Origin of the sequence: Streptomyces sp. NPDC020845, from assembly GCF_044334165.1 — a bacterium.
Taxonomy (GTDB): domain Bacteria; phylum Actinomycetota; class Actinomycetes; order Streptomycetales; family Streptomycetaceae; genus Streptomyces.
Genome location: NZ_JBIRSJ010000020.1, coordinates 167,762 through 222,063 on the forward strand (window position 1 = coordinate 167,762; position 54,302 = coordinate 222,063).

The following is a 54,302-nucleotide window of genomic DNA, read 5'->3' on the forward strand; positions in this document are numbered from 1 at the left end:
AGCCCGAGCGCCAGCCCGGCCACGGCGATCACCGCGACTCCCAGGCCCGATCGCGTCTGGGTCAGCAGCAGCATGGCGAAGGTCGAGAAGACGACGGTGGCCGAACCGTAGGCGAACTGTGCAGGAGTCGGACGCGGCATGGCTGGATCCGTCCTCAAGGCATCGACTATGCGGGGGGCATAAGTCACAGGGGTGTGCACCGGCAAAATGACTCTACGGTGCTGAATGCCCGACGGGAAACGCAAGTAAGCGTGACCTGACCCACGGGGTCGTTGCATAGGGGGCGCAGGGGCGCACACGGTCCTACGCCGTCCCAACTGGTGAGATCCGCACGCCCGTTGGTGTCCGGAATCCGGTAAGGGCGGGTCGCGAAACGTACTTGTCCCCTGTATCCAAGTCAAGGTCTGTCTTTTCTCCTGCCTCTCCGGTCAAATGTCCCGCACTGGTGTCACTGGGGAGGACTGGAGAAGCGTGAGCAGTCAACGGAGGGCCGTGAGAACGGCCGCCATCGCCACCGTGGTCGCCGCGCTCGGCGCGGCGGGGCTGTCGACAGGTGTAGCCCAGGCGGACAATGGGTCATCTACGCGCGTTGAGCGACGCGACCCGGCGCCCGCGAAGACCGACGTCGAGCACGACCTGGCCGGGCCTTACAGCAAGCAGCAGGAGGCGCAGCGGCAAGAGGCGCTGCAACAGGTCATATCCGGGGACGCGAAGGCGGACCGGCGCGGCGCGTCTTCGGTGGTGAAGCTCGGGAAGGGCAAGTACGTCGAACTGGCCCGGGAGAAGACCGACAAGATCTTCACCATCCTGGTCGAGTTCGGCGACAAGGTCGACGACACCACCATGTACGACCCCGACGGCGCGGACGGCCCCGAGCCGCCGGTGAAGAAGTACGGCGGCGAGCCGGGCCCGGCGCACAACACGATCGCCGAGCCGGACCGCGCGAACGACAACAGCACGGCCTGGCAGAAGGACTACAACCGCCAGCACTTCCAGGACCTCTACTTCTCCGCTGACAAGGGGAAGGAGTCGCTGAAGAAGTACTACGAGAAGCAGTCCTCGGGCCGCTACTCGGTGGACGGCGAGGTCTCCGACTGGGTCAAGGTCGACTGGAACGAGGCCCGTTACGGCTCCAACTACTGCGGCGACACCAACTGCGCCAACGCCTGGGACCTGATCCGCGACGGCGTCAACCAGTGGGCCAAGGACCAGAAGGCGGCCGGCCGCACCGACGCCGAGATCAAGGCGGACCTGGTCAAGTACGACCAGTGGGACCGCTACGACTACGACGGCGACGGCAACTTCAACGAGCCCGACGGCTATATCGACCACTTCCAGATCGTCCACGCCGGTGAGGACGAGTCGGCGGGCGGCGGTGCGCAGGGCACGGACGCGATCTGGGCCCACCGCTGGTACGCGTACGGCACCGACGCGGGCCGTACCGGCCCCGGCGACAACAAGTCCGGCGGTGCGCAGATCGGCGACACCGGCATCTGGGTCGGCGACTACACCATGCAGCCGGAGAACGGCGGACTCGGCGTCTTCGCCCATGAGTACGGCCATGACCTGGGCCTGCCGGACGAGTACGACACCACCGGCAAGGGCGAGTCGTCCGTGGCCTTCTGGTCGCTGATGTCCTCCGGCTCCTGGCTGGGCACCGGCAAGGACGCGATCGGCGATCTGCCCGGCGATATGAGCGCCTGGGACAAGCTGCAGCTCGGCTGGCTGAACTACGACACGGCGAAGGCCGCCACCAAGTCCCGGCACACCCTCGGGGTGGCCGAGTACAACACCAAGAACCCGCAGGCGCTGGTGGTCCAGCTGCCCGACAAGGCCAAGACCACCGAGATCACACAGCCCGCCGAAGGCTCCAAGCAGTGGTGGAGCGGCATGGGCGACGACCTCAAGAACACCCTGACCCGGTCGGTGGACCTGACCGGCAAGTCCAAGGCGAGCCTGGACCTTCAGGGTTGGTGGGACATCGAGGAGAACTTCGACTACCTCTACGCCGAGGTGTCCACGGACGGCGGCGCCAACTGGACGCCGGTGGACGGCACCGCGGACGGCAAGGCCATCCCGCGCGACGCCGGCGACAAGCCCGCGCTGACCGGGACCTCGGGCGCGTACAAGAAGCTCTCCTTCCCGCTCGACGCCTACGCGGGCAAGAAGATCGACCTGCGCTTCCGCTACCAGACGGACGGCGGTGTCGCCCAGGCCGGCTTCGCGGCCGACGCGATCACCCTGACGGCTGACGGCGCGCCGGTGCTGACCGACGGCGCCGAGGGTGACGACAACGGCTGGACCACGAACGGCTTCTCGCGCATCGGAGCGTCCTTCACCAAGGACTACCCGCAGTACTACATCGCGGAGAACCGCCAGTACGTGTCGTACGACAAGACCCTCAAGGTCGGCCCGTACAACTTCGGCTGGGCGGGCACCCGGCCCGACTGGGTCGAGCACTTCCCGTACCAGAACGGTCTGCTGATCTGGCTGTGGGACACCTCGGAGCCGGACAACAACGTCGGCGTCCACCCCGGCTCCGGCCAGATCCTGCCGATCGACGCGCACGCCACCCCGCACACCTGGGCGGACGGCACGCTGATGCGCAACCGCATCCAGGCGTACGACTCGCCCTTCAGCTGGTACCCGACGGACGGCTTCACGCTCCACAAGAACGGGGCCGCCGCGAAGATCCCGGCAAAGCGGGGCGCACCGGTCTTCGATGACCGCAAGGGGACGTACTGGTACGAGTCGAATCCGACGGGTGGGGTGAAGGTTGCTGACAACAACACCAAGATCAGCATCCTGAAGGAGCTTCCTGGCGCCTCCACGCTGACCGTCCAGGTCTCCCCGTCCGCTTCCTAGATCAATAGATCTGCCGTCGTCGCAGGTCAGAGCGGCATCGGCCGTCGCCCCCTAGCGGGCGGCGGCCGTTCGCGTTTAGATGCCCCTAGACCTTTCTTGCTGACACGACGTCTCACGGGGGACATGAACAGATGGCCGACGGAGGATTCACCAAGCTGCCGGGAGGCAGCGTGGTCGTGGCACTGACCCTGCCGCGACCGCTGGGCGAGGGCGGCGTACGGGTGCTGGTGCACGCCGCGAACCGGCAGCGCGCCCTGACCAGGCTGCGCAACCTCGGACTGCGGGCGGTGTACCTGCGGGGGAACAGCGCGCCGCCGACACCGGACGAGGTCACGGCGGTGCTGCACCATCCGGACGGGCTGGTGTGGCGCACGGCGCCGTACGGGGTCGGGGAGCTGTGGCACCCCATCGCGGCCCTGCTGCGGCCGCCCGCGACGGCGTAGCCCGGCTGTAGCGCGATATGGCGCGGACCCGATACAGCGCGGATCTGCAGCCCGATGCAGCCCGGCGGCTGTAGCCCGATGTAGCGCGGATCAGACGACCGGCTTGCCCGAGAGTTCCACGCCCGCCGCGCGAAGCTCCTCCAGGGCCCGCTCCGTGGTCGCCTCGGCGACCCCGGCGGTCAGATCCAGCAGGACGTGCGTCGCGAACCCCTCGCGGCGCGCGTCCAGGGCCGTGGCCCGGACGCAGTGGTCGGTGGCGATGCCGACCACGTCCACCTCGGTCACCCCGCGCTCGCGCAGCCACCGCGCCAGCGGCATCCCGTTCTCGTTGGCCCCTTCGAAGCCGCTGTACGCCGCCTCGTACGCGCCCTTGTCGAAGACCGCGTCGATGGCGCCGGAGGCGACGGCGGGGGCGAAGTTCGGGTGGAAGCCGCTGCCCTCGGTGCCCGCCACGCAGTGCGGCGGCCAGGTGCGCTCGTAGTCCGGGTGGTCCGAGAAGTGGTCCCCGGGGTCGATGTGGTGGTCCCGGGTGGCGACGACATGGCGGTAACCGGGCGTCGCCTCCCCGATCAGATCGGTGATGGCGGCGGCGACATCCGCGCCGCCCTGGACCGCGAGGCTGCCGCCCTCGCAGAAGTCGTTCTGGACGTCGACGACGATCAGTGCCCGGTGCATGGCGTGCGCCTTCCGGCTGGGATCAGAGGTGAGGACCGGGAAGCGACTCGGCCCGAAGCTGTTCTTGTGTGCTGAAGCGGTCTGGTGTGCTGAGCGGTCTGGTGTGCTAGTGATCTACTGACTGTGGCGGATGTCACCGAGGGTAGACACTCGGCCAGGTTTGCGGGAGTGGGCCGGGGCCGGACGCCGGACTGGCGGAATCGCGCTCCGGCACGATACGGCGGCCGGGCGCGAGGCCGGGCGCATGCGCCGCATCGGCCGGTGCGCACGCCGTCTCGGCGCGCCGCGTTCCGCCCTGATGTGCGCCCTAACCGTGCGCCGCACTCATGCGTCGTGCGCGGCATCACGTCCCGCCGGCGGCTGTACGCGGAGCGGCCGTCCGCGTACAGCCGCCCCGCGTACGGCCCTCGCACGTACGGCCACTCTGTGTAGCGCCGCTCCGGGCATGACTGCCCCGCCGGCGGCTGCCCCACGCCTGGCCGCCCCGGGCCCCTGGGATCCCGGGGCCCGGTCTCAGGGGTCCCATCCCCTCGCGTATGGCATCCCACCGTCCCACCGCGTACGGCTCACCGCATCGAGTACTCCGTCGGGATGACCGGCTCGCCGCGCGAGAGCTGCGTCGCCGACAACGGCAGCCCGGCCCGCGCCGTCACATGCCGCTCGCGCGCCGCGTCCAGCGGCTCGCGGGTCACGACCTCGCCGCCGCGCACCAGTTCGACCAGTAGCTGCCGGTCCTCGAGCCCCGGCGGGACCGCACCGTTGCCGACCACCTCGGCCTCGGCCACGCCGTCCTGGTCCAGCCGTCGGGCGGCCCACTTGCGGCCGCCGACCGAGATCTTGGAGCCCATGGACTTCTTCGCCACGGGGCGCAGCGGCGCCTCCGGGGCGTCGGAGTCGGCCCGGGCGACCAGTTTGTAGACCATCGCACAAGTCGGGTGACCGCTGCCGGTGACCAGCTGGGTGCCGACCCCGTACGCGTCCACGGGCGCGGCCGCGAGCGAGGCGATGGCGTACTCGTCGAGGTCGCTGGTGACCACGATCTTGGTGTTCTTCGCGCCGAGCTCGTCGAGCTGGTGGCGGACCCGGTGGGCGAGCAGCAGCAGATCCCCGGAGTCGATCCGTACCGCGCCCAGCTCGGTGCCCGCGACCTCGACGGCGGTGCGCACCGCCGAGGCGACGTCGAAGGTGTCGACCAGGAGGGTGGTGGCGCTGCCGAGGGAGTCGACCTGCGCGGTGAAGGCGTCGCGCTCGGTGTCGTGCAGCAGGGTGAAGGCGTGTGCGCTGGTGCCCACGGTGGGGATGCTGTAGCGGAACCCGGCGGCCAGGTCGGAGGTGGAGGAGAAGCCTCCGACGTACGCGGCGCGGGCCGAGGCGACGGCGGACAGCTCGTGGGTGCGGCGGGCGCCCATCTCGATCAGCGGCCGGCCGCCGGCGGCGACGGACATCCGGGAGGCCGCGGCGGCGACCGCGGAGTCGTGGTTGAGGATGGAGAGGATCACCGTCTCCAGCAGGACGGCCTCGCCGAAGCTGCCTTCGATGCGCATGATCGGCGAGCCGGGGAAGTAGACCTCGCCCTCCGGGTAGCCCCAGATGTCGCCGCGGAAGCGGTAGTCGGCGAGCCATGCCAGCGTGGGCTCGTCAACGATGTGCTGGTCGGCGAGGAAGTCCAGGACGCCGCTGTCGAAGCGGAAGTTCTCCACGGCGTCCAGCACCCGGCCGGTGCCCGCGACGACACCGTACCGCCGCCCCTCGGGGAGGCGGCGGGTGAAGACCTCGAAGACCGAGCGTCGGTCGGCGGTGCCGGCGTGCAGGGCGGCCTGCAACATGGTCAGTTCGTACCGGTCGGTGAACAGCGCTGTCGAGGGCACGTCCACCGGCAGTCCGAGTTGAGCGGTGTTCATAGACGATGATGCTACCCCCGATACTCGTCAAAGTGACGATTTCTGGGTGCCGGTTTATGCGACGCGCCATGCCGGGTGGCAGCATGGGGGTTGTGAGTGCGACACCGGTGGAGATCGAACGTCCCCAGTCCAGCGAGGCGCCCTCGGCGGTACCCGAGCCCGACGTTCCCTGGGTGACCGTCGTGCACAACGACCCGGTCAATCTCATGAGCTATGTCACGTATGTCTTCCAGACGTACTTCGGCTATTCAAAGGACAAGGCGCACCGACTGATGCTGGACGTCCACCACAAGGGTCGCGCGATCGTCTCGAGCGGCAGCCGCGAGGAGATGGAGCGCGACGTGCAGGCGATGCACGGGTACGGACTGTGGGCGACCCTCCAGCAGGACCGCTGATGGCGGGGCACTTCGAGCCGCTGCCCGGCGGCGGGGCCATGGTGGCCCTGGATGACGTGGAGATCTCCATCCTGCGCAGCCTGGCGGTTCAGCTGCTCGAGCTGATCGGTCCCGGTGCGGAGCCGGTGGAGGGGCACGACCCGCTGGACGCGCTTTTCGCCGAGGGACCCACCAAGCCGCCCGCGGACCCGGCGCTGGCCCGGCTCTTCCCGGACGCGTACGGCGGCCCCGGCCAGAAGCTGGGGGCCGACGAGGAGGCCACGGCGCAGGCCGCCTCGGCCGAGTTCCGCCGCTACACGGAGAACGACCTGCGGGCCCGTAAGCGCGAGGACGCGCTCGCGGTGGTGCGCGGTCTGGACGCCCTCGCGGGATCGGGATCGGGAGCGGGAGCGGGAACGGAAGCGGGAGCGGGAACGGAAGCCGGGGCGGGGAGCGAGTCCGAGGCTGAAGGTGTGGAGGCCGGGACGGGGGTCCTGGAGCTGTCGCCCGAGCAGTCCCGGCAGTGGCTCGGCGCGCTGAACGACCTGCGGCTGGCCATCGGCACCCGGCTGGAGGTCACCGACGAGGACGACGGCGGCGAGTTGCTGCGGCTGCCGGACTCGGATCCGCGTAAGCCCATGGTGATGGCGTACTTCTGGCTCGGCGGACTCCAGGAAACCCTCGTCGAAACCCTGATGCCCTGATCACTGAGTGTTCGTTTAGAGGATGCTCAAGTCCGGATAACGATCGCGTCACCGCGGCCGAGGCTTTTATCGGTCGAGGTGGCTTTTGTCCGCTTCTTCCTGTGGTGTGCCGCACATCTACCCGTGTTGATCTGCGTTGCGGCCGTGGTAAATCTTCACGATCGCCAGCCCCCCACTGGAAGAAGGGCGAAGAAACCATGACCTCAGCGCGGGTCGAACGACCTGGAGACGACGCCGTCGGCAACGCGGCCGTGGGCGCCACTTCCGAAGAGGGCTACGAACGGGGCCTGGGCAGTCGCCAGGTCCAGATGATCGCCATCGGCGGCGCCATCGGCGTCGGGCTCTTCATGAAGGCCGGGGCGAACATCGCCAAGGCCGGGCCCAGCATCATCCTGATGTACGCCCTCGCCGGCGTGGTCATCTTCTTCATCATGCGAGCGCTCGGTGAGCTGCTGCTCTACCGGCCGGTCACCGGCTCCTTCTCGGAGTACGCCCGGGAGTTCCTCGGCCCGTTCTTCGGCTATGTCACCGGCTGGACGTACTGGCTGATGTGGGTGGTCACCGGCATGGCCGAACTCACCGCGGCCGCCATCTACATCCACTTCTGGTTCCCCTCGATCCCCCAGTGGGTCAGTGCCCTGGTCTTCCTGGTGGTGCTGTTCGGGGTCAACCTGATCTCGGTGAAGATCTTCGGCGAGGTCGAGTTCTGGTTCTCGATGGTCAAGGTCACCGCGATCATCGGCATGATCGTGATCGGTCTCGGCGTGCTCACCCTCGGCTTCTCCGACGCCGGTGACACCGCCTCCGCCTCCAACCTCTGGTCGCACCACGGCGTCTTCCCGAACGGCATCGGCGACAGCCTGATGACCCTGCAGGGCGTGATGTTCGCCTACCTGGCCGTCGAGCTGGTCGGCGTCACCGCGGGCGAGTCCGAGGACCCGGAGAAGACCCTGCCCAAGGCGATCAACACCCTGCCCTGGCGCATCCTCATCTTCTATGTGGGCGCCCTGCTGGTGCTGCTCTCGGTCGTCAAGTGGACCGAGTTCTCGGCGGGCGAGAGCCCCTTCGTCCACGCCTTCTCGGTGATCGGCATTCCCTTCGCCGCGGGCATCGTCAACTTCGTGGTGCTCACCGCCGCCCTGTCGTCCTGCAACTCCGGTATGTACTCCACCGGCCGGATGCTGCGCGACCTGGCCGCCAACGGCGAGGCCCCGGCCGCGCTGGGCAAGCTCAGCGCCCGTAAGACCCCGGCGATCGGCATCACCCTGTCCGTCGCCCTCATGGGCATCGGCGTGATCCTGAACTACCTGGTCCCGGAGAAGGCCTTCGAGTACGTCACCTCGGTCGCCACCGCCGCGGGCATCTGGGCCTGGGCGATGATCCTGGTCAGCCACATCCGCTACCGCGGCGCGGTGCGCGCCGGCCGGCTCCGGGCCTCGTCCTTCCCGGCGCCCGGCGGCGCGATCTTCAGCTGGGTCGCGCTGATCTTCCTGATCTTCGTCACCGGCCTGATCGCGTACGACAAGGACGCCCGGATCTCGCTGTACGTCGGCGCCGCCTGGGCTGTGTGCCTGGCCATCGGCTGGGCGGTCCTCAAGAGCCGCGGCCCGCGGGTGGCCGACGCGGCCCCGGAGCGGGAGTACGCCGCCAAGTAACGGACACACCGTCTCGGTGGGCGGGCTCCGGATCTCAGGGTCCGGAGCCCGTCGCATTTTGCGCGTCTTATTCTTTGGCCATGCTGACCATCACGCAGGCCCTCCATGACCAGATCGTCGCGCACGCCCGCGCCGACCACCCCGACGAGGCGTGCGGCGTGATCGCCGGTCCGGCCGGCAGCGGCCGCCCCGAGCGGTTCATACCGATGCTCAACGCGGCCCGCTCGCCCACGTTCTACGAGTTCGACTCGACCGACCTGCTCAAGCTCTACCGCGAGATGGACGACCGGGACGAGGAGCCCGTGGTCATCTACCACTCGCACACCGCCACCGAGGCATATCCGTCCCGCACCGACATCTCGTACGCCAACGAGCCCGGCGCGCACTACGTCCTGGTCTCCACCGCCGAGTGCGGCAACGACGAGGGTCCGTTCCAGTTCCGGTCGTTCCGGATCGTGGACGGCGAGATCACCGAGGAAGAGGTCAAGGTCGTCGAGGCGTACTAGACAAGCCCCACATCTCGCATGGTGGTCGCGATCCGCCCGAATCGTGGGACGGCCCTCTGGGGGCGGGACGGGGAATCGATACGATGACTCCATGGTTGTCGATGATGTGAGCGAGAAGACGCCGGGCATGCTGCTCGTGGCGCGCCTCCACGTCGACCTGTGTCGGCTCGCCAGCGCGATGTGTCCGCGCCGGGCCGCCGCCTGACCGCCGCGGAGCCACGTTCCCACGCCCGCGCGCCGCCGTGCGCACCGACCCTCCCCCGGACGCCGTCCGGGAGGGGCCCTGAATCCCCGCCCTCCGACAGGAGCCCACACATGGCCATCGAGGTCCGCATCCCGACCATCCTCCGCACCTACACCGACGGCCAGAAGGCGGTCGAGGCCAGCGGGAACACGATCGCCGAGCTCTTCGCCGACCTTGAGACCCGGCACACCGGGATCCAGGAGCGCCTCGTCAACGACGGTGAGCTGCGCCGCTTCGTCAACGTCTACCTGAACGACGAGGACGTGCGCTTCCTCGACGGCGTCTCCACCAAGCTCACCGACGGCGACAGCGTCACCATCCTTCCGGCCGTCGCGGGCGGCGGGGTCTGATGCGGTACGACAGCCCGCTGGCAGCGGTCGGCAACACGCCGCTCGTCAGGCTGCCGCGGCTCTCCCCCTCCGCCGACGTCCGTATCTGGGCGAAGCTGGAGGACCGCAACCCGACCGGCTCGATCAAGGACCGCCCCGCGCTCTACATGATCGAACAGGCCGAGAAGGACGGCCGGCTGACACCGGGCTGCACCATCCTGGAGCCGACCTCCGGCAACACCGGCATCTCGCTCGCCATGGCGGCCAAGCTCAAGGGCTACCGCATCGTCTGCGTCATGCCGGAGAACACCAGCGAGGAGCGGCGCCAGCTGCTCACCATGTGGGGCGCGGAGATCATCTCCTCGCCCGCCGCCGGCGGCTCCAACACCGCCGTACGCGTCGCCAAGGAGCTCAGCGCCGAGCACCCGGACTGGGTGATGCTCTACCAGTACGGCAACGCGGACAACGCGGGCGCCCACTACGCCACCACCGGCCCCGAGATCCTGGCCGACCTGCCGTCGATCACCCACTTCGTCGCCGGCCTCGGCACCACCGGCACGCTGATGGGCGTCGGCCGCTATCTCCGCGAGCACGTCCCCGGCATCCAGATCGTCGCCGCCGAGCCGCGCTACGACGACGTCGTCTACGGTCTGCGCAACCTCGACGAGGGCTTCGTCCCCGAGCTCTACGACGAGACCGTGCTGACCACCCGCTTCTCGGTCGGCTCCGAGGACGCGGTGGCCCGCACCCGGCAACTCCTCGCCGAGGAGGGCATCTTCGCCGGAGTCTCGACGGGGGCCGCGCTGCACGCCGCGCTCGGCGTCGCCCGCAAGGCGGTCAAGGCCGGGGAGAGCGCCGATGTGGTCTTCGTGGTCGCCGACGGTGGCTGGAAGTATCTGTCGACGGGCGTCTACACCGCCGCCACCACGGAGGAGGCCATCGCGACGCTGCACGGCCAGCTCTGGGCGTAGCCCCGGGCCGGGGCTCTGTGGTGAGCCCGGAGGTTTGGGGCCGTGGAGTGAGCCCGGGGCCGGGGGCAGGGGTGAGCCCGGGGCCGGGGGCAGGGGGTGAGCCCGGGGTTTGGGGCTGTGGGGGCGTGCGGACCGGACTGGGGCCGCCGGGGGCCGAGTTCCCGGCCGTCCTGGTGATTCCGCCCACAACGCGGGCCTGTAGAGGAGCGACCAGGGCTTTAGCGCTTTACGCTCGTGGGCACCGCATGACCCCCGCACCCGCCCATGGCCTTCGGCATGGGGACCCCCCGAGGAGGTTCCTGCTTCATGAAGCTCACCGTCGTCGGATGCTCAGGGTCGTTCCCGTCCGCGGAATCGGCCTGCTCGAGCTACCTCGTAGAGGCCGACGGCTACCGGCTGCTGCTCGACATGGGCAATGGCGCCCTGGGCGAGCTGCAGCGCCACTGCGGTCTCTACGACCTCGACTCCGTATTCCTCTCCCATCTGCACCCCGATCACTGCATCGACATGTGCGCGTACTTCGTCGCCCGCTACTACCGGCACGATGGCGGCCGCGCCGAGGCGATCCCCGTCTACGGCCCCGAGGGCACCGAGCGCCGGCTCGTCCGCGCTTACGAGGACGTGCCCGACGAGAAGTCCATGCAGGAGGTCTTCGACTTCCGCACGCTGACCCCGGGCACCTTCACCCTCGGCCCCTTCACGATCCGCACCGCCCGGGTCTGCCACCCCGTGGAGGCGTTCGGCTTCCGCATCGAGCACGAGGGGCGCTCACTGGTCTACTCCGGCGACACCGGCCCCTGTGAGGCGCTGGTGGATCTCGCCCGGGGCGCCGATCTTTTCCTGTGCGAGGCGGCGTTCACCCACGGCAAGGAAGACATCCCCGAGCTGCACCTCAACGGGCGGCAGGCGGGGGAGCACGCGCGCCGCGCCGGGGTCGGCACCCTGGTGCTGACGCATATCCCGCCGTGGACGGACCCCCAGATCAACCAGCGGGACGCACAAGCGGTCTTCGGCGGGCCGGTGGAGCTGGCGAAGGCGGGCGCGGTCTACGAGATTTGAGCGCAGAGGCCGTCGTACACGGCTGTCGTACATGACCGTCGTACGTGACGAGGCCCCCGGAACCGAAGGAGCGGTTCCGGGGGCCTCGGCGTTGCTGGGCCGGCTTCTACGCCTTCTGAGCGGCTACGCCTTGGTGAGGTCCTCGACCTCCTCCTCGGGCTCGCGGCCCGGGGTGGGGAGATTGAATTTGACGATCGCGAACCGGAAGATCGCGTAGTAGATCACCGCGAAGGCCAGTCCGACCGGGATGATCAGCCAGGGTTTGGTGGCCTGGCCCCAATTGAGCGCGAAGTCGATGAAGCCCGCGGAGAAGTTGAAGCCCGCGTGCACGCCAAGGGCCCAGGTGATCGCCATGGACGCGGCGGTCAGCAGCGCGTGGATCACATACAGCAGCGGCGCGATGAACATGAACGAGAACTCGATCGGCTCGGTCACCCCGGTGACGAACGAGGTCAGCGCCAGCGAGACCATCATGCCCAGCACGGCCTTGCGGCGCTCGGGGCGGGCGGTGTGGGCCATGGCCAGGGCGGCGGCCGGAAGGCCGAACATCATGATCGGGAAGAAGCCGGACATGAACATTCCGGCGGTCGGGTCGCCCGCCAGGAAGCGGTTGTAGTCGCCGTGGACGACCTGACCGGCCGCGTTGGTGAAGTCGCCGAGCTGGAACCAGGCCACCGTGTTCACGAACTGGTGCATACCGATGGGGATCAGCGCGCGGTTGACGGCGCCGAAGAGCGCCGAGCCCGCGGAACCCAGGCCCGTCATCCACTCACCGAAGTTGCCGATGCCCTCGCCGATGGGCTCCCAGATCAGGCCGAAGAAGACGCCCACCGCGATCCCCACGAAGGCCATGATGATCGGCACCAGCCGGCGGCCGTTGAAGAAGCCGAGCCAGTCCACCAGCCGGGTGCGGTGGAACCGCTGCCACAGCACCGCGGTCAGCAGCCCCATGACGATGCCGCCGAGCACCCCGGGGTCGTTGAACTTGGCCGGGATGTCCTGGCCCTTCTGGATGACCGCGTCGGCGACCGGGAACGCCTCCAGGACCTTGCTGTAGACCAGGAAGCCGACCACGGCGGCCAGCGCGGTGGAGCCGTCCGACTTCTTCGCGAACCCGATGGCCACGCCCACGCAGAACAGCAGCGGCAGGGCGCCGGTGAGCGCACCGCCGGCGTTGCTGAACACGGCGGCGACCTTGTCCCAGCCGAGGCCGTCGGCGCCAAAGACGTCCGGCTGGCCGAGTCGCACCATGATTCCGGCGGCGGGCAGGACCGCGATGGGCAGCTGCAGGCTGCGGCCGACCTTCTGCAGTCCCTGGAACAAACCGGCGCGCCGCTTTCTGGCGGGCGCGGCCGTAGCGGTGGCCGTACTCATCGGATTCCTCCTGGTGAGGCGGGCGCTCGGGGAAGAGGGGACGGCCCGCATATGGTCTACACCACAGTGGTGTAGACCTGTTTTTAGCACGTAAGGGCGGGATAACGGAATCTATCGTTCCGCTATGGTCTGAACCACTGGAGGGCGGGGAGGCGCGGCTGCGGCGGCGGACATGGCCGAGCGAACCAGGGCTAAACGTGGTTAACGTATGAAAACCCACACGGACAACAGGAGTGGACATGGCCAGCAAGGCTGAGAAGATCGTCGCCGGGCTCGGCGGTATCGACAACATCATCGAGGTCGAGGGCTGCATCACCCGGCTCCGCACCGAGGTCAAGGACGCCGCCCTCGTCAACGAGGCCCTGCTCAAGGCCGCCGGGGCGCATGGCGTGGTGAAGATGGGCACCGCCATCCAGGTCGTCATCGGCACGGACGCGGACCCCGTGGCAGCCGAGATCGAAGACCTGATGTGAGCTGTTGAACCGGGCCGAACAGACCGCGGGATTGCCGACCGATATTGCCGATAGGCTCCACCCATGTCTCGTATCGACGGCCGCACGCCCGACCAGCTCCGCCCCGTGACCATCGAGCGCGCATGGAGCAAGCACGCCGAGGGCTCCGTCCTCGTCTCCTTCGGCGACACCCGCGTTCTGTGCACCGCCAGCTTCACCGAAGGCGTGCCGCGCTGGCGCAAGGGCAGCGGCGAGGGCTGGGTCACCGCGGAGTACGCCATGCTGCCGCGCGCCACCAACACCCGCGGCGACCGCGAGTCCGTCCGCGGCAAGATCGGCGGCCGTACGCACGAGATCTCCCGCCTGATCGGCCGCTCGCTGCGCGCCGTCATCGACTACAAGGCCCTCGGCGAGAACACCGTCGTCCTGGACTGCGACGTCCTCCAGGCCGACGGCGGTACCCGCACCGCGGCCATCACCGGCGCGTATGTGGCCCTCGCCGACGCTCTGACCTGGGGCCAGGGCAAGAAGCTCATCAAGGCTGGCCGCCAGCCGCTGACCGGGACCGTCTCGGCCGTCAGCGTCGGCATCGTCGGCGGCATCCCGCTGCTCGACCTGTGCTACGAGGAGGACGTGCGCGCCGAGACCGACATGAACGTCGTCTGCACGGGCGACGGACGCTTCGTCGAGGTCCAGGGCACGGCCGAGGGCGAGCCCTTCGCGCGCGAGGAGTTGAACGGACTGCTCGACCTGGCCGTCGCGGGCTGCGGCGAACTGGCCGAGATCCAGCGCGCGGCGCTCGCCGGCGAGCGGTGACGCGCGCCCGGCAGGCGCGTCGGTAGACATCAAAAAGCAACCCACCGACGGCCGGTGGCGTGTAGTCAGGTACCGATACTCGGGTACTGACATCCGGGTACGGGCGCGTGCGCCCGCACCCGCCACCAGGGGAGGGGACCCGTCCATGGCACTGCGCCACCACCGCATAGGCCGCCTCGGCCGCCTCGGCCGCTTCGGCCGCTTCGGTCAAAGCCGCCATAGCCGCCGCTACCGCCGCGCGAGCGCGTTCACCGCTCTCGCCGCCGTCGCCATCGCGATGCCGATCACCGCGGGCTGCAGCGCGGTCGAGAAGGCGATCGACTGCGCGCAGCTCGCCGTGGACATCACCACCGACGTGGACGACCTCCAGGACGCGGTGGGCGGCGCCGTGGTCGACCCGCAGGACGCCGACAACGTCCTCGACGCCCTCGACAAGGACATCGACAAGATCAAGGACAAGACCGACAACGCGGATGTCGGCAAGGCCGTCGACGACCTCCAAAAGGCCGTGGACAACGTCCAGACCGCCATCGACAAGGGCCAGGACCCCGATCTGACCCCCGTCAAGGACGCGGCCGGAGAGCTGACCAAGGTCTGCAGCCCCTGAGGCCACCGCGATAATCAGGACCCATGAAGCGCCTGATCCTCGCCACCCGCAACACCTACAAGATCGTCGAGCTGCGCTCGATCCTGAGCGACGCCGGCCTCGACGTCGAACTCGTGGGCGCCGACGCCTATCCGGAGGTCCCCGACGTCAAGGAGACCGGGGTGACCTTCGCCGAGAACGCCCTCCTCAAGGCCCACGCCCTGGCCCGGGCCACCGGCCACCCCGCCGTCGCCGACGACTCCGGGCTGTGCGTCGACGTCCTCGGCGGCGCCCCCGGCATCTTCTCGGCCCGCTGGTCGGGCCGGCACGGCGACGACCGGGCCAACCTCGACCTGCTGCTCGCCCAACTCGCCGACGTCCCCGACGAACACCGCGCCGCCCACTTCGAATGCGCCGCCGCCCTGGCCCTCCCCGACGGCACCGAACGCGTCGTCACCGGCCGCCTCCCCGGCACGCTCCGCAACGAGCCTGTTGGCGGCGGGGGCTTTGGCTATGACCCCATCCTTGAGCCCGACGGCGAGACGCGTACCTGCGCCGAGCTGACGCCTGAGGAGAAGAACGCGATCAGCCACCGGGGGAAGGCGTTCCGGGCGCTTGCGCCGTTGGTGCGGGATCTGCTGGGGTGAGCAGTTCACCGCCGGAAGCGGACGACGGCCTGCGACTCGAATCGATGAATCGCAGGCCGTTTACCGTGCGGCGGAAGGGATTCGAACCCTCAAGCCCTGTCACGGGCCACAGATCCTAAGTCTGCTGCGTCGCCTCTGCGCCACCGCCGCTAGTGGTAGCCATGGTAGCGGGCCAGCTATCGAGAGGGCACTCGGCCCAGGCGCTATCCGGTGGAGTGGTGCTCCCGCCGGTGGTTCCGTCCGCACCACGTATCCGCGATCGCGTGGCAGTTCGGGCACAGATACCGCAGGTTCTCGCGGCGGTTGTCCAGCCAGTCGCCATTGGCGTGATCGATCTGCAGTGTGATCGGCTTGCCCAGCCACGTACCGGCGTTGCCGCAGGACACGCAGGAGTATGGGACGCCGACCTCTTGGAGTGCGTGATGCAGACGGCGGCGGTTCGCCCGCGGCGACCCTTGCGGGAGCATCTGAAGCACTTCATCCGCCAGGGATTTCGGCTTCTTGGCTGGGGTCGTGCCCCAGGTCTTCCGCGTGAAGTGGGAAGTGTCGAGCCCTAGCTGAGTCGCTTGCTGCCGCACCCGTCGGTGGTTCGTGTAGTCCACCCGAAGCCCGAGCAGCCGCATGACCTCGGCGAAACTCGTCGCGCCGAGAACCGCCTCCCGAAGGGCCTCTTCCGGAATCGCGAAGCGCGAGTTTCGGAAGTGACTCGTGTCGATGCCTGACTCCTTGAGCATGCGCCCCAGTGCGGCGCGTGATCGGCCGTCATCCGAGACGTAGAGTGCGCGGGCCACGTCCCGGATGCTCTGCGCTGACGAGACGGCTTCGCGGAGCTCCTCAGCGGTGAACGGCAAGTCGGGCTGTCGGCGGTTGAGGCCGGGGAAGTGGGCGACATCAATTCCCGCAGCTGCGATCCGGCGCCTGAGGTGCGACAACGTGCCAGTCGCCGGTGTGGCGCCGAGCTTGACCGCGACCTCGCGGAGGGTGGTCGACGACGCAACCGCTTGGGCTATTGCTTCATCAGAGAACTTGCGCCATGGGTTCCCACTCTTGAAATGGCTGGTATCGAGCCCGTACTCGGCCGCCCTGCGCTGAAGGACACGTCGTCGGCCGCCGCTCACCGTGACGCCGAGGCGGCGCATCAGGTCGGTCCACCCGCTGGACTCGGCGACTGCGGTGGCCAACCGCTCCCGTTCGTAGGGGGCAGACATGGCCTGTCCGATCCGCATGGTTCCCCTCCCCGTGCGACCACATGTCGCACCATCGCACTGAGTAACGATTCCGTCGCCACAGAGTTACGGCCCTGCCTCCTCCCACCCCGACATGGACAAGCGAAGACCCGACGACCGGCCGACGGCGGGTGCTCAGAGGGGTACCAGCCGTCCCCCGCGGCCTTGCAGGCGGAGCGAGGCCAAGGTGGCGCACATGAGCGCTACGGCCAGCAGTACGCAGCAGGCCGTCGTCACGGTGCGCGCTTCGTTGGCGAGGGCGGCACGCAGGCCGCGGGTGGCCCAGTAGCCGGGGGAGAGCGGGGCCATCTGCGCGACCCAGTGCGGCAGGGTGCTGAGTGGGACGAGCGCGCCGCCGATGCTGCTCAGCAGCATGCCGCCGATGTCGTACGCGGCCGAGAGCTCACCCATGCTGCGGGCCAGTACGCCGAGCAGCGCACCCACGGCCAGCAGGGCGCAGGTCCAGCTGAGCAGGACGCCCAGCAGCGGGAGCGGATGTGGAACGCTCATCCCGAGGGCGTACACGCCGAAGCCGACGATCAGTAGCTGCTGGGCGAGCAGCGCCGCGAAGACGGGTACGGCCTTGCCGACGAGCAGTTCCGCGGGATGGAGGGGCGTGCCGCGCAGCCGGTCCCAGGTGCGGCCGAGCCGTTCGGTGAGAATCGCGCTCCCGGAGATGCTGAGCGCGAGCAGCGAGAATGTGACCAGTGTGCCCACGACCGCCTGTTCGGTGCCCGCCGTTTGGCCCTGTGTGCCCAGATAGAGGGGGCGCAGCAGAGTGACGAAGACGAGCGGCAGAATCATCCGGCTCAGCAGTGGGCCCGGTTCACGCAGCATCAGCAGCAGGTTGTGGCGGATCAGGACGCCTGTACGGAGGGCGGATTCACGCAGTGCCATCATGGCTTGCCCCGTCCTTCCGGGGGGCCGCGGCTTCGAGGGAGCGGTAGAGGTCGTCCAGGCTGGGGTGGTGCACCTCGACGGAGACGGGCGTGCGGCCGGAGGCGAGCAGGGTCGCGAGGTCGGCGCCGGGATTCGTCGTCGGCAGCCGCAGTTCGGGTTCGGCCGGGTCGGCGAAGGCCACCCTGAGCTCGCCGGGCAGTTGGCGGGTGAGCTCGCTCTGGGTCCCGCGCGCGATGACGCGCCCGGCGCGGGCGAGTGCCAGAGTGGCGTCGAGATCGACGAGTTCCGGTAGGTAGTGGGTGGTGTAGAGGATGGCGGCGCCGGCTTCGGCGCGGGTCCTGACGGCGGTCAGCAGGGCGGAACGGGATTCCGGGTCGGCACCTGCGGTCACCTCGTCCAGCAGCAGCAGCGGCGGTGAGGCGACCATGGCGGTGGCCACCTGTGCGCGCCGGCGCTGCCCGCCGGACAGGGTGCCGACGAGCCGGTCCGCGAGCGCGGTCAGCCGCAGCTCGTCCAGGACGCGGTCGATCTCCGTGTCCCGGCGCCGCCCGCGCAGCCCGGCCAGACCGGCGAACAGCCGCAGGTTCTCCCCTACGGTGACGCGCTGGTACAGCGCCAACTCCTGGGGGGCCACGCCGAGCAGCCGCCGCGCGGCCCGGCCGGCCCGCAGCGCGTCATGTCCGCCGATGCGCAGCCGACCCGCGTCGGGGCGCACCAGACCGGTGACGATTTCGACGAAAGTGGTCTTGCCCGCGCCGTTGTGACCGATCAGGCCCACGATTTCGCCGGGCGCGACCTCGAGGCCGAAGCCGTCGAGGGTCCGGCGTGTGCCGTATCGCTTCGTCAGGCCTTCCGCGATGAGCATCCTTCCTCCCAGTGAGGTCTACGGTGTATACGTCTACACCGTATACGTCTACACCGTATACGTCGACGGCACTCGCGTCTACGATGTATACGTCTACGCTGTAGACCCATGGGTGGCAGGCGGGAAGAGATTCTGGACGCGGCACTGGCGATCGCCGACGAGCAGGGCCTCGATGCGGTCTCGATGCGCGCGGTGGCCGATCGCGTCGGAGTGACACCGATGGCGCTGTACCGGCATGTGAGCGACAAGGCGGCGCTGTTGGACGGCATCGCCGGACGTCTGCTCGCCGCGCTCCTGCCGCCGGACGAAAGGGAAGTTCGGGTCGGCGAAGGCGAAGGGCGGGCCGCTGAACCGCGGGCCTGGGACGAACGGCTCAGGGGTCTCGCGTACGCCTGCCGGGAGGTGGCCCGGCGTCACCCCTGGGTGGCGCATCTGCTCTTCTCGCGGCCCGCCGTCACACCGGACGCCGTGCGCGCGGTGGACGTCATCTACACGGCGCTCGTCGACGCCGGGGTCCCGGATCGCGAAGTGCCCCGGCTGGAGCGCCTGATCAGCACTTTTGTGATCGGGTTCGCGGCCTCCGAGGCCTCGGGCCGCTTCGCCCCCGGCACTCTGGATCCGCGCGGCCGCCGCGGTCGGCTCCCGGAGGGCGAGCTGCCCGGCCACGGCAGGCTCGCGCCATGGCTGGACCTGCCCGTCGACCTCGACGCCGAGTTCGAGGCCGACTTGGAGGACATCCGGAGGCTCGTCGAGGCGGTCGCGCGGCGAGCGGAGTGAGGGGGCGGTGTCAGCGGCGTCAGGACTTGATGAAGTCGAGGATGTCGGCGTTGAGCTGGTCCTTGTGGGTGATGTAGAGGCCGTGCCCGGCGGCCGGGTACTCCTTGTAGACGGCGCCGGGGATCAGCGCCGCGGTGCGGCGGCCGGTCACCTCGGCCGGGGCGGAGAAGTCCGCGTCGCCGTGCACGACCAGGGTCGGGATGGTGAGCCTGCGCAGCTGCTCGCGGTTGTCGGCGTGGAAGACCGTCTGCTGGACCTGCAACGTGGCCCAGGGGGAGGCGGACAGGCACATCCGGAGCTTCCAGTCGATCATGGCGGGGGAGGCTTCGGTGCCCAACTGGGTGGCGAAGTAAGCCTGTGACTGGGTGGCGAGCCACTTGGGGCGGTCGGTGCGGAGGGCGGCGAGCAGCCCGTCAAGGGCGGCCTCGGGGATGCCCTCGGGGTTGTCGTCGGTCTGCTTGAGGAACGGCAGCATGGCGCCGACGAACACGGCGCGCTCGACGCGGTCCTCGCCGTGGCGGCCGAGGTAGCGGGCCACCTCGGCGCCGCCGAGCGAGTGGGCGACGAAGATCACGTCGCGCAGGTCGAGGTGGTCGAGGAACGCGGCGAGGTCATCGGCCAGGGTGTCGATGTCGTAGCCGGCCGAGGGGCGGTCGGAGCGGCCGTGGCCGCGCCGGTCGAACGAGAGGCAGCGGAAGCCCTGCTCGACGAAGAACGGGATCTGGTACTCCCACATCTCGGTGTTGAGCATGGAGCTGGTGACGAAGACGATCGGGCGGCCCTGTCCGTAGTCCTCGTAGGCCAGGCGGGTCCCATCGGCGGTCGTAAAGAACATCTCGGCTCCTCGGCTGGTGGTTTCGACGTGTTCAGGATGTCCGAGCCGCCGAGGAGGGTCGATTACGTGCCAGGTAATGCCGGTGGTGTGACGGCGCTGCGAGGCCCGGCCCCGCAGCGCCGGTACGTCAGAGGCCCAGATCCTTGATGATCTTGGCGACATGGCCCGTGGCGCGGACGTTGTACAGGGCGCGCTCGACCTTGCCCTGTTCGTCGACGATGACCGTGGAGCGGATCACGCCGGTGACCGTCTTGCCGTACATCTTCTTCTCGCCGAAGGCGCCGTACGCCTGGAGGACCTCCTTCTCGGGGTCGCCGAGCAGGGTGACCTTCAGGTGCTCCTTGTCGCGGAACTTCGCCAGCTTCTCGGGCTTGTCCGGGGAGATGCCGATCACGTCGTAGCCGTGCTGCGCGAGCAGGTCGAGGTTGTCGGTGAAGTCACAGGCCTGCTTGGTGCAGCCGGGGGTGAGTGCGGCCGGGTAGAAGTAGACGATCACCTTGCGGCCGGCGTAGTCGGCGAGCGAGACAGGCTTGCCGTCCGCGTTGGGGAGGGTGAAGGCGGGGGCGGTGTCGCCGGGCTGCAGGCGCTCGCTCATGGTGGGGTCTCCTCGTGGCACGGGTGCGTGGCGCGGGTGTAGGGCGCGGGTGTGTACGTGCCCGACATTAGTCAGGTTCTCGATCGGGGGTGCTGTGGGGCATCGACCAGGGGGAGCTGACAGACTGTCCATCACCGGATCATCGAGAATGACGGAGGCAGCGCGGTGTCGGATGCCAGGACCCCTGCGCAGATCGAGGCGGACATCGCCCGCAGGCGGCAGCAGCTCGCCGTGACGCTCGACGAGATCGGGACGCGGATGCATCCCAAGACCATCGTCGGGGACGCGAAGGCGAAGGCGGTGTCGGTGGTGGACCGGACGGCGGGGCGGGCCTATGTCTCCGTGAACCGCGCGGTCACCGGCGTACGGGCGCAGTTCGTCTCCGAGGAGGGCGTCCCGCGGCTGGAGCGGATCATTCCGCTGGCGCTCGTGGCGGTGGGCCTCGCCGGGCTGTACGCCATGTCATCGCGGCGTCGCCGTTCGTAGCGAGCAGGGGGCGGTCAAGGGGCGGCCGGGGGCGTTTGGCGGGCTGTGTCCGGCCTGTGCCTCCGGTGTGTCGCCGGGCCAGGTACGGTCAGGGGCGTGAGTACGAACACCTCCCATGACAAGCTGCCCATCCGGATGCTGCACGACCGGGTGCTGGTCCGAACCGACATCCCGGAGGGCGAGCGGCGCTCGACCGGCGGCATCGTCATCCCGGCGACCGCGGCGGTCGGCAGGCGGCTGGCCTGGGCCGAGGTGGTCGCGGTCGGGCAGAACGTGCGGACCGTGGAGCCGGGCGACCGGGTGCTCTACGACCCGGAGGACCGGGCCGAGGTCGAGGTGCGCGGCGTCGCGTATGTGCTGATGCGGGAGCGCGATCTGCACGCGGTCGCGGCCGAGCGGCTTGAGGGGTCCGAGGACTCCACGGGGCTGTATCTCTAGTCGGGTCCTCAGCGGGAGCTCAGGGCCACAGGGCCGTACGCAGGCATGTGCGAGGGTGGTGACCTTGGTCACCACCCTGCGTGTTTCTGCCTCAGCCGCCCGCCTCGGGGCCCCCTGGGACGCCCTGGTCACCCGGGTCGCCGGGGTCGGCCGTCGTCGGAGCGTCCGTCGGGACGCCCGTCGGCACGGTGTACGTGGGCTGGGTCGCCGGGGCCGTCGGCGGGGTGGCGGTGGGCAGGTTCGGGTCGGTGGTCGGGGTGGTCGGCAGCGTGGCGGGCGGGGTGGTGACCTGCGGCGGGGTGGTGACGGCCGGGGCGGTGGTGGCCGGGCCGGTCGGGAGGGTCGGGGTGGTGGTGCCGTCCCCGGGGTTCAGCTCGAACTGGGCCGGGGTGCGTCCCTGGAGCGCGGCGGAGGTGTACGCGGCCCAGATCTCCGTGGGGTAGCCGCCGCCGTTGATACGGGGCAGGCCGGTCGCCCCGTACAGCGACTTCTGCGCCCCGGTGGACGAGTCCTGGCCCATCACGGCCACGACCGTCGCCAGGTCCGGGGTGTACCCCGCGAACCAGGCCGCCTTGTCGTCCTCCGCGGTGCCGGTCTTGCCCGCCGCGGGGTGCCCGGCGGCCTGGGCCGCGGTCGCGGTGCCGCCGTCGACCACGCTCTGCAGGACCGTGGTGGTGGTGTCGGCGGCGGCGCGGGTGACGGCCTGGTCGGTCTTCGGCGACGGGACGTCGATCTTCTGGCCGTCCCTGGTGATCTTCGTGACCAGGGTGTACGGGGTGTGGACGCCGTGGTTGGCGAGGGTCGCGTACGCCTCGGTCATGTCCAGCACGCTGGCCGTGGCGACGCCGAGCGCGATGGAGGGGGAGGCGTTCAGGTCCGGGGTGTCCTTGGGGATACCGAGGGCGATCGCGGTCTGCTTGACCTTGTCCGGGCCGACGTCCTGTGCCATCTGGGCGTAGACGGAGTTCACCGACTTGTCGGTGGCCGTGGTGACGTCGATGGAGCCGTAGTCGACGTCGTCCTCGTTGGCCGGGGAGTAGCCGGTGGGCCCTGCGGCCCCGGTGACCTCGCGCTTGTTGGTGCCGTCGTAGATCGTGTCCGGGGTGATCTGCACCCCGCCCTGGGTGGTGGATCCGTTCTGCAGCGCGGAGGTGAACACGAGCGGCTTGAAGGTGGATCCGACCTGGTAGTCGGTGCGGGTCGCGTTGTTGACGAACTGCTTGGTGTAGTCGATGCCGCCGTAGAGGGCGACCACCCTCCCGGTCTTGGGGTCGATCGAGGCGCCGCCCGCCCGGACGTACTTGTCGACCTTGCGGGAGCCGCTGAGCTTGTTCATCAGTTTGTCGCGCACCGCCGCGACGAAGGCGTCCTGCTTCTTCCGGTCGATGGTGGTGGTGATCCGGTAGCCGCCGCGGGCCAGGGTCTGCTCGTCGATGATGTTGTTCTTGGTGAGGTACGCCTCGACGGCCTCGATCAGATATCCGCGCTGCCCGGACATGCCCGACTGGGCGGTGACCTTGCCGGGGGCCGGGAAGGTCATCTTGTCGCGGGCGGTCTTGGTCAGCCAGCCCTTCTTGACCATGCCGTCCAGGACGTAGTTCCAGCGGGCCAGCGCCCGGTCCTTGTTCTGCGGGTGGGTGACCACGTCATAGGCGTTGGGGGCGTTGAGCAGGGTCGCCAGATACGCGCCCTGGCCGAGTTCGAGGTCCTTGGCGTCCTTGCCGTAGTAGGCCTGGGCGGCGGCCTGGATGCCGTAGGCGTTGCGCCCGAAGTAGCTGGTGTTCAGATAGCCCTCGAGGATGTCGTCCTTGCTCACCTCCCGGTCCAGCTTGATCGAGATGAAGAACTCCTTCACCTTCCGGGAGACGGTCTGCTCCTGGTCGAGGTAGTAGTTCTTCACGTACTGCTGGGTGATGGTGGAGCCGGACTGCTTGCCCTTGCCGGTGGCGGTGTTCCAGGCGGCGCGGATCATCGCCTCGGGGTTGATGGCCGACTCGGAGTAGAAGTCCCGGTCCTCGGCCGCGAGCACCGCGTGCTGGGTGTCCTTGGGCACCTGGCTGAGCGGCACGTTCTCCCGGTTGACCTTGCCCTCGCGGGCGAGCGGGGTGCCGTCGGAGTAGAGGAAGACATTGCTCTGGGCGATGGCGATGTCCTTGGCGGCGGGGATGTCGACGAGCAGATAGCCGGTGACCAGGCCGCCCGCGACGAGCAGCACGATCACCAGAAAGCCGCTGAGCACCATCCGCCAGGTGGGGAGCAGCCGGCGCCAGCCGGTGCGCTTGGGGCGGCCCTTTCTGCCTTTGGGGCGGGCGGCCCTGCCGTCGTTGGTGGGGTCGGTGCTGGTGACGTCCGGGCCGCCCATGCCGCCGTCGATCAGTTGGGGCTCGTCGCTCATGTCCTTTGAGACTCCTCGGCCGCCGTCGAGGGTTGCGCCGCGGCGGAATCGTGCACGGTCGGGCGATTGGCCTGGTACGCCCCAGAAAACACTGTCGCATCATCCGTTCCGGGGCGGGGCCGTGGCCCACACCTGTGACACCTCTGTGACCGGCGGAATGGACGATTTCCGCCTTCCAATCGGGTGGTATTCCGCGCTCCATCCGGGCGAATAACGCCTCGCCCTCCCTCCGGCCGCACCGCTAGGATCCTGAGCTTTGGTGCCGGGCGGGGAAGGGAGGGGCGGTCCATGCTGCGCGGTCATTTAAGGCTGTACGCGGCCGTCGCGATGGGCGGGTTCAGGCGCTATGCGACCTATCGGGTCGCCACCGCGGCCGGGGTGTTCACCAATACGGTCTTCGGCTTCATCGTCGCCTACACCTATATCGCCCTGTGGGACCAGCGGCCCCATCTGGGCGGCTACGACCTCTCCCAGGCGTTGACGTTCGTCTGGCTCGGCCAGGCGCTGCTGGCAACCATGGCGCTGATGGGCGGGGGCTTCCAGGAGGAGCTGCAGGAGCGGATCCGCTCCGGCGATATCGCCATCGACCTCTACCGCCCGGTGGATCTTCAGCTGTGGTGGCTGGCCGGGGACCTCGGCCGGGCCGTGTTCCAGCTGCTGGGGCGCGGGATCATGCCCATGGTGTTCGGCGCGCTGGCCTTCGAGCTGACCCTGCCCGGCTCCGCGCTGACCTGGGTCTGGTTCGTGCTGTCGGTCGTCCTGGGGTCGTGTGTCGGCTTCGCGATGCACTATCTGGTCGGGCTCACCGCCTTCTGGCTGCTCGACGGTTCGGGGATCACCCTGATGAGCAGTCTGCTGGGGCTGTTCTTCTCCGGGATGATCCTCCCGCTGAACGTCTTCCCGGGCGCGCTGGGCGAGGTGGCCCGGCTGCTGCCGTGGGCGGCGATGCTGCAGGTGCCCGCGGATGTCTTCCTGGAGGAGCACCGCGGGCTCGGGCTGCTGCGGGCGCTGGCCTTCCAGGCGGGGTGGGCGGCCGCGCTGTTCGCGGCGGGGCGGGCGCTGCAGTCCGTCGCGACGCGGAGGGTGGTCGTGCAGGGTGGTTGAGCCCCCTCGCTCCGGCGCCGACGCTGCGCCCCCTCGCTCCGGCGCGTACGGTGAGCCGCTGTGCTCCCGGGCGTACGCTGAGCCGCTTCGCTCCCGCGCGTACCACGGGCTGCGCGCCTACCTGCTGATCATCGCGATGTGGGTGCGCTCCACGATGGCGTACCGCACCTCGTTCCTGATCATGACGATCGGGAACTTCGTTGCGACCGGGCTCGACTTCGTCGTGATCGCGCTGATGTTCTCGCACGTCGGCACGCTGGGCGGGTTCAGCCTGTCCGAGGTGGCCTTCCTCTACGGCACCACCAGCACCTCCTTCGGCCTCATGGACATGACCCTGGGCAGCATGAACCGGGTCGGCCGCCGGGTCCGCGACGGGACGATGGACACCCTGCTGGTGCGGCCCGTGCCGATCCTCGCGCAGGTGGCCGCCGACCGTTTCGCGCTGCGCAGGCTGGGCCGGATCTGCCAGGGGCTGCTGCTGCTCGTCTGGTCGCTGATCCGGCTGGACATCGACTGGACGGCCGACCGGGTGCTGCTGGTGCCGGTGATGCTGCTGAGCGGGGGAGCGATCTTCGGGGCGATGTTCGTGGCCGGCGGGGCCTTCCAGTTCTGGGCGAACGACGCCTCCGAGGTGCAGAACTCCTTCACCTACGGCGGCAACACCCTGCTCCAGTACCCGCCGACGGTCTTCGCACAGGACCTGCTGCGCGGCGTCACCTTCGTCATCCCGCTGGCCTTCGTCAACTGGCTGCCCGCGCTGCACATCCTGGACCGGGAGAACCCGCTGGGCCTGCCGAGCTGGATCGGCTTCGCCGCCCCGCTGGTCGCGCTGGGCTGCTGTGCGCTGGCCGGGCTGGCCTGGCGGACGGGGCTGCGGTCGTATCGGAGCACGGGCAGCTGAGAGGGCTGGGGCTTTATGGGTGACTTCAACGCTGACCTGAAAGACGGCTTCATGGACGGCTTCATGAACGACTTCGCTGATGACTTCATCGTGCTCGACGGGGTCGAGAAGGTCTTCCAGGTGCGGCGCCGGGCCGGGCTGCTGCGCCGTGAGCGGCGCGAGGTGCGCGCCGTGGACGGCATCAGCTTCCGGGTGCCGCGCGGCCAGATGGTCGGCTACATCGGGCCCAACGGCGCCGGGAAGTCGACCACGATCAAGATGCTCACCGGGATCCTGGTGCCCAGCGGGGGCCGGCTGCGGGTGGCCGGGATCGATCCGTCGCGCGAGCGGACGCGGCTGGCGCGCCGTATCGGGGTGGTCTTCGGGCAGCGTACGACCCTGTGGTGGGATCTGCCGCTGCGTGACTCGTACGCGCTGGTGCGGCGGATGTACCGGATCCCCGACGCCCGGTACCGCCAGAACCTCGACCGGTGCGTCGAACTCCTCGATCTCGGCGCGCTCCTGGACGTACCGGTCCGTCAGCTCTCCCTGGGCCAGCGGATGCGCGGCGATATCGCGGCGGCGCTGCTGCACGACCCCGAGGTGCTGTATCTCGACGAGCCGACCATCGGTCTTGATGTGGTCAGCAAGGCGAAGGTGCGGGAGTTCCTGCGTGAGGTTAACGCCGAGCAGGGCACCACCGTGCTGCTGACCACCCATGACCTGACCGACATCGAACAGCTGTGCAAGCGGGTGATGGTCATCGACCACGGCCGGCTGGTGTACGACGGCGGGCTCGAGGGGCTGCACGCGGTGGGCGAGAGCGAGCGGACGCTCGTCGTCGACCTGGAGCGGGAACTGCCGCCGATCGAGATCCCCGGCTCGCGGACGGTACGGGTGGAAGGGCCGCGGCAGTGGCTGGCGTTCCCGGCCGGAAGCAGCGCCGCGCCGATCGTCGCGGCGGTGGCGGACGGATATCCGCTGGTGGACCTGTCGGTGCGGGAGCCGGACATCGAGGACGTCATCGCCAAGATGCTGTATCCGGCGGGGCGCGCGCCGGGGGCGGAAGCAGCGGCGGAGGCGCGGAGGGAGCCGGATGCGGAAGGAGCGGCGGAGGGGGAGGGAGAGGCGGAGCAGGAGGGCAAGTCCGCGCGTCCGTCGGCCGACCCGGTCTGAAGGGCGTGGGCCGCACGGCCTTACGCCGTTAACCTGTCCGTATGACGAGCGGTGCATCCTCGGGGGATATGACACCCGAACCTCAGGCCGGGCTGGAGATGCGGGCCTCGGACGCCGAGCGCGAGCGGATCGCCGACGCGCTCCGGGACGGCGTCGCCGAAGGACGCCTCACCATGGAGGAGTTCGAGGAGCGGCTGGACGCGGCGTACCGGGCCCGGACCCATGCCGAACTCGAACCGCTCGTACGGGACCTCCCGGTGCCCGGCCGTCCGGCCGCCGCCCCCGTGCCCGCGGCCGAGGGCGGCTGGGCGGAGCGGATCGGCGCCACGCCGACCTCCCGGACCGGGATCGCGGTCATGGGCGGCTTTCAGCGCAAGGGCCGCTGGACGGTGGCGCGCCGCTTCACGTCTTTTGTCTTCTGGGGCGGTGGGGAGATCGATCTGCGCGAGGCCCGCTTCGAGGACCGCGACACGGTGATCCGCTGCTTCGCGATCATGGGCGGGATTCAGGTCACGGCCCCGCCGGACATGGATGTGCAGGTCGGCGGCGTCGGCATCATGGGCGCCTTCGACCACAGCGGCTCCGGTGAGGGCTCGCCGGGCTCGCCGCGGGTGAGCGTCACCGGCCTGGCGCTCTTCGGCGGTGTGGCGGTGGAGCGCAAGCTGCGCAAGGAGGAGCGCCAGCGCCTCAAGGATGAGCGCAAACGGCTCCAGGCCGAGCGCCACGCCGAGCGGCGGGAGCTGCGGGCCGAGCGCCACGCGGAACGCCGGGAGCGCCATGCCGAGCGCCATGCCGAGCGGCGCGAGCGGCGTGGGTCGGCGGAGCGCCCGTCCCTGGAGAAGCGCGACTGGGACTGAGCAGCGGGACCGGGAGCGACGGGGGACTGAGCCGGTCGGCTGAAGACTGAGCCGGTCGGCTAGAGGGCGGCCGCCGCGCCGCCCTTGAGGGCCTGCGGGTCCAGTGCCCGCGCCATCGCCCGGTAGCCCTCGTCGCTCGGGTGGAGGTGGTCGCCCGAGTCGTACGACGGGCGCAGCCGGATCGGGTACATCGGGTCGCGCAGCGCGTGGTCGAAGTCGACCACGTCGTCGAAGACCTTGCCCGCCCGGATCTCTGTGTTGACCTGCTGGCGCACGGCGTCCAGCTCGGGGGTGTAGCCGCGGTGGCCGTAGAAGGGCGCCAGGGTGGCGCCGATGACGCGCAGCCCGCGTGCGTGTGCCTGCTCGGTCAGCCGGCGCAGCCCGGCGACGATGGTGTCCGGGTCGGTCTGGTGCGGGGTCCGCAGTATGTCGTTGACGCCCAGCTCGACGACGACGGCCTTGACGCCCGTGCGGGAGAGTACGTCGCGCCGGAAGCGGGACAGGGCGCTGGGGTTGTTCGGCGGGACCTGGGTGCCGTCGCTCAGCACGCGGTTGCCGCTGATGCCCGAGTTGAGCACGCTGTAGCGGGGCGCCCCGGGCTCGGTGCGCAGCCGCTCGGCGAGGAAGTCGGTCCAGCGGTGGTTGGCCCCGGCGGTGGAGGTGATGCCGTCGGTGATGGAGTCGCCGATGACGACGACGGTGCCCTGCGCCTCCCTGCTGAACACGTCCACGGCCGTCAGATAGCGCCAGTAGGGGCTCTGCTCGGTGTAGGCGGCCCCGGCGGTGTCCTCCGTACGGTCGCCGCGCGCCAGGTAGGAGGTCTGGCGGGCGTGCGGGTGGTAGGTCACCGAGCCGGAGGCGCGCGGGGCATAGGTGGTCACCAGCAGGTCGGCGGCGGCCGGGATGTCCAGCCGCACCGGGTCGCTGGTGATGGCCTGGCCTGGCGGGATGGTCACCCACGGGCGCTCGGCGAAGGTGAGGCGGCGCATCGTGCCCGCGGCGGCGGTGGGGTTGCTGGGGGCGGCCGCCAGGGCCAGCGAGGCGTGCGTGATCGTCAGCGGGCGGGCGCTGTAGAAGTTGGACAGCTGGATACGCGCCTGGCTGCCGCCGACACTGGTGTGGACGACGTTCCGTATCGACATGCCGGCATAGCCCCGCAGCGTGTTCGGCTCGGCAGCCGCGGCGGACGTGGACCAGGTGCCCACCCAGGTGCCGGCCGAGGCCGGGGCGGCCGAGCTACGGGGCTTGCCGGCAGCGGTGTCGATGTTGCCGTCGCTGTTGCCGACCCCGATGAATATCGCGGTCGAGACGAGGACCACCACAGCCGCCAGCGCAGCGAGCACGGCATAGGCCGTGCGTCTGGGCATGGGGGGCACGCTCATGGGCGGGTGTCTCCTCGGGCAGACGGAACTTGGGGCTCCGAAAGTGGACGTGAACTGCGAGAGAGCAGCGGCGTCGCTGCGGTCCGGTCGGCTCACCATGATCCCATGGCGCGGTACGCGTCCGCCCGTCGGCCTGCCTCCGGCGCACAGGGTCGCTCGCCCACTCAGACGATGGGAACCGCCCGTACGTTCCACTCCAGAGGCGACAGAAATCAGGACTGGCAGAAAGAGACAATGACCGAGGGGACGGCTCGACCGGGTGGAGCGAATGGACCGGATGGACCCGAAGACGATGGGTGAGGCGGGGCCGCCGCCCGCGGCCGCGGGGGCCGCTTTCTCCTCGGAGACCGCGTTGGACGTGGAGAAGCGCCGCGGCGTGCGCCGGATGAAGACGATCGCGACGGCGCTGCTGCTGGCCGTCGCCGTCGTGTACGCGCTGGCGACCTGGGCGCGGTCGGCCGGCGCGGGCGGCTGGGCCGGGTACGCGGCGGCGGCCGCCGAGGCCGGGATGGTCGGCGCGCTGGCCGACTGGTTCGCGGTGACCGCGCTGTTCCGGCGGCCCATGGGGCTGCCGATCCCGCACACCGCGATCATCCCGACCAAGAAGGACCAGCTGGGGGTGAGCCTCGGCGAGTTCGTCGGCGAGAACTTCCTGTCCGGCGACGTGGTGCGGATGCGGCTGCGGGCCGTCGGCATCAGCAGCAGGCTGGGCGCCTGGCTGGCCGAGCCCGCCCACGCCGACCGGGTGACGGCCGAACTGGCGACGGCCCTGCGCGGTGCGCTCACGGTGCTGCGCGACTCCGACGTCCAGGCCGTGGTGGGCGAGGCGATCACCCGGCGCGCCGACGCACAGGAGATCGCGCCGGGCCTCGGCAAGATGCTGGAGCGGATCGTCGCGGACGGCGGGCACCACCGGGCCGTGGACCTGGTGTGTCTGCGCGCCCACGACTGGCTCGTCGAGCACAACGAGTCGGTGATGGAGGCGGTGGCGGGCGGCGCGCCCGGCTGGACCCCGCGGTTCGTCGACCGGAAGGTCGGCGAGCGGGTCTACAAGGAGCTGCTGCGGTTCGTCAGCGAGATGCGCGATATGCCGGATCATCCGGCGCGCGGGGCCCTGGACCGCTTCCTGGCCGACTTCGCGGGCGATCTGCAGTCCGATACGGACACCCGGGCGCGGGTGGAGCGCCTGAAGGGGGAGGTGCTGGGGCGGGGCGAGGTGCAGGATCTGATCGCCTCGGCGTGGGCCTCCGTACGGGCGATGATCGTCGCGGCGGCCGAGGACGAGCGCAGCGAACTGCGGCTGCGGGCGCGGGCGGCGATCCTCTCGCTCGGCTCGCGGCTGGCCACGGAGGGGCGGCTGCGGGCGAAGGTCGACGGGTGGCTGGAGGACGCGGCGGTGTATGTGGTCACCACCTACCGGGACGAGATCACCTTGCTGATCACCGAGACCGTGGCGGGCTGGGACGCGGAGCACACCTCGCGGAAGATCGAGGCGCATATCGGGCGGGACCTGCAGTTCATCCGGATCAACGGCACGGTCGTGGGCGCGCTGGCGGGGCTGGTGATCTATACGGTCTCGCGGCTGCTGGGCGCGTAGCGGTTCTGGGCGCTCAGCGGTTCTGGAGAGTGCGGGCCGCAGGGCCTATGGTGCCCCGACCGGAGGGGGCTTGGCGGGAGGCCCCGGAGGGAGGTCGGCGTGCGACGGCAGCGGTTACCGGTGGTCGTACGGGGGCGCGTACGGGGGCGCGTGCGGGGGCGGCGCCCGCGGCGGGCGGTCCTGGCGCGGATCCTGTGGACCGGCGCGGAGATCACCGTCACTCTCGGGCTCGTCATGCTGCTCTTCGTCGTCCATCAGCTGTGGTGGACCAACCGGCAGGCGCGGGAGGGCGCCAAACGGGAAGTGGCGGCGCTGGAGCGGGAGTGGAACGACGGGGCGGGGGCCGGGGACGGCTCGGCCGAGGACCCGTCCGGCGGCGATTCGGCCCAGGATTCGTCAGGGGGTGACTCCGGGGCAGCCGACCCCGACTCGGACCGTGCCACGGCCCGTAACTCCCCGGCGGCGGCCGGGAGCCGGGCCCCGCGCCGGGACCAGACGTACGCCGTGCTGCGCATCCCCCGTATCGGGCTGACCGCCCCGGTGGCCGAGGGCATCAGCAGGGCCGGGGTGCTCAACAAGGGCTACGTGGGCCACTACCCGAAGACCGCGCAGCCCGGCCAGGTGGGCAACTTCGCGCTCGCGGGCCACCGCAATACGCACGGCGAGCCGTTCCGCCACCTCGATGAGGTGCGGCCGGGCGATACGGTCCGCGTCGAGACCGCCGACGGCCGCTACACCTATGTCGTCGAGCGGACTCTGCCGCGCACCTCGCCCTCGGACGGCACGGTCGTCGCGGCGGTGCCGTACAGCTCGGCGCATCCGCGCTACCGCTACACCGAGCGGGGCTCGTACATCACGCTGACGACCTGCACCCCGGAGTACACCTCCCGGTACCGGCTGGTGGTGTGGGGCAGGCTGAAGGCGGCCGAGCCGCGCGCTGTCGGTGGGGGCGACTAGACTCGCGTACGAATCTCGCATACGAGTCTCGAATGCGAACGGAGCAGCGGGGCAAGGGCGTTGCGGGTCTCGCGGGTCCCGCGGGCCTCGCGGGTGTTACGGGGAGGGGGAGTCCGATGGTCCACCGCATCGAAGTGCTGCGGACGCACCTCGGCGTGCTCCTGTTTCTGCTGACCGGAGCGCTCCTCACCCACACCGGCCTGATGAGCGCCGTCGCGCTCGCCGCGACCGCCACGATCGCGGCCGCCCTGCTGACCTGCGCGCTGCTGGCCGCCCGCGCTCTCGCCCCGCTTCCGCCGGGGCGAATACGCACCGCGATACGGGACAGGGAGCGCCGTACGGCGTTCCTGGCCCAGCGGGATCCCGACGCCGCGGGCCGGCCGCGGCCGCGAGCGCCGGGCCGTCGCCTGCCGACGGCCGCGTAGGCGCTCCGCTCCCGTAGCTTCATCAGCCTCATTGCTGGAGCCCATGTGGCTCGTCACGCCGACTTATCGATTCCGGCACCACGACGAGACCCCGTGGAGGGCTTTCCCATGTCTGTTTTCGCCGCGCTGGGCACGCTGCTCAGCTGGTTCGCCGACTGTCTCGCACCGCTGTTCGGGGCGTCCGCGACGGCCGCCGCGATCGTCCTGTTCACGCTGTGCGTGCGCGCCGCGCTCCATCCGCTCGCCCGCGCGGCCGTGCGCGGCGAGAAGGCGCGCGCCGCGCTCGCGCCGAAGATGGCCGAGCTGAACCGCCGTCACAAGCGCGACCCCGAGCGGCTGCGGCGCGCGATGGCCGAGCTGTACGAGAAGGAGTCGGTCTCCCCGGTCGCGGGCTGCCTGCCGACGCTCGTTCAACTGCCCGTCTTCTTCGTCATGTACCACCTGTTCTCCACCGGCAGCGGCGCCGGGGACCTGCTGGACCACACCCTGGCGGGCGCCCCGCTGGGCGGCCGGTGGGGCGGGGACCTGGCCGGGCCGCACGGGGCGGTGTTCCTCGCCCTGTTCGCGCTGATCGCGGCGGTGGCGGGCTGGACGTACATACGCGCCCGCAAGGCGGCCGCCGGCCAGCCGGCCCCCGCGGGGGTCCCGGCGGGGGCGGCCAAGCTGCTGCCCCTGATGTCGTTCGGCACGCTGGTCACCGCCGCCGTGGTGCCGCTGGCGGCGGGGCTCTACCTGGCGACCAGCACGACCTGGACGGCGGTCGAGCGGGCCCTGCTCCAGCGCACGGGCCGGGAGGAGAAGGCCAAAGGGGGCGCGCGGTCCAGTGGATGAACGGAGTCTTGCGGACTGGACGCCGCTCTTGTGAGGATCATCAGCCAGGGCCGCCCTTCGACTTAACCATCCGGCAGTAGGGAGCGCGGGTGAAGGAGGGGGCACCCCCAGGCCCGCAAGGGCCTGGGGGGAGGGTCGAAGGGCAAGCATGGGCGTGCCCCCTGCGTGCGACGAGCGGGGTGCGGCCAGGCGCCGCCCATCGGCCTGCGACGCCGCGGGCCCTACTGCCGGACGGTCTTACGGGAGTCATCAGAATGAAGCTGCTGCGTGTCGGACCTGCGGGGGCGGAGCGCCCGGCGGTACTCGATGAGTCGGGTACCCCGCGTGATCTGTCGGGCCTGGTCAAGGACATCGACGGGGCCCTGCTCGGCGACGAGGCGGCGCTCGCCGGGATCCGTGCGGCGCTCGCGTCCGGGGAGCTGCCCGCGCTGGACGCCACGGATGCCACCGCCTCCCGGATCGGCCCGCCGCTGGGCCGTATCGGCAAGATCGTGTGCATCGGGCTGAACTACCACGACCATGCCACAGAGACCGGCGCCGCGATCCCTAAGGAGCCGATCCTCTTCATGAAGGCCCCGGACACCGTCGTCGGCCCCGATGACACGGTCCTGGTGCCGCGCGGCAGCGAGAAGACCGACTGGGAGGTGGAGCTGGCCGTCGTCATCGGGCGTACGGCCCGCTACCTGGAATCCGACGAGGAGGCCCTTGCCTCGGTCGCGGGCTACGCCATCGCCCACGACGTCTCGGAGCGGGCGTTCCAGATCGAGCGCGGCGGCCAGTGGGACAAGGGCAAGAACTGCGAGACGTTCAACCCCCTCGGCCCCTGGCTGGTCACCGCCGACGAGATCCCCGACCCCCAGGCGCTGGCCTTGCGCCTGTGGGTCAACGGCGAGCTCAAGCAGGACGGCACCACGGCGGACCAGATCTTCCCGGTGGCCCAGGTGGTGCGCTATCTCAGCCAGTTCATGACCCTCTACCCGGGGGATGTCATCAACACCGGCACCCCGGCGGGCGTGGCCCTGGGGCAGCCCGAGCCCAAGCCGTATCTGCGGGCCGGGGACGTCGTCGAGCTGGAGATCGACGGGCTGGGGCGGCAGCGCCAGGAGTTCAAGGACGCGTGATCCGGACCGTACGGCCCTCCGCCGCCGAGGTGCGGGCCGCCTCCAGGACCCGGAGGGCGGCCGCGCCCTCGGCGGCGGTGACCGGCGGGGCGCCGCCGTCGCGGAGCGCGGTGGCGATGGCGCGGTAGTAGGCCGGGTAGTCGCCCGGGAGGGTGGGTACGGGCACGCCGCCGCCGCTCAGCGGCGACTCGCCCGCGCCCAGCCGGCCCCAGGCGGCTTCGGGTTCGGCGCCCCAGGGCGCGCCGCCGTCCGTGCCGGGGCGCAGGCCCTCGCGGAGGGCGGCCTCCTGGGGGTCGAGGCCGTACTTCACATAGCCCGCCTGGCTGCCCAGCACCCGGAAGCGCGGGCCCAGCTGCGCGGTGATCGCGCTCATCCACAGATGGGAGCGGACGCCGCTCGCATGGGTGAGGGCGATGAAGGTGTCGTCGTCGGTGCGGGCCCCCGGGCGGCGCACATCGACCTCGGCGTAGACGGAGGTGGCAGGCCCGAAGAGGGTGAGGGCCTGGTCGACGAGGTGGCTGCCCAGGTCGTACAGCAGCCCGCCGACCTCGGCCGGGTCGCCGGACTCGCGCCAGCCGCCCTTGAGCTGGGGGCGCCAGCGCTCGAAACGCGACTCGAAGCGCTGCACCTCGCCGAGCGCGCCCTCGGCGAGCAGCTTGTGCAGCGTACGGAAGTCGTTGTCCCAGCGGCGGTTCTGGAAGACGCTCAGCAGCAGGCCGCGGCGGTCGGCGAGCTCGGCCAGCTCCTCGGCCTCGGCGGCGGTCGCGGCGAGCGGCTTGTCGACGACGACCGGCAGCCCGGCCTCCAGGGCGGCGCGCGAGAGGGGGACGTGGGTGCGGTTCGGGGAGGCGATGACGACCAGGCCCAGCTCGCCGGCGCGCGCCCACAGCTCATCGGCGGAGGCGGCGAGGCGCACCCCCGGGTACTCGTCGGCGGCCTGCCGCTGCCGCTCAGGGCTGGAGGTGACCACGGTGTCGAGGACGAGGCCGTCCGTGGCGGCGATCAGGGGCGCGTGGAAGACGGAACCCGCCAGACCGAAGCCGATGAGGGCGACGCGTACGGGGGTGGAGCCAGGGGTGCCGGTACTGGTGTCAGCCATGGAACCACTTTGACAACACTGTTGCGGAAGCGCAAGCGGGAGCCACAATGGGGGCGTGAACAGCGCGATGTCCTCGACGGCCCGAGCGGGTTCCGGACCAGGCCCCGGACCCGGCCCCGGAGCCCGGCCCGGACCGGGAACCCAGCCCGGCCCCGGCGCCAATCTGGCCGTCCTGCGCGGCCATAACGCGGCCCTCGTCCTCGGCCTGCTGCGGGATGCGGGCGAGGGCGGGATCAGCCGGCTGGAGCTGGCCGCGCAGACCGGGCTCACCCCGCAGGCCGTCAGCAAGATCACGGCCCGGCTGCGGGCGGACGGGCTGGCCGCCGAGGCGGGCCACCGGGCCTCCACGGGCGGTAAGCCGCGTACGGTCCTGCGGCTGGTCCCGGGCGCGCGGCGGGCGATCGGGCTGCACCTGGACCGCGATGAGCTGACGGCCGTGCTGGTCGACCTCGCGGGCACACCGCTCGGCCGGCGCACGGTCCCCTTCGACTTCGGCGCGGGGGCCGAGGAGGCGGTCGCCGTGGTCGGCGGCGAGGTCGAGGCCCTGCTCGCCGAGGCCGACGGCGGCCGCGCCGGGCTGCTGGGGGCCGGGGTCGCCGCGCCCGGGCCGCTGGACCACGGCTCCGGGGTGCTGCGCCGCGTCACCGGCTTCCCCCGCTGGGACGGCTTCCCGCTGCGCGACGCGCTCGCCGAACGCCTCGGCCTGCCTGTCGTCCTGGACAAGGACACCAACGCCGCCGCACTCGGGCTCACCGTCGGCCGCGCCCGGCAGCGCGCCGCCGGGTCCTTCCCCGCCGGGTCCTTCGCGTATCTGCACCTCGGCACCGGTCTGGGCGCCGGTCTCGTCCTCGGCGGGGTCGTCCACCGGGGAGCCCGCACCGGTGCGGGGGAGTTCGGACACCAGGTCATCCAGCTGGACGGGCCGCCCTGCGGCTGCGGCAACCGCGGCTGCCTGGAGGCGCTGTGCCTGGCCGCGGTCGCGGACGGCGACCCGGCCCGGGCGGCGCGGCTGCTCGGCGTCGGCGCCGCCAACCTCGTACGGCTGCTCGACATCGACCGGGTGCTGCTCGGCGGCCGGGTCGTACTGGCCGCGCCCGAGCCGTACGCGCGCGGCGTGGCCGAGACGCTGGCCGCGGACGCGGCGCGGGCCGGCGGCCGTACGGTCCCGGTGGACGTGGTCGGCCGGGGCGGCCACGCGGTCGTGGAGGGCGCGGCGCAGCTGGTGCTGGCGCCGCTGTTCGCGGTGGGGTGAGCGAGCGTTGGGGTGAGGGAGCGCTGGGCTGATCGGCTGACGATCCGATGGGCCGATCGAGCGGGTTGTTGACCGCCAGTCGGAGGCAATCGGCCCGGTCGGCCGCGTGTCGGTCCCCCAAGGTGGAAGACAGCAGGGCACTCGGGAAACCACCGCAGCAGAGGTCGCCCATGCGCTCGCCCGCCACCCCCGCCACCCCCGTCGTCCGCGCAGCCGCCCAGTCCGCCGCCGCGCTCGCGCTGCTGGTGCCGGCGGTGTGGTGCGGAACCGCCCAGTCCGCGGCCGCGGCCGCGTCGGCTGCCGTGCCCTCCTGCGGACGGCGGGAGAGCCCCCGCTTCCCGATCGACGCCCGGCTGCACGGCGGACCGGCCCGGTACGCGCGGGGCGGCGGCTGGCGCGCCTGGCACCTGGAGCTGCGCAACACCACGCGCGTCGAGTGCCGCGCCATCCACCCCATCGCGATCCTTGTCGACCGCGCGCACGCCCTGCGGCCCGACCACATCCGGATGGAGTTCCTGGACCCTTACGCCGACAAGGCCGCCGGTGGCCGATGGCGGCCCGTCTCCTTCGAGACCACGGACGAGGACGAGAACATCGGGGTCTTCGGCGACCCGTTCCAGGGCTTCACCGTGCCCGCGCGCGGGAGCGTGAAGGTGCGGGTGCGGTCCCACTTCACCGACTCAGCGCCCACCGGCCCCGTCACCGCGAACGTCATCACCATGGAGCGCCGCGCGGACGACGGGGACTGGGTCGGCCAGTCCGGCGACTACGACTTCCGCATCGAGCGCGCGGCGGGGGTGGGGGCGGAGGAGGCGAGCGGGGCCGGTACGGAGGAGCCGGGGGAGCCCCGTAAGAGCGGGCCCAGCGCCAGTGAGCAGCCCAGTACGGGCGGGCTCCGCACCGGTGAGCAGCCCAGCACGGGCGGGCTCCGCACCGGTGAGCCCCCTGCCGCGCCGCAGCCCGAGCCCCGCGCCGATCAGGGGACCGGCGTCGGCGGGCGCACCGGGGGCCCCGGGAAGGAGGAGCCGTCCGCCCGCGCCGATGCCACCCCCGGCCCCCGCGGCGAGGGCAGCAGTCGCGACCATCTGCCGCCTGAACTCGCCGCGACGGGCCGGGGCGTCGTACTCCTCGGACTCGCCGTGATCAGTGGCGCGCTCATCGTCTCCGGTACCGCGCTGGTGATCAGGTCCCGGCGTCCGAGGCGGTGAGAGCCGGCCGCCGCTACCGCCCTCTGGGCGGCTCGCCCCGGCGGCGGAGCTCTTCCTCCGCCTTCTCCGCGCCGCTCCGGGGCTGGTCGGTGGTGCCCTTGCCCTTGCGTGAGGCTTGCCGCGCCCGTTCCTGGCCCTTGTTGATCGCGTCCTTGAGCTTGTCCTTGATGCTCATCTGAATCTCCTTCGTGGGGGAGTGGAAGCGGCCTTGTCAGACGCGGCCTTCATCCCAGGATCGGCCGCCCGCCCGGCTCTGTCGCGCTGGAGCGCCCGCCGCGTGGCCGCCCCGGTCCCGTCTGCCGAGGTCAGACGGGACCGGGGAGGTCCGGGTCGCGGCCCGGCTGACTACGCTGGACCTTCGGCCCGTCCGCAATGGCGCGGCCGGTGTCCCCACTCAGGTGTTATTGGTGCACGGCAGGAGAGTCCGCAATGGCAGAGCGCAAGCCGATCGAGTCCTGGCTCACCGATATGGACGGGGTGCTGATGCACGAGGGGATCCCGGTGCCCGGGGCCGACGCCTTCATCAAGCGGCTGCGAGAGTCCGGCAAGCCCTTCCTCGTGCTCACCAACAACTCCATCTACACCCCGCGCGATCTGCACGCCCGGCTGTCCCGGATCGGCCTGGACGTGCCGGTCGCCAACATCTGGACGTCCGCGCTGGCCACCGCCAAGTTCCTGGACGACCAGCGGCCCGGCGGTACGGCGTATGTCATCGGCGAGGCGGGGCTGACCACGGCCCTGCACGACATCGGCTATGTCCTGACCGACGTCGAGCCGGACTATGTGGTCCTCGGCGAGACCCGTACCTACAGCTTCGAAGCGCTCACCAAGGCCATCCGCCTGATCAACAACGGCGCCCGCTTCATCGCCACCAACCCCGACGAGACCGGGCCCTCGGCGGAGGGTGCGCTGCCCGCGACCGGCTCCGTGGCCGCGCTGATCACCAAGGCGACGGGGGCCGAGCCGTACTTCGTCGGCAAGCCGAACCCGCTGATGATGCGCGCCGGGCTGAACGCGATCGGGGCGCACTCCGAGACCAGCGCGATGATCGGCGACCGGATGGACACCGATGTGCTGGCCGGTCTCGAGGCGGGCATGGAGACCTTCCTGGTGCTCACCGGGGTCACTCAGATCGGAGAGGTCGACCGGCACCCGTTCCGGCCGTCCACGGTCGTGAACTCCATCGCGGACCTGGTCGAGCGGGTGTGACGACGGCCGGAGCCATCTGTCGCGTCCGGCCGGAGCCGTCTGACGCGTACGGACTGACCCGGACTGACCCGCACTGACCCGTACGGAGCAGCCGGGGGCCGCAGCGGATGCGGCTCCCGGCGGCGCGCGTGAGCCTCGGTGGTGTCAGGAGGTTCACCATGCGTTCGCTCGCCCTCACGCTCCGTATGACCGTCTGCGCGGCGGCGGTGGTCATGGCCATCGCCGGACCCGCCGCCGCGGACCAGGAGGACAACGCCCCCGCGCGCCCGGCCCACCCCGCCCACCCGGCCCACCACGCCCATCCGGGCATCGCCCCGGCCGATGACGCGGCGCGCCAGGACTTCGGCGGGGCCGAGGCGTACGGCCTGGTGCTCTCCGGGGGCACGGCGCTGGCCGTCGCCGGGCTGGCGGTGCACCGCCGCCGTCGCCCGGTCGGAATGGCATCGGGCTGACGGCGGTGTACGGGAAGGGCTTCGGCCGGGTCGGCCGGCCGGTCGCGGGGGTGGCCTGGGCGGCGCTGCTGCTCGGGCTGTGGCTGTGGGGCCATGACACGGCGGAGGGCCTGGGCGGTGTGGTGCCGGTGACGGGAGACGTGGCGGCCGTGGGGCGCCCGCCCGCGCATCCGCTGCCGCCGTCCCGGGAACCGCTGCCGTCCGTACGGGCGCGGCGCGTCGTCGTCGCGTCGGCGGGGATCGCGGGGCGGGTCGGCGAGCCGGTCCGGGGCCGGAGCTGGAACCGGCGAATGGGCCGGGGCGCGGACTGGTACGGCGTGGGGGCGCGGCCGGGGGCCTCGGGTACGGCGGTGCTGATCGGGCCCGCCGACGCCGGTGTCGTCCGCCGCCTGGGCGGGGTCAGGCGCGGGGACGCGGTGCGGGTGTTGCGGGCGGACGGGACGGTGGCCGAATTCACGGTCGAGGGCGTCGAGATGGTCATGGCCGGGCGGTACGACGCGCGGCGGGTGTACGGGGCGCGGCCCCGGGGCCGGGCGGAACTGCGGCTGGTCGCGAGGGACGGAATCCAGGGAGAGCGCGGGGCGCGCGGGACGTACGCGGCGCCTGGTACGCGCGTGGTGGTGTCGGCGTATCTGACGGGGATTCGGTAGGCGTGCGCGCCCCGGCGCGGCTTAGGACCCGCACCACGCCGTACGGGCGAAATCGCGCAAAGGGCTGTGGACAACCCTGTGGGGGTCGGTGTGGTGTGTAAGCATGGGTTCGACCGGACTTGTCCTACCCGGGGGCCTGAGGGGTGCCTCCCGGAGCGTGCACCCAAGGGGGAGTGGATGTACGGGAGTTACACCGGCCGTCGGCGCAGGGCTGTCCGTGTGGGGGCCGCGGTGGGGGCGCTGCTGTCGCTTGTGACGCTCTCCGGCTGCTTCGGCTCGTCGTCCTCCGACAGCGAGGAGGAGTCGATCGCGGCCGCCAAGCCCGCGCAGCGGCCCAGGAATGTCGTGCCGTACTGGGTGAATCCCGACGGCAGCGCGGCGCGGCAGGTCGCCGCGTACCGCAGGAAGGGGGCGGACACCGAGGCGAAGCTGATAGGGCGGATCGCGGCGCAGCCGGTCGCGGAGTGGCTGGGGGTGGACGATCCGGAGGGCCAGGCGCGCGGGTTCACCGAGGCCGCCGCCCGGGAGGAGCGCGACGCGCTGCTGGTCTTCTACAACATCCCGCACCGCGACTGCGGACACTATTCGAAGGGCGGCGCCGCCGACGGCAATACGTACCGCGCCTGGCTGGACAAGGCGGTCAGGGGCATCGGCGACCGGGCCGCCACGGTCATCCTGGAGCCGGACGCGCTGCCTCACGCGGTGGACGGCTGTACGCCCAAGAAGTTCCTCGAGGAGCGCTATGACCTGCTGACCGGGGCCGTGGACAAGCTCAAGGGGCTGCCCCACACCAAGGTCTATCTGGACGCCGGGAATCCGCACTGGATCAAGGACCCGCGCCGGATGGCCGAGCCGCTGAGGCGGGCGGGGCTGAAGAAGGCCGACGGCTTCGCGCTCAACATCGCCAATTACCAGACCACCGAGGACAACAAGGCATACGGCAAGAAGCTCTCCGCCCTGGTCGGCGGCAAGCCCTTCGTGATCGACACCAGCCGTAATGGCAACGGCCCGGTGCCGGGCAAGGAGGACCCCGAGGCCTGGTGCAACCCCAAGGGGCGGGCGCTGGGTGAGACGCCGACGGTCCGCACGGGCGACGGCGCGGTCGCCGCGTATCTGTGGATCAAGCGTCCGGGCGAGTCGGACGGCACCTGCAAGGGCGGCCCCAAGGCCGGCCAGTGGTGGCCGCGGTACGCGCTCGACCTCGCCCGTAACGCCAAACAGCGCGGATAGCCTCGCCCGTAACGCCAAACAGCGCGGGTAGCCGACCGGTCAGCGCTTGGAGGTGCCCGCGGTAGCTGCGGACGGGGGTACCTCCACCCAGGCCGCCTTTGACGGGGTGCCCTCGTCGTCCACCACCGTGAGCATGTACCACCCCGGCGGGACCAGCGACGGGTCCTTCGGGATCCGGACGGTGACGCTGTCCCGGCCGGCGACGAAGTCCAGCGCGATCGACCGCTGTTCGACGTTGGTCACATGAGTGAAGGACCCCGGGCGGATCAGCCGCACCCGCTCGATGGCCGGCGCATGCGGGGTCCGGTAGGTGGCCTTCGCCCCGTGCTTGACGGTCCGCGGCGCGGTGTCGACCAGCGTGGGCCGTGCGTCGCGGAACAGATACGGCGGGGTGTACAGGTCGATCTGCTGCTGGAACATCCCCGGCTTGGTGTTGGCGGAGTCGCCGAACAGCGAGTCGGAGCCGAAGGTCATCACCCGGCCGTCGGGCAGCAGCAGCGCCCCGGAGTGGTAGTTGCGGCCCACCAGCGGGTCGGCCACACTGCGCGCGGTGTTGGTCTTGGGGTCGTAGACCTCGGCCCGCAGCACATTGCTGCCGTCGCGCCCGCGGTAGTCGCCCGAGCCGTTGGTGGTCAGGAGGGTGTCGTCCGGGAGGATGACGCTGCTGGGGTAGCGGACCTCGGAGTACAGCTTCGGCCCGTCGTGGAAGCGCGGCCGTGCCTTGCGCAGATCGACGATCCGGGTCTTCGCGGTGGCCCTGGGGTCCTCGCCGACCCCGCCGCCGCCGAGCACCATGTACCGCTGCTCCTGGGCCGGTGGCAGCAGCACGGACATCGACGTCTCCAGGATGTCCGGGTCGCTCATACCGGGCACGGCCTTGAACGCATTGGTCTTCAGGTCCCAGATGCCGGGGGTGCGGCCCACGTTGTCGGGGCCGTATCCGGCGTTGGAGCCGGTGTAGAAGATCCTGCCGCCTTCGGTGAGGAAGAGCGCGGGGTACGTGGGGAAGAACCGCTTCTTGGGCAGGTACTTCCACTTCTTGGTCCGGGGGTCGTAGGTCTCGTTCTTCCCCGGTACGACCTGGCCGATCTCGTCCAGGCCGGAGACCGACAGCACCCGGCCGTCCTGGAGGGTCGTCAGGGTCGGGTACCAGCGGGCCTCGTGCATCGGGTCGACGGGGACATAGCGCTCGGCGACCGGGTCGAACTCGTAGGCGGCCTTGATGCCCTGGAAGTCCTTCTTGTCGAAGGACAGCTTCTGCGCGATGCCGTAGAAGTTCTGCCGGTCCTTGCCCTCCAGCCCCTCGATCCGGTAGTTGTCCTGGGTCCCGGTCTGGTACCGCTTCCCCTTGCGCAGCGCCTCCACATAGACCCGAGCGGTGCTGGCGGTCACGGTGACCTTGCCGGACTTGCGGTTCTTGGCCTTCTTGGCGCGCGGCACCAGAACCGGGTCCTTGGACTCGAAGACCTTGCCGTTCTCCTTGCCGGTGAAGCGGGTGCCCGCCGGGAACGTCTTCGGCTTGTCCGGGTCCTCGTTGTGGACGAACATCAGGCCGCCGGCCTTCTCCACATCGCCCTTGAGCTTTTCGTACCGCTGGGTGCCGCCCGCCACCAGCAGTTTTCCGTCCGGCAGCTGGGAGTGTCCGGCGCAGAAGAGGTCCTGGGGGGTGGGGATGTTCCGATAGGTGTTCTTCGCCGGGTCCCACAGGACGCTCCGGAAGGACTTGGCGGCGAAGTTCTTCGCGTTGTTCCCGGAGCCGGCGACCAGCAGCACCTTGCCGGTGTGCAGCAGGGCGGCGTGGATCGTGTTGATCCGGTACTCCTCGGGGACGTTCACCACATCCCAGTGGCCGTTCCTGGCCTTGTACTCCGGCTGGTTGATCTTGTACTTGTGGTATTTGTCCGAGCTGAAGCGGTAGAGGGCCGGTCCGTTCATTCCGGCCAGCATGAGCACAGCCGCCGCACCGATCCCGAAGCGGCGGGTGCGGCGACTCGGTCGGTACTTCACGTTCTATCGTCCCCCAAGGGATGGATCGGCGGTCTGCTTCTCGGTCCGTTTCTGCTGGCGGAGGGTCCACCGCCAGGCGATGATCGGCGCGGCCGTGACAGCCAGGGCAAGTGATGCCCAAACGGTCATCGCTGGATGACTGTGGTCGAAATAGAAGGAAGAGGCGAGCGACCCGCCGAAGACCGCCAGGAAGAAAAGGTGAATCCGGAAGGTGCCGAAGAGCGTGTCGGGGCTTGCCGAGTCGCCCTTGGGCGTCACCACGAACCTGCTCCTGCGACGCAGTACGGCGTCCATCAGCGAACGGGCGTAGACCGGCGCGGCGAGGGCGGACATCACCATGCCGGCCACGCCGCCGGACCCCTCCGGTTCGTGCGGGGAGACGTTGTGCCGCCGGTTCCAGATGTACAGACCGATCTGCAGGGCCGAGGCGTTGCCGTACAGCATCATCCAGATGGCGGGGTCGATCTGGAGCCCCGAGGCGCCGAAGCCGAGGAAGAGCGCGCAGCTGAGGGCGGCGAGAATCCAGTTGAGCGCCGACGCCGGATAGAAGATCACCATCAGCGTGTAGTTGAAGAGCTTGCCCGGCGGCAGGGTGAACGGCGCCTTCCAGAACTGCTTGAGCAGCGTCTCGTAGGTGCCCCGGGACCAGCGCAGCTGCTGGGTGAAGAAGTCGGTCCAGGCGCCCGGACCCTCGCCGACCGCGAGCACGTCGGGGGTGTAGACGGAGCGCCACTTGCGGCCGGTGGCGGGGTTGCGGTGGCGGTGCAGCTCGAAGCCGGTGGCCATGTCCTCGGTGATCGAGTCGTACAGCCCGCCGATGCCCTTGAGGGCGCTGATCCGTACGGCGTTGTTGGTGCCGACGAACATGGGGCCGCCGTAGGCGTTCCCCGCACGCTGGATGAGGGCGTGGAAGAGGAACTGCTGGCTCTCGGCGGCCTTGGTGACGGCCGCGTCGTAGTTGCCGTAGACCTGCGGGCCGACCACGAAGGCGACGTCCGGGTCGCGGAAGTAGCCGAGCATCCGCTCCAGGTAGTTGGGGAGCGGGACGTGGTCGGTGTCCACGGAGGCGAAGTAGTCGTAGGCGTCGCCGTGGGCGTCCAGCCAGGCGTTGTAGTTGCCGTGCTTGGTCCTGGCGCGGTGCGGGCCCTTGGGCCGGTTCCACTTCTCGACGCCCTTGCGGGTGAAGTGGCGTACGCCCAGGCGCGCGCAGACCGCCTTCACCGCCGGGTCGTCGCCTTCGTCGAGGAGCCAGACGTGCAGCGTTCCGCGGTGGCGCACGCGCACCGCCGCCTCCAGGGTCCGGGTCACCATCTCCAGCGGCTCCTTGCCGGGCACGAAGGAGGTGAGGAAGGCGACCCTGGTGCCGGTCTCGGGCACCACCGGGACCGGGTCGCGGGCGACGAGGGTGGCATGCGCGTTGGACAGCACATTGAGCGTGCGGAACAGCTCGATCAGCCCGATGGAGACCAGCATCACGGTGTCCATGGCGGCCATGACGGGGCGGACGCCCTCCCGGCTGGTCCAGTGGGCGGGCTGCATCAGCCACAGCAGCAGCCCCAGCGAGAGCAGGGGCGCGGCGCCGAGCAGCAGCGCGGCGCGGACGCGGTGCGGTTCGTCGGCCAGCAGTCCGCGGTAGCGCACCCGGTATGGTTTGGCTGAATTTCCGGCGCTTTCGGAATCCGGTCGGCTGAGCGGGCCGGCGAGCCGGCTGTAGTGCTCGTAGTCGTACTTCGGCAGCGGCGGCCGGGGCCGGTGCCGGGGCGGTTCGCTGTGGTGCTGCCGTGGGATGCGCGCGCTGGTCGTCGACGCCATGAGTCATTCCCCCCGCACGCGAAAGCTGGCCGCGTGCTGAAGCCCGTTCGTCGTGTGCTCTCCCCCGAAACGGCCCCCCTCGGCCGTACGGGAACATTAGTGGAGACAACCGACGATGCGGACATGGAACGGCCGCCTCGTGAAGCGCAACAGCGAGAACCGGACCTTTCCGGCGGGGAGGGGTGAATCGGCCGCGGCGCGAGGCGGGAAGGCGGGGCTCAGGCCGGTCGTGGTGCGGGGCGCCGGGTCATTCCTGGTGAGGGGAGCGCAGCCGCTCCCGGATATTGCCGAAGTGATCGCGAACGGCGGCCTCGGCCCGTACGACATCGCCGGTGCGGACCGCCTCCAGGATCTCCCGGTGCTGCCGGCAGGTGACCTTGGGATCGGTGTGCAGATCCACCAGATCGGTGCGCACCCGGTGGAAGGCGTCCCAGAACGCCTCCAGCATCTCGCTGAGCAGCAGATTGTCCAGGCCGCGGTGGAGGGCGGCGTGGAAGGCCCGGTCGGTGTCCGCGCGTACGGCGCCCTCGGCGGCCTCCGCCTCCATCCGCTCGACCAGGGCGTCCAGCTCGGCCAGGTCGGCCTGGGGTATTCGCCCGGCCAGCCGTGCGATCAGCCCGGTCTCCACCGCCTCGCGCAGCTCCAGCAGCTGGAGCAGGCTGTCCTCGCCGCGGTAGTGGCCGGCGACGGTGCGGAAGATCAGCCCCTCGATCATCGGGCCCATCGACATGGGCCCGACGTAGGTGCCGAAGCCATGGCGGATCTCCACAATGTTCATGGCCTGCAGCCCCTTGAGGGCTTCGCGCACGGAGTTGCGGCTGACGCCGAGCAGTTCCATCAGCTCGGTCTCGGTCGGCAGCGGGGCGCCGGAGGGCAGCCGCTGGTCGACGATCAGGCGCTTGATGCGCTCCTGGATGTCGCTCGCCATGCCGCGATTGTGCGCCGCCACAGCCACCTCCGATCGCGTCAGCTTACCGGGAACGCGACAGGGGCCCCTCGGCGAACCGAGAAGCCCCTGGTCAGTGGCGTGAGCCAAGTGCGCCGCCAGGGACTCGAACCCCGGACCCGCTGATTAAGAGTCAGCTGCTCTAACCAACTGAGCTAGCGGCGCCTGCTGACGGATGAATCCTACCCGACCTGGAGGGGTGCTCCGGACCGGCTGTTTCATCGCGCTTCATTGGTATGGACATCTCCTGTATTTGGTATGGACATGACCAAGAAATCGCGGTTACTCTGCGACTTGGTCTAGACCGCACTGCACTCGGCTCGCCGAAGCACTCCCCACGTCTTCAGGAGCGAAGCATGCGCAAGAAGATCAGCGCCGCTGTGATCGGCATCGGGCTCGCGGCGGTCTCCGTTCTCACCACCGGCGGCAGCGCCTCCAGCCACGCCTACACCGACTCGCCCATCAGCCGCCAGAAGCTGTGCGCCAACGGCACCGTCACCAACTGCGGCGACATCCAGTACGAACCGCAGAGCGTCGAGGGCCCCAAGGGCTTCCCGTCCGGCGGTCCGGCCGACGGCACGATCTGCGCGGGTGGCAACAGCCGGTTCTCCCAGCTGGACGACCCGCGCGGCGGCCAGTGGCCGACCACCAAGCTCACCGCCGGGCAGAGCTACACCTTCACCTGGCGCTTCACCGCCTCGCACGCCACGACGGACTTCAAGTACTTCATCACCAAGAACGGCTGGAACCCCAACTCGAAGCTCACCCGCGCGAGCCTGGACTCCACGCCGTTCCTGACCGTCCCGTACAACGGTCAGCGGCCACCGTCCACGCTCTCCCACTCGGGCACCATCCCGAGCGGGAAGACCGGCAGGCATCTGATCCTCGCCGTGTGGACCGTCGCCGACACCTCGAACGCCTTCTACGCCTGCTCGGACGTGCAGTTCTAAGCGCCCCTTTTGGGGCTCACTCGCCAATCGAACGGCGCGGGGCCCGGCCCGTCAGGGCCGGGCCCCGCGTCATCTCAGGCGTCGTATAAGCCCGCCTTCACGCCGCGTACGAAAGCGGCCCAGACGGCCGGGGCGGCGCCCAGGACCGCGTCCGGGTCGTCGCTTTCGCGCAGCCGGACCAGGCCGCCCCATGCGGCGACCTCGACACACTGGCCCTCGCCCACGGAATGCGAGGACTTGCGCCAGCGCGGGCGCGGGGACGGGGATGGGTTCGGGGACAGGTCATGCGGGTTCTCGGGCACTCTTGAGGTGTTCACGGTGTGGGGCCCTCTTTCCTAAGAGACCGGCGATGAGGGCCTTCGTCTCCTCCGTCGACAGCGCGCTGTCGACGATGTGGTCGAAGGCGTCGGCGAAGACGTTGACGTCGTCGACTCCTTCGACGTATACGGGGCCGCGCAGGTTCTCCTGGGTGACCACGTCCGGCATCGGACCGGGAAACCCGACGATCGTGAAGGCGCCCGCGTCCCCGGGGTTGGGCGCCGCGTCGATCGGCATCACCTGCAGCGTGACCGTGGGCCAGTCCGCGACGTCCAGCAGCCGCCGCAACTGCTCGTCCATGATGGCCGGGCGGCCGGAGAAACGCCGGTGGAGGGCGGCCTCGTGGATCACCGCCCACAGCCGCAGCGGAGCGCGCGGACGGGTCAGCACCGCCTGGCGGGCCAGCCGCACCTCGGCGAGCGCCGCGACCTCCGCCTCGCTGCGCGCGACCGCGTTGGCGGCGATCGTCTCCCGGGCGTAGTCGGGCGTCTGGAGCAGCCCGGGGACGACCAGCGGGGCGAAGTCGCGGACGCATTCGGCGTCGCTCTCCAGCGAGATGTAGTCGGCGTACGCGGGGGCGACCACACCGCGGTAGGTCTGCCACCAGCCGCGTTTCCCGGCGTCCTTGGCCAGCCTCTCGAGCGCCGCGCGGACTTCGGAGTCGCTGATGGCGTAGGCCTCCAGCAGGGTGGCGACCTCCGCGGCGCGGATGGTGGCGTTCGCGTTCTCTATCCGGGACAGCTTCGGGGCGCTCCAGCGGCGGGCGCCGGTACGTCCCCCTTGGGCCGCGTTCAGCGCCCGCGCGGCCGCGTCCAATGTCATCCCCGCTTCGGTACGCAGCTTCCGCAGAGTGGACCCCAGCCGCCTGCGCCGCACGGTGGGCACCGGGTGGTAGGACATGTCGCCAGTCTGACGTATCGCCAACTACAACCACCAGGCGGCATATGCCACTCTTGCGTGAGTGGGTCGAAACATTGCGAGTAGCACGGACATGGGACAGGATCGCCTGTGCGACACGGCAACGCGCCGTGCCTTGGAGGGCCCTGGACGACATGGCAGAGAACATCCCGCAGGGGGCACCGCCCGGCGGTAGCTGGGGGCGATACGAGCTGCGCCTGCGCGTCCATCCGCAGACACTCGCGGACGTGCGCCGCGTCGTGGGTGCGCGGCTGCGCCAGTGGGGCCGCGAGGAGTTGATCACCGCGGCGGCGATGTGTGTCACCGAACTGCTCTCCAACGTCCACAAGCACGCTGCCTCGCCCGACTGTGTGCTCACCCTCGAGAACCGCCCGTACGGCATACGGGCCTCCGTCAGCGACAGCGAGTCCTCGCTGCCGGTGGTCAAGGAGCCCGACTTCCTCTCCGAGAGCGGGCGGGGGATGTTTCTGCTCAGCAAGACGGCCGACGAATGGGGCACGGACCTCAACACCACCGGGAAAACGGTCTGGTTCACGCTTCGCGCGGAATCGGTCGGCCCGTGAGCCGCCGTTCGGTAGCGTGCCGTTCCGGAGTGGTGTGCGAGCCGGGGAGGGGCCCATGGATCCGGTGACGGCGGGTGCGCTGATCGCGGCGGTCAACGCGGTGGTGTCCGGGGCCGGCGGTGAGGCGGGCCGGCGGGCGCTCGAGGCGCTGGGCGCGCTGTCCCGCAGGGTGCTGCGGCGGAACCCGTCCGATCCGGCGGCCGACCCGGGCGCGGACCCGGCGGCCGATCCGTCGGGCGGCCCGGGCGCCGATCCGGCGGGCGATGGCGAGCCTGTCGCGATTCCGTACGACGACCCGGAGCGGCTGCGCCGACTGGCCGAGCTGCTGGTCGAACAGGCCCGCCAGGACCCCGAGTTGGGGCGCGATCTGGCGGCCTGGATGAGCCGGTACGGAACGCCGGCCCAAGAGGTCGGCACCGTCCACAATTCCATCTCGGGTGATGCGCGGATCACCGGGCCGGTTATTCAAGGCCGGGATTTCCAGGGCCCGATCAGCTTCGGCTCGCAGTGACTCACCCCCGGACGGGGGTACCCGGGCGCCCGTCGGCGGCTGGCAGCAAGCGGACAGCGGCCCTGGCCGCCGGTCGCCCAGAGTGGCCCGGCGGCTGCGCTGGGTGGCGTATGGGCGGTCGGGTGGCGCGGATACATGCAACTTCCTGACATAGTGCGTGTCGTTGCGCGCGCGAGGCGTTGCGGTAGGGTCTGACACGCCGTCATTTGCCTACTCTTTACCTGACTCGCTGCGTTGACGCCGTCGCTGTGTGCGAATTACTGTCGTCAATGGAATTGCATAGCGTTTTTTGCTCCAAGAAATTCTCGAACCAGGCTCGAATTTCAGAAAACAGGTCGCCTTCGCCCTGCAGGGGAAGTCATGGTTGGTCTTGCGAGGATGCCCGAGCCGTCACCCGAGCGCGGGGCGGCCGGTGCCGCGGGCTCCGACCATGTGGAGCGGGCGCTGCTGGCGGCCCATGACCTGATCGAGTCCGTGGTGACCCGGCACCGGCAGGACCAGGCCCGCCAGTCGTGGGTGCGGGCCGGGCCCGGCCGGCCGTCGGCCGCCGAGGCCGCCGACCGGCTCATCGCCGGAGCCGAGCGGACCGTTGCCGTCGTGCTCTCCGGCGACCCGGAGCAGGAGGACGCCGTCTGCGCGGCCCTCGCCCGCCCGCCCCGCCCCGGCCGCGAGGGCGTCGCCGTCCGGCTGCTGTGCCTGCCGGGCGCCCTGGCCGGCCCCCGGATACCCGCGCTGGCGCGCACCGACCCGCGCTGTGAGGCGCGGACGGCCGACGGCGCATTACCCGAAACCCTGCTCGTCGACGGCCGGATCGGCTACGTACGGCCGGAAATGGGCCCGGGACTCGACCCCGAGCCCGGGCCGGAGCGGGCCGTGCCGCCGGTCTCGCTCGTGGAGGACGCGGCCACGGTGCAGACCCTGGACCTGATGTTCGCCGGGGCATGGGGGAACGCGGCGGCGCTCGCCGAGCCCTCGCGCCCGCCCGGACGGCTGTGCACCGACACCGCGCTGCGGATCCTGGAGTGTCTGCGGGCCGGGGTCACCGACGAGGTGGCCGCCCGCGACCTCAAGGTGTCGCTGCGCACCTACCGCCGTTACGTCGCGGAGATCATGCGCGAGCTGGGGGCGCATTCCCGGTTCCAGGCGGGGGTACGGGCGGTGGAGACGGGGCTTTTGCCAAGCCGCCCCTGAAGCACTCGAGACCTGACCATGTCGCGAGGCGGGACGACGAAGCGATGACCAGACGATGACGGACCAGATGACGGAACGGATCACGGACCGGATTGCGGACCGGATCACCGAGCCGGCCGCCGCGGTCGAGGACGCCCTCGACCGCACCCTGCAAGAGGTACGCAGCCTCTTACAGTCCACCGTCCACGAACACCGGGCCCGGCAGGCCAGAAGCGAGCTGTTCACCGAGGTGGGCGCGGCCGACGCGGCCTTTCTCGCCGCCGCCGAACAGGTCGTCGGCCAGGCCGTGCACAGCGTGGACGCCGCGTTCCCGGAGCCCACGGCCCGGCCGGCGGCCGACCACGCGGCCCTGCACACCCTGGTCTCGGGCCTCGGCGATGCCATTGACGTCCGGGTGCTGCGGACCCGGCCGCCGGTCGACCCCGGCCCAGCGCTCGGGCCGGGCGGCGGCCTCGGGGCCCGCCCGCCGCAGATCCGGATCGCGGCGGTGGCGCTGCCCACGGCCGTGATCGCCGACGGCCGGACCGCCCTGGTGTGCGCGGACTCGGCCGACGGGCGGCAGGCATCGGTCGTCCAGGACCCGGCCGTGGTCGCGGCCCTGCACGCCATGTTCGGCAACCTCTGGCGCTCCGCCGCGCCCGCCGCCCGCCCGCTCGACTTCGGCAACCGCGCCCGCACCGAGATGGTGCGGCGGGTGCTGCGGCGGCTGGGCGACGGGGTCACGGACGAGGCCGCGGCGCGGGAGCTGGCGATCTCGGTGCGCACCTACCGCCGCTACGTCACCGGAATCCTGGAGTTACTCGAGGTGAACTCCCGTTTTCAGGCCGGGGTGCGCGCCTGTGAGCTCGGCATCCTCGACCGATTCTCCACCGGTGGATGAACCGGTGGATGAACCGGTGGATGAAACGGAGCGATTTCCTTGTTCCCCACCACATTGTGATCCTGAGCGGGCTGGCGATAGGTTGCACGCGGGCGTGCCGGGAGATCTGGCAACAGCCGGTAATACAAGGGGATTTGGGGATGACGCAAGGGCGCGGAAGGGGTGCGACCGCCACGGCGGGAGCCAGTGGCGGACCGGGGACGGAACCGTCGCATTCACCCCGGCCCGGACAGGTACGAAAGTCCGGGAAGAACAGCGGAAAAGCATCGCACGCGGGTCGCTCGAGTCAAAGCCCCAAGGGGGCACACGGCCGCCGAGTTCGCAGGAACATGGCCGGATCCGCGACCCGCGGGGTGCTCCCGCCGCTCGTATTCGGGCTGGCCCTGCTCATCGTATGGGATCTTGCCATCCGTATCGGCGCCGTGGACACGTTCTACCTTCCGGCGCCGTACGACCTGGCGAAACATTTCGTCGACGAGTTCCTGCACGGCGATCTGCGCGACTACACCAAGGAGACGGTGTGGGAGGCGTTGGCGGGCAGTGGCATGGGGCTCGGAGTCGCCCTGCCGCTCGGCTATCTCATCGCGCGCAGTGAGCTCGCGGCCTCGGCCCTCGAGCCGTATCTGGCCGCTTCGCAGGCGGTGCCCGCGGTGGCCCTGGCCCCGCTGTTCGCGCTGTGGCTCGGCTATGGGCTGCTGCCCATCGCCGTGCTGTGCGCGCTGCTGGTCTTCTTCCCCATCCTGGTGAACACCGTGCTGGGCTTGCGCTCGCTGGACCCCGATGTGATGGGGGCGGCGCGCGTGGACGGCGTGGGGTGGTGGGGGATGCTGTGGTACATCGAGTTTCCGCTCGCGCTGCCCAGCATCCTCACGGGGGTGCGCAATGGCTTCACCCTGTCCATCACCGGTGCGGTGGTCGGCGAGTTCGTCATGGGCGGCGAGGGTCTCGGACAGCTCCTCTCGGTCCAGCGGCAGGAGGCCGACACCATCGGGCTGTTCTCGACGCTCGTCATGCTCGCACTTCTCGCCGCCGGCTTCTATGGCGTCATCCGCCTGGTCGAGCGGCTCGTACAGCGCTGACTGACATCTTCCACTCATTGAGGAGAAGTACGTGCGTTTGGTAAGGACGTCCACCAGGCACGCCCTGAGACACCGGGTCACGGGGGCGGCTCTCGCGTCGGTGGTGGCGGCGGCCACCCTGGCCTCATGCGCCGAGAAGCCAAAGGACGCGGGGGGCAAGAGCGGAGACAAGATCACGGTCGGGCTGACGTACACGCCCAACATCCAGTTCGCCCCGTTCTATGTGGCGGCCGAGAAGGGGTACTACAAGGACGCCGGACTGAATGTCGAACTGCGTCACCACGGCGCCGCCGAAGATCTCTTCGGAGCCCTGAAGTCGGGCAAGGAGGATGTCATCTACGCGGGCGGGGACGAGATGCTTCAGGCCCGCTCGAAGAATCTCCCCCTGGTGGACATCGCCACCTTTTATCAGAAATACCCCGTGGGTCTGATCGTCCCCAAGGATTCCGACATCAAGAAGCCGACGGACCTGAAGGGCCGTACGATCGGCACCCCCGGTCCCTATGGCGAGACCTATTTCGGTCTGCTGGCCCTGCTGAAAGAGGCAGGGCTCTCTCCCAAGGACGCCAAGGTGAAGAACATCGGCTTCACCCAGCAGGCGGCGCTGACCGGCAAAAAGGTCGAGGGCGTCATGGGCTACCTCAACAATGACGCCATTGCCTTCCAGGAGGCCGGCAAGGAGGTCCGCTCCCTGACGCTCGACGGAGGCGCCGAAGGCGATCCGCTGGTCGGGGTGGGAATCGGCGTCAAGGAAAAGACGCTGGACAAGCGCGGTGACGAGATGAAGAAGTTCGTCGACGCCACCCTGCGCGGTCTCCAGTACGCCATCGACAAACCCGAGGACACCGTCAAGCTCAGCCAGAAGTACGTCCCCGGTCTCGGCGACGAGAAGCGGCAGAAGAACGCGCTCGCGGTGCTCAAGGCCACCACGCCCATGATGCAGAACGACGCGGGCGAGCTGGGCACCAACGACGCCCAGAGCTGGAGCCGTATGGCCGACTTCATGTACGACCAGGGCCTGCTGGAGAAGGCGGTCACGCCTGAGGACGCGTACTCCAACGACTATCTGCCCAAGTCGTAGTCGCGGGTCGAATCCGGCCGCACCCGGCCGGGCGGCGGGAGCTCACGCACCCGCCGCCCGGTCCCGCGCCGCCCGGCGGTGCAGCGCGCCCGCCACCGCGAACGCCGCGACCGCGCCGACCGCGAGCGCGACCCAGCTGCCCGCCGCCGAGGCGTGCACGATCACGAACAGCCCGATCGGCGGCCCGGAGGCCGTGCCCAGGTTCCACGCCAGCGACGCCAGGGCGCTCGCCCGGCCCACGGCCGTCTCCCCGGACCAGCGCAGCAGCAGCGGATAGAACGCCGAGGAATACATCAGCTCGCCCGCCGCGAAGACCACCGCGAAGGCCAGCAGCAGCCCGTACCGCACCAGCGACGAGGCGGCCTCCCCGGCGAGCACCGCGCCCAGACCGCAGCCGAACGCCGCCACCCACAGCACCGGACCGGCGGCCAGCGCGACCGTCTCCGGCAGCCGCTCCAGCCGCCGCCGCAGCAGCGGCTGGAGCGCCACCAGCGCGAA

Annotated in this window: 58 protein-coding genes and 2 tRNA genes (2 of these 60 running past the window's edge); 39 read left to right on the plus strand and 21 right to left on the minus strand. The window is 70.5% G+C overall.

What is annotated here, in order from left to right; genetic code table 11:
• Positions 1–140: the beginning of a hypothetical protein gene (locus ACH4U7_RS42665; protein ID WP_398533171.1), read on the minus strand. The gene continues 193 nt to the left of window position 1, outside the view; only the first 140 of its 333 coding nucleotides appear in the window; it begins with the start codon at positions 138–140; its stop codon lies beyond the left edge, outside the window.
• Positions 141–471: 331 nt separating this feature from the next.
• On the opposite strand from ACH4U7_RS42665, the gene ACH4U7_RS42670 reads away from it, so the two are divergent.
• Both ACH4U7_RS42670 and ACH4U7_RS42675 read left to right on the plus strand, forming a co-directional pair.
• The gene (locus ACH4U7_RS42670) at positions 472–2,865 is read left to right on the plus strand and encodes an immune inhibitor A domain-containing protein (protein ID WP_398533172.1); all 2,394 of its coding nucleotides are present in this window, start codon (positions 472–474) and stop codon (positions 2,863–2,865) included.
• Between the two features lie 131 nt (positions 2,866–2,996).
• Positions 2,997–3,308: a hypothetical protein gene (locus tag ACH4U7_RS42675; RefSeq protein WP_089512381.1), complete on the plus strand. Its 312-nt coding sequence runs from the start codon at positions 2,997–2,999 to the stop codon at positions 3,306–3,308.
• Between the two features lie 90 nt (positions 3,309–3,398).
• Here the strand turns inward: ACH4U7_RS42675 and ACH4U7_RS42680 are convergent, their stop codons facing one another.
• Positions 3,399–3,983: a nicotinamidase gene (locus tag ACH4U7_RS42680; RefSeq protein WP_385621087.1), complete on the minus strand. Its 585-nt coding sequence runs from the start codon at positions 3,981–3,983 to the stop codon at positions 3,399–3,401.
• Between the two features lie 566 nt (positions 3,984–4,549).
• On the minus strand, positions 4,550–5,884 hold the full coding sequence (locus ACH4U7_RS42685; protein ID WP_398533173.1) for a nicotinate phosphoribosyltransferase: 1,335 nt from the start codon (positions 5,882–5,884) through the stop codon (positions 4,550–4,552).
• A gap of 83 nt (positions 5,885–5,967) precedes the next feature.
• Here ACH4U7_RS42685 and clpS point away from each other — a divergent pair, with 83 nt between their 5' ends.
• The 8 genes from clpS to ACH4U7_RS42725 all read left to right on the plus strand — a co-directional run bounded on the left by clpS (position 5,968) and on the right by ACH4U7_RS42725 (position 11,726).
• On the plus strand, positions 5,968–6,279 hold the full coding sequence (clpS, locus tag ACH4U7_RS42690) for an ATP-dependent Clp protease adapter ClpS (protein WP_398533174.1): 312 nt from the start codon (positions 5,968–5,970) through the stop codon (positions 6,277–6,279).
• Positions 6,279–6,962, plus strand: a complete 684-nt coding sequence (locus ACH4U7_RS42695) for a DUF2017 domain-containing protein (protein ID WP_398533175.1) — start codon at positions 6,279–6,281, stop codon at positions 6,960–6,962. The genes clpS and ACH4U7_RS42695 overlap by 1 nt, the downstream gene beginning before the upstream one ends.
• A 197-nt stretch (positions 6,963–7,159) precedes the next feature.
• Entirely contained in the window at positions 7,160–8,617 is a 1,458-nt protein-coding gene (locus tag ACH4U7_RS42700) for an amino acid permease (protein WP_398533176.1), read from the plus strand.
• A gap of 80 nt (positions 8,618–8,697) precedes the next feature.
• Positions 8,698–9,123: a Mov34/MPN/PAD-1 family protein gene (locus ACH4U7_RS42705; protein WP_089512387.1), complete on the plus strand. Its 426-nt coding sequence runs from the start codon at positions 8,698–8,700 to the stop codon at positions 9,121–9,123.
• A gap of 91 nt (positions 9,124–9,214) precedes the next feature.
• Positions 9,215–9,328: a putative leader peptide gene (locus ACH4U7_RS42710; RefSeq protein WP_014179252.1), complete on the plus strand. Its 114-nt coding sequence runs from the start codon at positions 9,215–9,217 to the stop codon at positions 9,326–9,328.
• Positions 9,329–9,438: 110 nt separating this feature from the next.
• Positions 9,439–9,717, plus strand: a complete 279-nt coding sequence (locus ACH4U7_RS42715; protein ID WP_398533177.1) for a MoaD/ThiS family protein — start codon at positions 9,439–9,441, stop codon at positions 9,715–9,717.
• The gene (locus ACH4U7_RS42720; RefSeq protein WP_398533178.1) at positions 9,717–10,667 is read left to right on the plus strand and encodes a PLP-dependent cysteine synthase family protein; all 951 of its coding nucleotides are present in this window, start codon (positions 9,717–9,719) and stop codon (positions 10,665–10,667) included. Before ACH4U7_RS42715 ends, ACH4U7_RS42720 begins: the two co-directional genes overlap by 1 nt.
• Positions 10,668–10,973: 306 nt before the next feature.
• Complete coding sequence (locus ACH4U7_RS42725) at positions 10,974–11,726, plus strand: MBL fold metallo-hydrolase (RefSeq protein WP_014179255.1); 753 nt, start codon at positions 10,974–10,976, stop codon at positions 11,724–11,726.
• A gap of 123 nt (positions 11,727–11,849) precedes the next feature.
• Here ACH4U7_RS42725 and ACH4U7_RS42730 read toward each other — a convergent pair whose 3' ends face one another.
• Positions 11,850–13,100, minus strand: a complete 1,251-nt coding sequence (locus ACH4U7_RS42730) for a PTS transporter subunit EIIC (protein WP_398533179.1) — start codon at positions 13,098–13,100, stop codon at positions 11,850–11,852.
• 233 nt (positions 13,101–13,333) lie between these two features.
• On the opposite strand from ACH4U7_RS42730, the gene ACH4U7_RS42735 reads away from it, so the two are divergent.
• The 4 genes from ACH4U7_RS42735 (at position 13,334) to rdgB (ending at position 15,601) form a co-directional block, all read left to right on the plus strand.
• Positions 13,334–13,573 (plus strand): glucose PTS transporter subunit EIIB, encoded by a 240-nt coding sequence (locus ACH4U7_RS42735; protein ID WP_089512391.1) that lies wholly within the window; start codon positions 13,334–13,336, stop codon positions 13,571–13,573.
• Between the two features lie 63 nt (positions 13,574–13,636).
• Positions 13,637–14,368: a ribonuclease PH gene (gene rph, locus ACH4U7_RS42740; protein WP_014179258.1), complete on the plus strand. Its 732-nt coding sequence runs from the start codon at positions 13,637–13,639 to the stop codon at positions 14,366–14,368.
• Positions 14,369–14,513: 145 nt separating this feature from the next.
• Positions 14,514–14,975: a hypothetical protein gene (locus ACH4U7_RS42745; RefSeq protein ID WP_398533180.1), complete on the plus strand. Its 462-nt coding sequence runs from the start codon at positions 14,514–14,516 to the stop codon at positions 14,973–14,975.
• Between the two features lie 23 nt (positions 14,976–14,998).
• Positions 14,999–15,601, plus strand: coding sequence for an RdgB/HAM1 family non-canonical purine NTP pyrophosphatase (gene rdgB / locus ACH4U7_RS42750; protein WP_398533181.1), 603 nt, complete (start codon positions 14,999–15,001; stop codon positions 15,599–15,601).
• Positions 15,602–15,667: 66 nt separating this feature from the next.
• On the opposite strand, the gene ACH4U7_RS42755 is transcribed toward rdgB, so the two are convergent.
• From ACH4U7_RS42755 to ACH4U7_RS42770, 4 genes are all read right to left on the minus strand, one after another.
• A tRNA-Leu gene (locus tag ACH4U7_RS42755) sits at positions 15,668–15,751 on the minus strand.
• 53 nt (positions 15,752–15,804) lie between these two features.
• On the minus strand, positions 15,805–16,827 hold the full coding sequence (locus tag ACH4U7_RS42760; RefSeq protein WP_398533182.1) for an HNH endonuclease signature motif containing protein: 1,023 nt from the start codon (positions 16,825–16,827) through the stop codon (positions 15,805–15,807).
• 135 nt (positions 16,828–16,962) lie between these two features.
• A complete protein-coding gene (locus ACH4U7_RS42765) occupies positions 16,963–17,727 on the minus strand; it encodes an ABC transporter permease (RefSeq protein WP_398533183.1) in 765 nt (254 codons plus the stop codon).
• Positions 17,711–18,592 (minus strand): ABC transporter ATP-binding protein, encoded by an 882-nt coding sequence (locus ACH4U7_RS42770; protein ID WP_398533184.1) that lies wholly within the window; start codon positions 18,590–18,592, stop codon positions 17,711–17,713. Before ACH4U7_RS42770 ends, ACH4U7_RS42765 begins: the two co-directional genes overlap by 17 nt.
• Positions 18,593–18,700: 108 nt before the next feature.
• On the opposite strand from ACH4U7_RS42770, the gene ACH4U7_RS42775 reads away from it, so the two are divergent.
• Positions 18,701–19,369: a TetR/AcrR family transcriptional regulator gene (locus ACH4U7_RS42775; RefSeq protein ID WP_398533185.1), complete on the plus strand. Its 669-nt coding sequence runs from the start codon at positions 18,701–18,703 to the stop codon at positions 19,367–19,369.
• A gap of 19 nt (positions 19,370–19,388) precedes the next feature.
• Here the strand turns inward: ACH4U7_RS42775 and ACH4U7_RS42780 are convergent, their stop codons facing one another.
• Both ACH4U7_RS42780 and bcp read right to left on the minus strand, forming a co-directional pair.
• Positions 19,389–20,204, minus strand: coding sequence for an alpha/beta fold hydrolase (locus tag ACH4U7_RS42780; RefSeq protein WP_398533186.1), 816 nt, complete (start codon positions 20,202–20,204; stop codon positions 19,389–19,391).
• Between the two features lie 127 nt (positions 20,205–20,331).
• Entirely contained in the window at positions 20,332–20,799 is a 468-nt protein-coding gene (bcp, locus tag ACH4U7_RS42785; RefSeq protein WP_398533187.1) for a thioredoxin-dependent thiol peroxidase, read from the minus strand.
• A gap of 165 nt (positions 20,800–20,964) precedes the next feature.
• Between bcp and ACH4U7_RS42790 the strand changes: the two genes are divergently transcribed.
• Complete coding sequence (locus ACH4U7_RS42790) at positions 20,965–21,285, plus strand: DUF3618 domain-containing protein (protein WP_014179265.1); 321 nt, start codon at positions 20,965–20,967, stop codon at positions 21,283–21,285.
• A 96-nt stretch (positions 21,286–21,381) separates the two neighbouring features.
• Positions 21,382–21,723 (plus strand): co-chaperone GroES, encoded by a 342-nt coding sequence (locus ACH4U7_RS42795; protein ID WP_065959991.1) that lies wholly within the window; start codon positions 21,382–21,384, stop codon positions 21,721–21,723.
• A 91-nt stretch (positions 21,724–21,814) separates the two neighbouring features.
• On the opposite strand, the gene ACH4U7_RS42800 is transcribed toward ACH4U7_RS42795, so the two are convergent.
• A complete protein-coding gene (locus ACH4U7_RS42800) occupies positions 21,815–24,118 on the minus strand; it encodes a transglycosylase domain-containing protein (protein WP_398533188.1) in 2,304 nt (767 codons plus the stop codon).
• 288 nt (positions 24,119–24,406) lie between these two features.
• Between ACH4U7_RS42800 and ACH4U7_RS42805 the strand changes: the two genes are divergently transcribed.
• The 4 genes from ACH4U7_RS42805 to ACH4U7_RS42820 all read left to right on the plus strand — a co-directional run bounded on the left by ACH4U7_RS42805 (position 24,407) and on the right by ACH4U7_RS42820 (position 28,135).
• Positions 24,407–25,222 (plus strand): ABC transporter permease, encoded by an 816-nt coding sequence (locus ACH4U7_RS42805; RefSeq protein WP_398533189.1) that lies wholly within the window; start codon positions 24,407–24,409, stop codon positions 25,220–25,222.
• 136 nt (positions 25,223–25,358) lie between these two features.
• Positions 25,359–26,123 (plus strand): ABC transporter permease, encoded by a 765-nt coding sequence (locus ACH4U7_RS42810; RefSeq protein ID WP_398533246.1) that lies wholly within the window; start codon positions 25,359–25,361, stop codon positions 26,121–26,123.
• A gap of 63 nt (positions 26,124–26,186) precedes the next feature.
• Entirely contained in the window at positions 26,187–27,278 is a 1,092-nt protein-coding gene (locus tag ACH4U7_RS42815) for an ATP-binding cassette domain-containing protein (RefSeq protein WP_398533247.1), read from the plus strand.
• A gap of 68 nt (positions 27,279–27,346) precedes the next feature.
• Positions 27,347–28,135, plus strand: coding sequence for a DUF1707 domain-containing protein (locus tag ACH4U7_RS42820; RefSeq protein ID WP_398533190.1), 789 nt, complete (start codon positions 27,347–27,349; stop codon positions 28,133–28,135).
• A gap of 59 nt (positions 28,136–28,194) precedes the next feature.
• On the opposite strand, the gene ACH4U7_RS42825 is transcribed toward ACH4U7_RS42820, so the two are convergent.
• Positions 28,195–29,502, minus strand: coding sequence for an SGNH/GDSL hydrolase family protein (locus ACH4U7_RS42825; protein ID WP_398533191.1), 1,308 nt, complete (start codon positions 29,500–29,502; stop codon positions 28,195–28,197).
• A 292-nt stretch (positions 29,503–29,794) separates the two neighbouring features.
• Here ACH4U7_RS42825 and ACH4U7_RS42830 point away from each other — a divergent pair, with 292 nt between their 5' ends.
• From ACH4U7_RS42830 to ACH4U7_RS42850, 5 genes are all read left to right on the plus strand, one after another.
• Positions 29,795–31,114 carry a DUF445 domain-containing protein gene (locus tag ACH4U7_RS42830; protein ID WP_398533192.1) on the plus strand — a complete coding sequence of 440 codons (1,320 nt, stop codon included), beginning with the start codon at positions 29,795–29,797 and terminating at the stop codon, positions 31,112–31,114.
• 99 nt (positions 31,115–31,213) lie between these two features.
• Positions 31,214–32,071, plus strand: coding sequence for a class E sortase (locus ACH4U7_RS42835; RefSeq protein WP_398533193.1), 858 nt, complete (start codon positions 31,214–31,216; stop codon positions 32,069–32,071).
• Positions 32,072–32,187: 116 nt separating this feature from the next.
• Positions 32,188–32,496 (plus strand): DUF6412 domain-containing protein, encoded by a 309-nt coding sequence (locus ACH4U7_RS42840; RefSeq protein WP_398533194.1) that lies wholly within the window; start codon positions 32,188–32,190, stop codon positions 32,494–32,496.
• A gap of 108 nt (positions 32,497–32,604) precedes the next feature.
• Positions 32,605–33,327 (plus strand): YidC/Oxa1 family membrane protein insertase, encoded by a 723-nt coding sequence (locus ACH4U7_RS42845; RefSeq protein WP_398533195.1) that lies wholly within the window; start codon positions 32,605–32,607, stop codon positions 33,325–33,327.
• 254 nt (positions 33,328–33,581) lie between these two features.
• Positions 33,582–34,448 carry a fumarylacetoacetate hydrolase family protein gene (locus ACH4U7_RS42850; protein WP_398533196.1) on the plus strand — a complete coding sequence of 289 codons (867 nt, stop codon included), beginning with the start codon at positions 33,582–33,584 and terminating at the stop codon, positions 34,446–34,448.
• Here the strand turns inward: ACH4U7_RS42850 and ACH4U7_RS42855 are convergent.
• Complete coding sequence (locus tag ACH4U7_RS42855) at positions 34,435–35,547, minus strand: Gfo/Idh/MocA family oxidoreductase (RefSeq protein WP_398533197.1); 1,113 nt, start codon at positions 35,545–35,547, stop codon at positions 34,435–34,437. The two genes, ACH4U7_RS42850 and ACH4U7_RS42855, sit on opposite strands and share 14 nt — an antisense overlap.
• A gap of 67 nt (positions 35,548–35,614) precedes the next feature.
• On the opposite strand from ACH4U7_RS42855, the gene ACH4U7_RS42860 reads away from it, so the two are divergent.
• Positions 35,615–36,799 carry an ROK family transcriptional regulator gene (locus tag ACH4U7_RS42860; RefSeq protein WP_398533248.1) on the plus strand — a complete coding sequence of 395 codons (1,185 nt, stop codon included), beginning with the start codon at positions 35,615–35,617 and terminating at the stop codon, positions 36,797–36,799.
• A 170-nt stretch (positions 36,800–36,969) separates the two neighbouring features.
• A complete protein-coding gene (locus ACH4U7_RS42865) occupies positions 36,970–38,007 on the plus strand; it encodes a hypothetical protein (protein WP_398533198.1) in 1,038 nt (345 codons plus the stop codon).
• A gap of 13 nt (positions 38,008–38,020) precedes the next feature.
• Here ACH4U7_RS42865 and ACH4U7_RS42870 read toward each other — a convergent pair whose 3' ends face one another.
• Positions 38,021–38,182, minus strand: coding sequence for an antitoxin (locus tag ACH4U7_RS42870; RefSeq protein WP_398533199.1), 162 nt, complete (start codon positions 38,180–38,182; stop codon positions 38,021–38,023).
• A gap of 254 nt (positions 38,183–38,436) precedes the next feature.
• Here ACH4U7_RS42870 and ACH4U7_RS42875 point away from each other — a divergent pair, with 254 nt between their 5' ends.
• The 4 genes from ACH4U7_RS42875 to ACH4U7_RS42890 all read left to right on the plus strand — a co-directional run bounded on the left by ACH4U7_RS42875 (position 38,437) and on the right by ACH4U7_RS42890 (position 41,548).
• Positions 38,437–39,216: an HAD-IIA family hydrolase gene (locus tag ACH4U7_RS42875; RefSeq protein WP_089512412.1), complete on the plus strand. Its 780-nt coding sequence runs from the start codon at positions 38,437–38,439 to the stop codon at positions 39,214–39,216.
• Positions 39,217–39,374: 158 nt separating this feature from the next.
• On the plus strand, positions 39,375–39,668 hold the full coding sequence (locus tag ACH4U7_RS42880; RefSeq protein ID WP_398533200.1) for a hypothetical protein: 294 nt from the start codon (positions 39,375–39,377) through the stop codon (positions 39,666–39,668).
• A 5-nt stretch (positions 39,669–39,673) separates the two neighbouring features.
• Positions 39,674–40,318 carry a sortase domain-bontaining protein gene (locus tag ACH4U7_RS42885; protein ID WP_398533201.1) on the plus strand — a complete coding sequence of 215 codons (645 nt, stop codon included), beginning with the start codon at positions 39,674–39,676 and terminating at the stop codon, positions 40,316–40,318.
• A 177-nt stretch (positions 40,319–40,495) separates the two neighbouring features.
• Positions 40,496–41,548, plus strand: a complete 1,053-nt coding sequence (locus tag ACH4U7_RS42890) for a glycoside hydrolase family 6 protein (protein WP_398533202.1) — start codon at positions 40,496–40,498, stop codon at positions 41,546–41,548.
• A 39-nt stretch (positions 41,549–41,587) separates the two neighbouring features.
• Here ACH4U7_RS42890 and ACH4U7_RS42895 read toward each other — a convergent pair whose 3' ends face one another.
• The 4 genes from ACH4U7_RS42895 to ACH4U7_RS42910 all read right to left on the minus strand — a co-directional run bounded on the left by ACH4U7_RS42895 (position 41,588) and on the right by ACH4U7_RS42910 (position 46,478).
• Positions 41,588–43,555, minus strand: coding sequence for a galactose oxidase-like domain-containing protein (locus ACH4U7_RS42895; protein ID WP_398533203.1), 1,968 nt, complete (start codon positions 43,553–43,555; stop codon positions 41,588–41,590).
• A 3-nt stretch (positions 43,556–43,558) separates the two neighbouring features.
• Positions 43,559–45,367 carry a glycosyltransferase family 2 protein gene (locus ACH4U7_RS42900; protein ID WP_398533204.1) on the minus strand — a complete coding sequence of 603 codons (1,809 nt, stop codon included), beginning with the start codon at positions 45,365–45,367 and terminating at the stop codon, positions 43,559–43,561.
• Positions 45,368–45,614: 247 nt separating this feature from the next.
• Positions 45,615–46,295 carry a FadR/GntR family transcriptional regulator gene (locus ACH4U7_RS42905; protein ID WP_398533205.1) on the minus strand — a complete coding sequence of 227 codons (681 nt, stop codon included), beginning with the start codon at positions 46,293–46,295 and terminating at the stop codon, positions 45,615–45,617.
• A 109-nt stretch (positions 46,296–46,404) separates the two neighbouring features.
• Positions 46,405–46,478, minus strand: a tRNA-Lys gene (locus ACH4U7_RS42910).
• Between the two features lie 191 nt (positions 46,479–46,669).
• Between ACH4U7_RS42910 and ACH4U7_RS42915 the strand changes: the two genes are divergently transcribed.
• Positions 46,670–47,263 (plus strand): lytic polysaccharide monooxygenase, encoded by a 594-nt coding sequence (locus tag ACH4U7_RS42915; RefSeq protein ID WP_089512419.1) that lies wholly within the window; start codon positions 46,670–46,672, stop codon positions 47,261–47,263.
• Positions 47,264–47,337: 74 nt separating this feature from the next.
• On the opposite strand, the gene ACH4U7_RS42920 is transcribed toward ACH4U7_RS42915, so the two are convergent.
• Together ACH4U7_RS42920 and ACH4U7_RS42925 are read right to left on the minus strand one after the other, a co-directional pair.
• Positions 47,338–47,580, minus strand: a complete 243-nt coding sequence (locus ACH4U7_RS42920; RefSeq protein WP_398533206.1) for a DUF397 domain-containing protein — start codon at positions 47,578–47,580, stop codon at positions 47,338–47,340.
• Positions 47,546–48,481: a DUF5753 domain-containing protein gene (locus tag ACH4U7_RS42925; RefSeq protein ID WP_398533207.1), complete on the minus strand. Its 936-nt coding sequence runs from the start codon at positions 48,479–48,481 to the stop codon at positions 47,546–47,548. Before ACH4U7_RS42925 ends, ACH4U7_RS42920 begins: the two co-directional genes overlap by 35 nt.
• Positions 48,482–48,633: 152 nt before the next feature.
• On the opposite strand from ACH4U7_RS42925, the gene ACH4U7_RS42930 reads away from it, so the two are divergent.
• The 6 genes from ACH4U7_RS42930 (at position 48,634) to ACH4U7_RS42955 (ending at position 53,804) form a co-directional block, all read left to right on the plus strand.
• Positions 48,634–49,062: an ATP-binding protein gene (locus ACH4U7_RS42930; protein ID WP_385621186.1), complete on the plus strand. Its 429-nt coding sequence runs from the start codon at positions 48,634–48,636 to the stop codon at positions 49,060–49,062.
• Between the two features lie 55 nt (positions 49,063–49,117).
• On the plus strand, positions 49,118–49,573 hold the full coding sequence (locus ACH4U7_RS42935) for a hypothetical protein (protein WP_398533208.1): 456 nt from the start codon (positions 49,118–49,120) through the stop codon (positions 49,571–49,573).
• 378 nt (positions 49,574–49,951) lie between these two features.
• Entirely contained in the window at positions 49,952–50,764 is an 813-nt protein-coding gene (locus ACH4U7_RS42940) for a hypothetical protein (RefSeq protein ID WP_398533209.1), read from the plus strand.
• Between the two features lie 55 nt (positions 50,765–50,819).
• A complete protein-coding gene (locus ACH4U7_RS42945) occupies positions 50,820–51,644 on the plus strand; it encodes a DNA-binding response regulator (protein WP_398533210.1) in 825 nt (274 codons plus the stop codon).
• A gap of 545 nt (positions 51,645–52,189) precedes the next feature.
• Positions 52,190–52,723: an ABC transporter permease gene (locus ACH4U7_RS42950; protein WP_385621279.1), complete on the plus strand. Its 534-nt coding sequence runs from the start codon at positions 52,190–52,192 to the stop codon at positions 52,721–52,723.
• Between the two features lie 31 nt (positions 52,724–52,754).
• Complete coding sequence (locus ACH4U7_RS42955; RefSeq protein WP_398533211.1) at positions 52,755–53,804, plus strand: ABC transporter substrate-binding protein; 1,050 nt, start codon at positions 52,755–52,757, stop codon at positions 53,802–53,804.
• 42 nt (positions 53,805–53,846) lie between these two features.
• On the opposite strand, the gene ACH4U7_RS42960 is transcribed toward ACH4U7_RS42955, so the two are convergent.
• Positions 53,847–54,302, minus strand: the end of a protein-coding gene (locus ACH4U7_RS42960; RefSeq protein WP_398533212.1) for an MFS transporter. 807 nt of this gene lie beyond the right edge of the window; 456 of the gene's 1,263 nt are visible here — the last part of the coding sequence; the start codon falls outside the window, past its right edge; it ends in the stop codon at positions 53,847–53,849.

Coding starts and splice junctions, on each gene's coding strand:
- ACH4U7_RS42915 (WP_089512419.1), top strand. CDS start 46,670: ATGCGCAAGAAGATCAGCGCCGCTGTGATCGGCATCGGGCTCGCGGCG.
- ACH4U7_RS42845 (WP_398533195.1), top strand. CDS start 32,605: ATGTCTGTTTTCGCCGCGCTGGGCACGCTGCTCAGCTGGTTCGCCGAC.
- ACH4U7_RS42675 (WP_089512381.1), top strand. CDS start 2,997: ATGGCCGACGGAGGATTCACCAAGCTGCCGGGAGGCAGCGTGGTCGTG.
- ACH4U7_RS42780 (WP_398533186.1), bottom strand. CDS start 20,204: ATGTTCTTTACGACCGCCGATGGGACCCGCCTGGCCTACGAGGACTAC.
- ACH4U7_RS42810 (WP_398533246.1), top strand. CDS start 25,359: ATGTGGGTGCGCTCCACGATGGCGTACCGCACCTCGTTCCTGATCATG.
- rdgB (WP_398533181.1), top strand. CDS start 14,999: ATGAAGCGCCTGATCCTCGCCACCCGCAACACCTACAAGATCGTCGAG.
- ACH4U7_RS42820 (WP_398533190.1), top strand. CDS start 27,347: ATGACACCCGAACCTCAGGCCGGGCTGGAGATGCGGGCCTCGGACGCC.
- ACH4U7_RS42855 (WP_398533197.1), bottom strand. CDS start 35,547: ATGGCTGACACCAGTACCGGCACCCCTGGCTCCACCCCCGTACGCGTC.
- ACH4U7_RS42880 (WP_398533200.1), top strand. CDS start 39,375: ATGCGTTCGCTCGCCCTCACGCTCCGTATGACCGTCTGCGCGGCGGCG.
- ACH4U7_RS42815 (WP_398533247.1), top strand. CDS start 26,187: ATGAACGACTTCGCTGATGACTTCATCGTGCTCGACGGGGTCGAGAAG.
- ACH4U7_RS42730 (WP_398533179.1), bottom strand. CDS start 13,100: ATGAGTACGGCCACCGCTACGGCCGCGCCCGCCAGAAAGCGGCGCGCC.
- ACH4U7_RS42720 (WP_398533178.1), top strand. CDS start 9,717: ATGCGGTACGACAGCCCGCTGGCAGCGGTCGGCAACACGCCGCTCGTC.
- ACH4U7_RS42870 (WP_398533199.1), bottom strand. CDS start 38,182: ATGAGCATCAAGGACAAGCTCAAGGACGCGATCAACAAGGGCCAGGAA.
- ACH4U7_RS42825 (WP_398533191.1), bottom strand. CDS start 29,502: ATGCCCAGACGCACGGCCTATGCCGTGCTCGCTGCGCTGGCGGCTGTG.
- clpS (WP_398533174.1), top strand. CDS start 5,968: ATGGGGGTTGTGAGTGCGACACCGGTGGAGATCGAACGTCCCCAGTCC.
- ACH4U7_RS42925 (WP_398533207.1), bottom strand. CDS start 48,481: ATGTCCTACCACCCGGTGCCCACCGTGCGGCGCAGGCGGCTGGGGTCC.
- ACH4U7_RS42940 (WP_398533209.1), top strand. CDS start 49,952: ATGCCCGAGCCGTCACCCGAGCGCGGGGCGGCCGGTGCCGCGGGCTCC.
- ACH4U7_RS42850 (WP_398533196.1), top strand. CDS start 33,582: ATGAAGCTGCTGCGTGTCGGACCTGCGGGGGCGGAGCGCCCGGCGGTA.
- ACH4U7_RS42900 (WP_398533204.1), bottom strand. CDS start 45,367: ATGGCGTCGACGACCAGCGCGCGCATCCCACGGCAGCACCACAGCGAA.
- ACH4U7_RS42905 (WP_398533205.1), bottom strand. CDS start 46,295: ATGGCGAGCGACATCCAGGAGCGCATCAAGCGCCTGATCGTCGACCAG.
- ACH4U7_RS42715 (WP_398533177.1), top strand. CDS start 9,439: ATGGCCATCGAGGTCCGCATCCCGACCATCCTCCGCACCTACACCGAC.
- ACH4U7_RS42840 (WP_398533194.1), top strand. CDS start 32,188: ATGGTCCACCGCATCGAAGTGCTGCGGACGCACCTCGGCGTGCTCCTG.
- ACH4U7_RS42865 (WP_398533198.1), top strand. CDS start 36,970: ATGCGCTCGCCCGCCACCCCCGCCACCCCCGTCGTCCGCGCAGCCGCC.
- ACH4U7_RS42860 (WP_398533248.1), top strand. CDS start 35,615: ATGTCCTCGACGGCCCGAGCGGGTTCCGGACCAGGCCCCGGACCCGGC.
- ACH4U7_RS42725 (WP_014179255.1), top strand. CDS start 10,974: ATGAAGCTCACCGTCGTCGGATGCTCAGGGTCGTTCCCGTCCGCGGAA.
- ACH4U7_RS42805 (WP_398533189.1), top strand. CDS start 24,407: ATGCTGCGCGGTCATTTAAGGCTGTACGCGGCCGTCGCGATGGGCGGG.
- rph (WP_014179258.1), top strand. CDS start 13,637: ATGTCTCGTATCGACGGCCGCACGCCCGACCAGCTCCGCCCCGTGACC.
- ACH4U7_RS42775 (WP_398533185.1), top strand. CDS start 18,701: ATGGGTGGCAGGCGGGAAGAGATTCTGGACGCGGCACTGGCGATCGCC.
- bcp (WP_398533187.1), bottom strand. CDS start 20,799: ATGAGCGAGCGCCTGCAGCCCGGCGACACCGCCCCCGCCTTCACCCTC.
- ACH4U7_RS42700 (WP_398533176.1), top strand. CDS start 7,160: ATGACCTCAGCGCGGGTCGAACGACCTGGAGACGACGCCGTCGGCAAC.
- ACH4U7_RS42685 (WP_398533173.1), bottom strand. CDS start 5,884: ATGAACACCGCTCAACTCGGACTGCCGGTGGACGTGCCCTCGACAGCG.
- ACH4U7_RS42710 (WP_014179252.1), top strand. CDS start 9,215: ATGGTTGTCGATGATGTGAGCGAGAAGACGCCGGGCATGCTGCTCGTG.
- ACH4U7_RS42830 (WP_398533192.1), top strand. CDS start 29,795: ATGGACCCGAAGACGATGGGTGAGGCGGGGCCGCCGCCCGCGGCCGCG.
- ACH4U7_RS42770 (WP_398533184.1), bottom strand. CDS start 18,592: ATGCTCATCGCGGAAGGCCTGACGAAGCGATACGGCACACGCCGGACC.
- ACH4U7_RS42800 (WP_398533188.1), bottom strand. CDS start 24,118: ATGAGCGACGAGCCCCAACTGATCGACGGCGGCATGGGCGGCCCGGAC.
- ACH4U7_RS42890 (WP_398533202.1), top strand. CDS start 40,496: ATGTACGGGAGTTACACCGGCCGTCGGCGCAGGGCTGTCCGTGTGGGG.
- ACH4U7_RS42765 (WP_398533183.1), bottom strand. CDS start 17,727: ATGATGGCACTGCGTGAATCCGCCCTCCGTACAGGCGTCCTGATCCGC.
- ACH4U7_RS42875 (WP_089512412.1), top strand. CDS start 38,437: ATGGCAGAGCGCAAGCCGATCGAGTCCTGGCTCACCGATATGGACGGG.
- ACH4U7_RS42705 (WP_089512387.1), top strand. CDS start 8,698: ATGCTGACCATCACGCAGGCCCTCCATGACCAGATCGTCGCGCACGCC.
- ACH4U7_RS42950 (WP_385621279.1), top strand. CDS start 52,190: ATGGGGCTCGGAGTCGCCCTGCCGCTCGGCTATCTCATCGCGCGCAGT.
- ACH4U7_RS42695 (WP_398533175.1), top strand. CDS start 6,279: ATGGCGGGGCACTTCGAGCCGCTGCCCGGCGGCGGGGCCATGGTGGCC.
- ACH4U7_RS42945 (WP_398533210.1), top strand. CDS start 50,820: ATGACGGACCAGATGACGGAACGGATCACGGACCGGATTGCGGACCGG.
- ACH4U7_RS42930 (WP_385621186.1), top strand. CDS start 48,634: ATGGCAGAGAACATCCCGCAGGGGGCACCGCCCGGCGGTAGCTGGGGG.
- ACH4U7_RS42935 (WP_398533208.1), top strand. CDS start 49,118: ATGGATCCGGTGACGGCGGGTGCGCTGATCGCGGCGGTCAACGCGGTG.
- ACH4U7_RS42745 (WP_398533180.1), top strand. CDS start 14,514: ATGGCACTGCGCCACCACCGCATAGGCCGCCTCGGCCGCCTCGGCCGC.
- ACH4U7_RS42680 (WP_385621087.1), bottom strand. CDS start 3,983: ATGCACCGGGCACTGATCGTCGTCGACGTCCAGAACGACTTCTGCGAG.
- ACH4U7_RS42760 (WP_398533182.1), bottom strand. CDS start 16,827: ATGCGGATCGGACAGGCCATGTCTGCCCCCTACGAACGGGAGCGGTTG.